Here is a 57671-nt window from a genome sequence, read left to right on the forward strand (position 1 = left end):
TGGGTAAGATTGAAGGGTTGCCCCGAGCGAGGTCCTGGAGACGGGATTGAGTCGGTGCGCGTCCGAACTTTGAGAACTCAACAGTGTGCCACATAGTCGATGCCAAATTATTAATTCCCGGCATCTGATCACCTTCTTTGGTGGTTGGGTGTGGGATTCCTTTGGTAGATAACGAAATGTCAGTGATGTTTTGTTTGATGCCGGGGTTCGAACGCAGTCTTCGGGCTGTTTTCGTAAAAGGTTTCGTGTGATGATCTTTGGTTGTTGCACGGTTTGAACATTTACGGAGAGTTTGATCCTGGCTCAGGACGAACGCTGGCGGCGTGCTTAACACATGCAAGTCGAACGGTGAAGCGAGAGCTTGCTCTTGTGGATCAGTGGCGAACGGGTGAGTAACACGTGAGTAACCTGCCCCAGACTCTGGGATAAGCCTTGGAAACGAGGTCTAATACCGGATATGCGACTCCACCGCATGGTGAGGGTCGGGAAAGTTTTTCGGTCTGGGATGGACTCGCGGCCTATCAGCTTGTTGGTGAGGTAATGGCTCACCAAGGCGACGACGGGTAGCCGGCCTGAGAGGGCGACCGGCCACACTGGAACTGAGACACGGTCCAGACTCCTACGGGAGGCAGCAGTGGGGAATATTGCACAATGGGCGAAAGCCTGATGCAGCGACGCCGCGTGGGGGATGAAGGCCTTCGGGTTGTAAACCCCTTTCAGCAGGGAAGAAGCGAAAGTGACGGTACCTGCAGAAGAAGCGCCGGCTAACTACGTGCCAGCAGCCGCGGTAATACGTAGGGCGCAAGCGTTGTCCGGAATTATTGGGCGTAAAGAGCTCGTAGGCGGTTCGTCGCGTCTGCTGTGAAAGCACGAGGCTCAACCTCGTGTCTGCAGTGGGTACGGGCGGACTAGAGTGTGGTAGGGGAGACTGGAATTCCTGGTGTAGCGGTGGAATGCGCAGATATCAGGAGGAACACCGATGGCGAAGGCAGGTCTCTGGGCCACAACTGACGCTGAGGAGCGAAAGCGTGGGGAGCGAACAGGATTAGATACCCTGGTAGTCCACGCCGTAAACGGTGGGCACTAGATGTGGGGCTCTTTCCATGAGTTCCGCGTCGCAGCTAACGCATTAAGTGCCCCGCCTGGGGAGTACGGCCGCAAGGCTAAAACTCAAAGGAATTGACGGGGGCCCGCACAAGCGGCGGAGCATGCGGATTAATTCGATGCAACGCGAAGAACCTTACCAAGGCTTGACATATACCTTCTATCCCTAGAGATAGGGAGTGCTTTTAGCGGGGTATACAGGTGGTGCATGGTTGTCGTCAGCTCGTGTCGTGAGATGTTGGGTTAAGTCCCGCAACGAGCGCAACCCTCGTCCTATGTTGCCAGCACGTAATGGTGGGGACTCATAGGAGACTGCCGGGGTCAACTCGGAGGAAGGTGGGGATGACGTCAAATCATCATGCCCCTTATGTCTTGGGCTTCACGCATGCTACAATGGCCGGTACAAAGGGCTGCGATACCGTAAGGTGGAGCGAATCCCAAAAAGCCGGTCTCAGTTCGGATTGAGGTCTGCAACTCGACCTCATGAAGTTGGAGTCGCTAGTAATCGCAGATCAGCAACGCTGCGGTGAATACGTTCCCGGGCCTTGTACACACCGCCCGTCAAGTCACGAAAGTCGGTAACACCCGAAGCCGTCGGCCTAACCCTTTGGGAGGGAGACGTCTAAGGTGGGATTGGCGATTGGGACTAAGTCGTAACAAGGTAGCCGTACCGGAAGGTGCGGCTGGATCACCTCCTTTCTAAGGAGCATCTGGCAGTGGGTGAGTTTGTCTTGCCTGGTGTCCAGTACCCACATCTGATCTCGAATGTAGATCGGTGGGGCTCATGGATGGAACATCGACGGAGGCGCTGAACCAACGGTTTTGCTAGTACGTCAAGCTTTGGCTTGGCTGGAACGCTGATGATCGGTGGGTAGCGCGGTTGGCACACTGTTGGGTCCTGAAAGGTCGGACCGCTTGGATCCCTTCGGGGGTCGGGTGAACGATTCTTTCCGGGCTTGGTCTTGAGGGATACATCCTTGGGGCCGGCTGGACGGGCCGCACTGAACCACGAGAACCGTAGATCTGTTGATCTGCAGGCTGTGGTAGTAGGTGTGGGATCGGCCGTAGTTTGAGAACTGCACAGTGGACGCGAGCATCTTTGATATCTGTGGTCAAGTTTTTAAGAGCACATGGTGGATGCCTTGGCAGTAGGAGCCGAAGAAGGACGTTGTAGCCTGCGATAAGCCTCGGGGAGCTGGCAAACAAGCTTTGATCCGAGGATGTCCGAATGGGGAAACCCCGCTGGAGTCATGTCCAGTGACCCTCGTCTGAACACATAGGGCGAGTGGAGGGAACGTCGGGAAGTGAAACATCTCAGTACCGACAGGAAGAGATATTCCGTGAGTAGTGGCGAGCGAAAGCGGATCAGGCCAAACCGTATGCATGTCAAGCCGGCAGGCGTTGTGTATGCGGGGTTGTGGGACCTTTTAGACTGATCTGCCGATCAGTCAAGGAGTAAGAAATCCGCGTTGATAGTCGAAGGGCATTGAAAGGCCCGGCATAGAGGGTGTTACCCCCGTAGACGAAATCTCGTGGACTCCTGAGAGTCATCCCAAGTAGCACGGGGCCCGAGAAATCCCGTGTGAATCAGCAGAGACCACTCTGTAAGCCTAAATACTACCTACTGACCGATAGCGAATCAGTACCGTGAGGGAAGGGTGAAAAGTACCCCGAGAGGGGAGTGAAATAGTACCTGAAACCGTGTGCTTACAATCCGTTGGAGCCTCCCTAGATGGGGTGACAGCGTGCCTTTTGAAGAATGAGCCTGCGAGTTAGTGGTATGTGGCGAGGTTAACCCGTGTGGGGCAGCCGTAGCGAGAGCGAGTCCGAATAGGGCGTTTGAGTCGCATGCTCTAGACCCGAAGCGAAGTGATCTATCCATGGCCAGGTTGAAGCGCGGGTAAGACCGCGTGGAGGACCGAACCCACTTGGGTTGAAAACCGAGGGGATGAGCTGTGGATAGGGGTGAAAGGCCAATCAAACTTCGTGATAGCTGGTTCTCCCCGAAATGCATTTAGGTGCAGCGTTGCGTGTTTCTTGCCGGAGGTAGAGCTACTGGATGGCCGATGGGCCCTACCAGGTTACTGACGTCAGCCAAACTCCGAATGCCGGTAAGTGAGAGCGCAGCAGTGAGACTGCGGGGGATAAGCTTCGTAGTCGAGAGGGAAACAGCCCAGAACACCAACTAAGGCCCCTAAGCGTGTGCTAAGTGGGAAAGGATGTGGAGTTGCACAGACAACCAGGAGGTTGGCTTAGAAGCAGCCACCCTTGAAAGAGTGCGTAATAGCTCACTGGTCAAGTGATTCTGCGCCGACAATGTAGCGGGGCTCAAGTACACCGCCGAAGTTGTGTCATTCACACACTGCCTGGCCTTTTAGGTCCAAGCGTGTGGATGGGTAGGGGAGCGTCGTGTGGCGGGTGAAGCTGCGGGGTAACCCAGTGGTGGACGCTACACGAGTGAGAATGCAGGCATGAGTAGCGAAAGACGGGTGAGAAACCCGTCCGCCGAATGACCAAGGGTTCCAGGGCCAGGTTAATCCGCCCTGGGTAAGTCGGGACCTAAGGCGAGGCCGACAGGCGTAGTCGATGGACAACGGGTTGATATTCCCGTACCGGCGAAGAACCGCCCATGACGAGGCGGACGATGCTAAGTGCCCAAAGCCGGTGAACCCTTCGGGGGAATCTCGGTGGCGCGCACGAACCAGATCCGTAGTAGTCAAGCGTAGTAACAGGGGTGACGCAGGAAGGTAGCCGAGCGTGGCGATGGTAGTCCACGTCTAAGGGTGTAGGGCCAGCTGTAGGCAAATCCGCAGCTGACATGCCTGAGACCTGATGGTGACCGCATTAGCGGGAAATCGGTGATCCTATGCTGCCAAGAAAAACCTCGGCGCGAGGTTCTAGCCGCCCGTACCCCAAACCGACTCAGGTGGTCAGGTAGAGAATACTAAGGCGATCGAGAGAATCGTGGTGAAGGAACTCGGCAAAATACCCCCGTAACTTCGGGAGAAGGGGGGCCTGAGGCGTGAAGGCACTTGCTGCCGTAAGCGTTTGAGGGCCGCAGAGACCAGGGAGAAGCGACTGTTTACTAAAAACACAGGTCCGTGCGAAGTCGCAAGACGATGTATACGGACTGACGCCTGCCCGGTGCTGGAAGGTTAAGAGGAGAGGTTAGCCGCAAGGCGAAGCTTTGAATTTAAGCCCCAGTAAACGGCGGTGGTAACTATAACCATCCTAAGGTAGCGAAATTCCTTGTCGGGTAAGTTCCGACCTGCACGAATGGCGTAACGACTTCTCCGCTGTCTCCACCGCGAACTCGGCGAAATTGCACTACGAGTAAAGATGCTCGTTACGCGCAGCAGGACGGAAAGACCCCGGGACCTTTACTATAGCTTGGTATTGGTATTCGGTGTGGTTTGTGTAGGATAGGTGGGAGACTTTGAAGCTCATACGCCAGTATGGGTGGAGTCATTGTTGAAATACCACTCTGATCACTCTGGATATCTAACCTCGGTCCGTAATCCGGATCAGGGACAGTGCCTGGTGGGTAGTTTAACTGGGGCGGTTGCCTCCCAAAGAGTAACGGAGGCGCCCAAAGGTTCCCTCAGCCTGGTTGGCAATCAGGTGGCGAGTGCAAGTGTACAAGGGAGCTTGACTGTGAGAGTGACAGCTCGAGCAGGGACGAAAGTCGGGACTAGTGACCCGCTGGTGGCATGTGGAAGCGCCAGCGCTCAACGGATAAAAGGTACCCCGGGGATAACAGGCTGATCCTGCCCAAGAGTCCATATCGACGGCATGGTTTGGCACCTCGATGTCGGCTCGTCGCATCCTGGGGCTGGAGTTGGTCCCAAGGGTTGGGCTGTTCGCCCATTAAAGCGGTACGCGAGCTGGGTTTAGAACGTCGTGAGACAGTTCGGTCCCTATCCGCTGCGCGCGCAGGAAATTTGAGAAAGGCTGCCCCTAGTACGAGAGGACCGGGGTGGACCAACCTCTGGTGTGCCAGTTGTTCCGCCAGGAGCACGGCTGGTTGGCTACGTTGGGAAGGGATAACCGCTGAAAGCATCTAAGCGGGAAGCCTGTTTCAAGATGAGATTTCCATGGAGCTTGCTCCGAGAGGCCCCCAGCAGACCACTGGGTTGATAGGCCGGATGTGGAAGAGAGGACTAACGACTCTTGAAGCTGACCGGTACTAATAGGCCGATAACTTGACACACACTCAAGATTTTCGAAGTAATGCTACGCGTCCACTGTGCGGTTCCCGAAATACGGACGGGAACCCTGTCTGAAATTTCCATAGAGTTTCCGCAGCCATAGCGAGAGGGAAACGCCCGGTCCCATTCCGAACCCGGAAGCTAAGCCTCTCAGCGCCGATGGTACTGCACTCGCCAGGGTGTGGGAGAGTAGGACGCTGCGGAACACACACCTCACCGAAGGGCCGCCCCACAAGGCGGCCCTTCGGCATTTGTGCACCTGTTTCGACGTGCCCTTTCCGGTCCAGATCGCCTGGGTTTGGCTGGGGCCAGGCACCTAGACTGGCGGCATGACCGACACCGCAGTCCCCACCGACATCGAGAACGCGGTCCTCGACGCCTGCCGGCGAGCGAAGACCGCATCGCGAACTCTCGCGACCGCCACGCGCGCGACCAAGGACCAGGCATTGCACGCCATGGCTGATGCGCTCGTCGCGGAGGCATCCCGCATCGTCCAGGCGAACGCCATTGATGTCGAGCGGGAGCGCGTGGGCGGTATGAGCTCCGGTCTCCTCGACAGGCTGACACTGACGGAGGAGCGTGTCGGCGCGATCGCCGGCGCCCTCCGATTCGTCGCAGGCCTGCCTGACCCCATCGGTGAGGTCCGACGCGGCTCGACGCTCCCCAACGGTCTCCGCCTGCTTCAGAAGTCGGTGCCCATGGGGGTCGTCGGCATGATCTACGAGGCGCGACCCAACGTGACCGTCGACGCTGCCGCGCTGTGCCTCAAGTCCGGGAACGCAGCCGTCCTGAGGGGAGGCTCGGCCGCACAGGAGTCCAACGAGGTGATCGTGGACGTGCTCCAGGGAGCTCTTGCGGAGTGCGGTCTTCCTCGCGACGCCGTGCAGTCCATCGACGCCTACGGGCGAGAGGGCGCGAAGGTCCTCATGGGGGCCAGAGGGCTCGTGGACGTGCTCGTACCGCGTGGTGGGCACGGCCTCATCCAGACGGTCGTGCGCGAGTCGAAGGTGCCGACCATCGAGACCGGTGAGGGCAACTGTCACGTCTACGTCGATGCGTCCGCGCCCACGGAACGCGCCGTGGCGATCGCTGTGAACTCGAAGGCCCAGCGGGTCGGCGTCTGCAACGCGGCGGAGACGTTGCTCGTGCACAAGGACGCCGCGCCCCGCGTCATGCCGGCGCTGCTCAAGGCGTTGGCCGCGGAGAGCGTGGTCCTTCATGGTGATGCGGCGACCGCGGAGCTCGCGCCCGAGACCGTCAGCATCGTCGCGGCCACGGAGGAGGACTGGGCCACCGAGTACCTGAGCCTGGACCTCGCCGTGAAGGTGGTCGACTCGCTCGACGACGCCATCGAGCACATTCAGCGATACACGACGGGCCACACCGAAGCGATCGTCACCGACGACATCAATGCTGCTGAGGCGTTCTCAAGCCGTCTCGATACGGCCGCGATCATGGTCAACGCCTCCACACGATTCACCGACGGCGGCGAGTTCGGCCTCGGCGCGGAGATCGGCATCTCGACCCAGAAGCTCCACGCCCGCGGTCCGATGGGCCTTGGCGAGCTCACGACGACGAAGTGGATCGCCTACGGCGACGGGCACGTCCGTCCCTGACGCCTTGCGCGTCGGCCCTCGTACTCAACCGCGCACAGGCGCCCGACGAGTGTAGGTTCCCAAGTGTGGGGCCAAAGACGACCATCGGGGGACCTAATGACTGTGGCATCCCAGCAACGGGCATCGTGGTGGACGCTCACCGCATCTGAGGCGGCGGAGGCGCGGGACTCCAGCCTGGACGGGTTGACCAGCGCGCAGGCACAGACACGGCTCGCTGAGCATGGTCCCAACGCGCTCACAGCGGCCAAGCCTCCGAGCGTGTGGCGCATGGCGCTCACACAGCTCGCCGATCCGATGAACCTCATGCTCGTCGGCGTGTGCGTCGTGTCGGCGGTCATCGCGGAGACGTCGACCGCGATCATGATCGGCCTCCTCGTCATCGCCAACGTCTGGTCCGGCGCGGCCCAGGAGCGCAAGGCGCAGGCGAGCGTGGATGCGCTCGCCACGATGCAGGTCCCCTTGGTCCGGGTGCGCCGTGACGGCGCCGTCGTCCAGATACCCGCCGTCGACATCGTCCCTGGCGACGTCATCGAGCTCGAGGCGGGAGACATCGTGCCCGCGGACGCGCGCCTCGTCCGTTCGAGCACCCTCGAGGCTCAGGAGGCCGCGCTCACAGGAGAGAGCGCCCCCGTCGAGAAGAACGCGGAAAGGCACCTCGACGTTGATACCGCCCTCGGCGACCGCGTGACGATGGTCTATCAGAACACGTCCGTGACGAGGGGTACGGCGACCGCGCTCGTCGTCGAGACAGGGATGGGCACGGAGATGGGAGCCATCGCCACCATGCTCACGGGCGTCGAGCGAGTCCAGTCGCCGCTGCAGAAGGAGCTCGGGTCGCTCACGAAGGTGATCGGCGCTGTCGCCTGGGGTGCGGTCGCGGTGATCGTCCTGCTGGGGCTCAGCCGCGGGGACTCGTTCTCCGACCTCATGTTCCTCGGCACCGCGGTAGCGATCTCCGCGATCCCCACGGGTCTGCCGACCTTCGTGCAAGGCATGCTCGGATGGGGGTCGCGTCAGCTCGCGGAGGCGAAGGCCATCGTCGCCTCGCTGAACGATGTGGAGACGCTCGGCGCGACGAGCGCGATCTGCTCCGACAAGACCGGAACCCTCACGATGAACCAGATGACCGCACGGTCGATCTGGGTGGGCGGTCGCACCTTCACGGTGGACGGGGCCGGATACTCCTTCGATGGCGCGATCCGCAGCGCCGATGGCGAGCCCGTCGACGCGCGCGGTCCTCTGGCCTACGCCATCGCGCTTCCGAACGACGCGACGGTGTCACCCGATGGCGTCGTCGTCGGCGACCCGACCGAGGCCGCATTCGTGGTGCTCGCCCACAAGCTCGGAGTGGATGTCGCCGAAGCGCATCGGAGGTTCCCTCGCGAGGCCGAGGTGCCGTTCGACTCCGACTACAAGTTCATGGCGACGTTCCACCACGTCCAGTGGGAGGGCAAGCGCAGGCTTGTAGCCGCAGTCAAGGGGGCTCCTGACGTGCTGCTCGGCAGATCCACCCACGCTGTAGGCGAGGACCGGACCGTCATCCCCGTCGTCGACGTCGCCGACGCCGTCACGCAGGAGATCGAGCATCGCTCCTCGCAGGGGTTGCGCACCTTGGCGCTGGCGCTCAGGATCGTCGACGAGGACGTCGAAGAGGCGGCCCTCGCCGATCCGATGTCTGCGATGCAGGGCCTGATCTTCGTGTGCGTCGTCGGGATCGTCGACCCGTTGAGGCCGGAGGCGGCGCGAGCGGTGGCAGAGGCGCATGAGGCCGGGATCACGGTCCGCATGATCACAGGAGACCACGCGGTCACCGCGGCGGCGATCGGTCGGGAGCTCGGGCTCGAGGGCGGCGCCGTGACCGGTGCCGCCCTCGCGGCGATGGACGATGCCGAGCTCGACTCCCGACTCAGCGGACTCTCGGTCTTCGGGCGGGTCACGCCGCAGGACAAGCTGCGGCTGGTTCAGCACCTCCAGCAGCAGGGAGACGTCGTCGCCATGACGGGCGACGCGGTGAATGACGCCGCCGCCATCAAGCAGGCCGACATCGGAGTGGCGATGGGCAGCGGGTCTGAGGTGACCAAGCAGGCTGCCAAGCTCGTCCTCACCGACGACAACTTCGCGACGCTCGTGCATGCGGTCAGGCTCGGACGCGTCGTCTACAGCAAGATCACGAACTACCTGACCTTTCAGATGGCGCAGCTCATCGCGCTCGTGCTGCTGTTCCTCGCCGCGAGCGTTCTCGACGTGAACGGTGGCGTCGCGTTGACGCCCGTCATGACGCTCGTGCTCAACTTCGCTGTCGTGCTGTTCCCCGTGCTCATGATCATCATGGACCCCGCCTCCGGGGGCCTGATGCGGCGCGCTCCGCGTGACACCGCAGACGGCCTCTCCAGCTCGGGTGCGCTCGTGCGGTGGTTGATCTACGGTGGAGCGCTCGCGATCGCCGCGCTGGTCCCTCTCCTGGCGCTCGAGAGCGAGCTCGCCCCGGATGGCGGTGCCTCTCAGCCGATGACCATGGCGTTCGTGATCGTGTCCTTCGCGACGGTCGGGACGGGAGTAGCCCTGCGCCGCGATCCCGAGTCGGGCATCCGCGGGCCCTGGGGTGCGGTCGGAAGGCTCGCACCGTGGCCCGTCGTGATGACGGTCGCCGCGACGGAGCTGCCCTTCCTGCAGGGCTGGCTCGACACCACCTCGCTGACCGGCGGGGAGTGGCTCACGTGCCTCGTGCTGTCGTGCGCCGTGGTCGGCGTCGTCGAGCTCGACAAGGCGCTACGCCGCAAGCGCGCGCCCGCACCCGCGGCGAGCGAGGTCGCGGAAGTCGTCTCGCCCGCACGCGCCCGATGAGAATGGCGTGTGAAGAAGCCTCCCGTCGGCGCCAGCGCATGGAATACTGATCTCCGATGAAGGAGGAGTCACTGTGATCTTCACCGAGGTTGCCCCGGTCGCCGAGGCCGTCCACGAGTCGAGCATCAACGCACCCGCCATCGGGTTGCTGGCGTTCGGCGCACTCGCAGGTCTGCTGCTGATCACGTACTCCTTCCGGAGCCTGGGCAGCCGCCACTGACCGTGGCGGGCACCCGAGTCGGCGTTCTTGGCGGGACGTTCGATCCCATCCACCACGGTCACCTGGCCGCGGCCAGCGAGGTGTGCGCGGTGCTCTCGCTCGATCACGTCCTGCTCGTACCGACCGCCGCGCAGCCGTTCAAGGAGCCTGGCGCGCCCGTTGACGCCACACACCGCCTCGCGATGTGCAGGCTCGCCGTCGCGCACGATCCGCGGCTCGAGGTCTCGACGGTGGACATCGATCGAGGGGGCACGACCTTCACGATCGACACTCTCGAGGACCTGCACGAGCAGCTTCCTGGCGTCGAGCTCTATTTCATCGCGGGGGCCGACGCGCTCGCACGACTGTCCGAATGGCGCGACGCCGACCGTCTCCTGTCGCTTGCGCGCTTCGTCGCGGTGACTCGTCCCGGGCATGCGATGTCCCCCTCTAGCGGCGCGTATGCGGTGGTAGAGGCGCCTGCGCTCGATGTATCCTCGACGGATGTCCGGCGACGGGTCGGAGAGGGGCGACCGATCCGCTACCTCGTTCCTCATGCCGTTGCCGATTACATCGAAGAGCACGACCTGTACATCGGAGGGACGGATGACTGACTCAGGTGCGCCCCTCTCGCGGCGCGAGCGACGTCTGCGCGCGGAACGCGCCGCCGCAGCCGAGTTCGACGACCTCGCCACGAGCCAGACCGCGGCGATCGGCAGGGACGGTCGCCCCCTCACGCGCAAGGAGCGCCGTGCTCTCGAGCGCGCGCAGCGCCCGATGGAGACGTGGACCGCCGAGGAGGAGATGCTCGCGACCGGGCAGCTCCCCGCGATGACGCCCGAGGCTGTTGCGGCGGAGGAGCGCAACGCGCGGGAGCGCGCGGAGCAGGCGGCCCGCGAAGCAGAGGCGGCTTCGGCGGAGCTGCGCCGAGCGGCAGAGGAGCCTTCGTCTGAGGCTGAGCCCGCCTGGTCGCCTCCGGCTGTGAGCGCGCCCTCGCCTGAGGCCGCCACCGAACCTGAGAGTGCGGAGGCCTTCGAGCCTGTCGAGCCCGTCGACGCACCCGAGGGCGCGGCCGAGCCCGTCGCCGCAGCCGACGAGGCCCACGGGCCCGAGGCCGGACGCGCGGTCGGCGAGCAGCCGCCGGCCGAATCCGCGGCGGCTGAGGTGCCCGCCGCTGCGGCGGCTCTCCAGTGGCCCCCGATGGAGACCGCGGCCCCCACTGCTTCGCAGTTCGAGTGGCCTGTGCACACGTCCGCGCCCAGCGCCGAGGAGCCGCCCACGGAGCCGATGCACGAGCCGCTGGTCGGCGACGCGCTCGTGGAGGACTACGAGGGTGTCCTGAGCGCGCAGTCGGGCGAGGATGCTGACGACGCGGCGCGACAGCCGTTCACGGGTCTGGCCCGCCAATGGCACAGCCCCATCGAGGAGTCTGCGGGTCCGGCAGCCGACGTGGCACAGCCGGAGGGCGACAGCGCCACGCCCGAGGAGCTGTCTGCCCAGCAGGGCTTCGAGGCTGAGCCGACGCCGGCGCCTGCGGCCGAGGCCGAGGCCGAGGCCGAGACTCCGACGGGTGCGCTCCCGGCGAGCCTGCTTGGGCTGTTCCCGCCCGGCTCCCCGCAGGCAAGGATGATGGAGGAGGGCGCAGCGCACGCGCGCGCCCAGGCCGCCGCGCCGATGCAGCGCACGCCGCTGCCCCCGCTGACTCCCGCGAAGGGACAACCTGCCACTGAGCCGGCCGCGGAAACCGCTGAGCCCGTCGCCGAACCTGCGGCCACCGACGTCGAGCCTGCTTGGGCGGGCGCCGAAGCACCCGGCGATGCGCGGGGCCTCACGCCCGAGACAGCCGCGCTCGAGCAGGCGCTCGCGGCGGCCGCGAGCCCCGCGGAGCCCTCCGGGGCGGACGCCGAGGCGTCCGCCGCGACTCCCGACGAGGCTCCTGAAGGGGCTCCCGAGGCCGGGCTCTCTGCTGCGGGGGCATGGGCCTCCGCGGTGGCCCTGAGCTCGGACACGGTCGGCCACGCGGCCCGCGCCGCTGGCGAGGCCGTCGCGGAGAGCCGGGGCGAGCCCGCGCCCCACGACACCGAGCTCCCCGCCGAAGTCTTCGGCGACCCGGCGGCTGCGACCATCACACCGCCGGCAGCGCCGCACGCGTTGACCGCGACTCACGGCGACGACGCTCCGACGCAGGCCTTCCCTCCGGTGACCGCCTTCGGCACCTCCCCGGCGCGCGCCCAGGGCGAGGCGCCGTCAGTCTGGGACACACATCCGCTCATGGGCGGCAGCACGGACTTCGACCCGGATGAGCAGCTCGCCGCCGGCGACCTGCCGATGCCCGACCTGGCCGCGCTCGAGCAGGCGGCCCACCCCGCAACCTCTACGGCCTCGCAGGGAGAGCCCGCAGAGGGACTGACCGCGGAGCCCGTGACCGACGGCATCGAGGTGCCGCGCAGGGAGGTCCCGCAGCTTGAGCCGAACGAAGGCGCTCGCGACATGCGCTGGGCGCAGCTGCTCGTCCTCGGCGCAGTGGCGTTCGTGCTGGGCCTCGTCGCCTACCAGGTGTGGGTGCGTGGCCTGTGACGGCATCGTCCCGCGCCATCGCGCTGACCGAGGCGGTCGCTCGCGCCGCCGCCGAGAAGAAGGCCGAGGAGATCATCGCCCTCGACGTCTCGGAGCACCTCCCGCTCGCCGACGTCTTCGTGGTGGCCTCCGGCACCAACGAGCGTCAGGTCACGGCGATCGCCGAGGGGATCGAGGAGGCGCTGCTCGACGAGGGCGCCAAGGCGATCCGCCGCGAGGGCATCCGCGAGGGGCGCTGGGCGCTCATGGACTTCAACGACGTGATCGTGCACGTGATGCATCAGGAGGATCGCGCGTACTACGAGCTCGAGCGGCTGTGGAAGGACTGTCCGGTGGTGCCGCTCCCCGAAGAGCAGTGACGCGCCTCCACATCGTCCGCCACGGTCAGACGGACTGGAACCTCCAGAACCGTCTCCAGGGCTCCACCGACATCCCGCTGAACGACACCGGGCGCGCCCAGGCCGCCGCTGCATCGTCCGGGCTGCTCACCCAGCTGGGCGACAGCCCGACCATCGTCGCCTCGCACCTGTCGCGCGCGATCGAGACCGCCGAGATCCTCTTCTCGGGCCTCGGCGCCCCGATCCACAAGGACCCGCGCATCGGCGAGCGCTCGTACGGCGTGTGGGAGGGCCTCGAGGCCGACCTGCGGCAGGTGCACCACCCCGAGGAGTACGACCGCTGGAAGGCCGGCCTGGAGCCGCGCATCGAGGGATACGAGACGCATGCCGAGCTCGCCGCGCGGGCCGTCGCCGCCACCGAGGAGTGGGCGGCGCGCGTGGACGCCGCGGGTGGGGGAGACCTCGTCCTGGTGTCGCACGGCTCCACGGGACGGATGCTGATCGCCACGCTCGTCGGCGCGCCCGTCACCGGCCGCGCGATCGGCAACCTCGAGAACGCCTGCTGGTCGCGCCTGGTTCGCTCGGGCGACGGCGGCTGGTCGCTCGACCGGCACAATGTCGGCGCGGAGCCGGTGAGGACCTGACGTGACGACGCTCATCCTGCTCAGGCACGGACGCACCGACTACAACGTCTCGGGGCGGCTCCAGGGCAGCCTCGACGTGCCTCTCGGCGAGGCTGGCCGGACACAGGCCCGGGCTGCGGCGAGGCACCTCCGTCACGCGTACGGCGCGCCCGACGCGCTGCTGTCGTCGCCGCTCCTGCGCGCGTTCGACACGGCTCGTGAGATCGGGGCGGCCGCAGGAGTCGCGCCCACGGCCGACGCGCGCCTCACCCAGCGCTCGTACGGCGCCTGGGAGGGGCTCACCTGGGACGACGTCCGTGAACGCTGGCCCGAGCAGTATGAGGCGCGCATGCGCGGCGAGGACCCTGAGATCGAGGGCTGGGGACGCTCGGCCGAGGTGGGCGCGCGCGTCGCCGCGTGCCTCGAGGAGGCCTGCCGCGGCAGGCGGCTCGTGACGGTCGTGAGCCATGGCAGCGCGCTCATGCTCGGCGCGCTCAGCCTTCTCGGCCTGCCGCCCCTGTCGACGGCTCTGGGCAAGCTTCCGCACGGGCACTGGAACGTGATGACTCGATCGTCCACGGGCGTCTGGTCGATGGAGCGCTACGGGATCGACCCCTCGGGCGCTCGGCTGCCCCGCGGAGCGGAGGCTCAGGACGGCGATTAACACTTTGCCGTGGATGTGGGGTAAAGTCTTACTCGCTCTTAGGAGCACCGGATCGCAAGATCTTGGGGCTGTGGCGCAGCTGGTAGCGCACCTGCATGGCATGCAGGGGGTCAGGGGTTCGAGTCCCCTCAGCTCCACGTGGTGTGGAGACAGCACCGCAGAAGCCGCCCTTCGGGGCGGCTTTTCGCGTTCCCGGCCATGCTGCGCGTCGTGCCCGTGGAGCCTGTGCTGACCGATGCCGTACATGAGGTGCGAGGGCCGTCGGCGCCAACTATGACGCGGAAACGAGTCGCGAGCGCGAATAATCACAGCGGCTCCCACTGCGCCGAGCGGCAGTGCTTCACTTGCGCCCATGAACCGACCACGCCGCCTTCCGCTTCGCTCCATTGCAAGCATTACCTTGGCCTTTGTCCTTTCTGCCGGGTATGTCACGGCCGCCGACGCGACCGGCACTGAGGGGGTTGACGGGCAGATGCTCGACGTCGTCGCTGACACCGAGGGCGACGGCACCCACTCCCAGGTCCTTGTCGAGGAGGACGGTGAGGTCACCGAGGTCTCCGACGAGGCGCAGACCGAGGACATCCCCACCGGGGCCTCCGTGGAGGCGACCGTCGCGGCAGGCGAGGTCGTCGCGGCCACCGTGACCGAGGAGGTCGCCGCGACCGTGACGATCGCCGCGCACCACGCCTACGTGGTCGCCATCGACGACTCGTCGACGACCACCGACATCTCCCTCGCCACCGCGGTCGCCGACGCCCAGTGGGGCGCCGACTACTGGGTGGCCGAGTCCGATGGCGCGATCTCGTCGTTCGACATCGCCGGCTCGACGACGCTGGCGATGGCCGGGTCCTGCTCGCAGAGCGCGAGCGGTCTGTGGAGCGCTGCGGCCGCGGCATACCCGGGGGTCAGCTTCACCTCGGGGTACAACCACCTGATCGTGTACACGCCCAGCGGATGCTCGTACGGGTACGCGGGCCTCGCGACCGTGGGCTACATGGCGGCAGGAGGCTACGTGCACATCGCGACCGTGCTCGAGTCCGTCGTGGCGCACGAGCTCGGGCACAACCTGGGTCTCGGCCACTCGAACCTCGTGGTGGGGAACCCCGCCTCTCCGACGGGAACCTACGAGTACTACGGCGCCTACGGCCCGCAGGCCGCCGCGATCGGCGCGTACGCGCCGGGGGCGCTCGACGCCGCGTACAGGACCTTCCTCGACCTGCCGGGCATCGCCACCCAGACCCAGGCGGTCGCCGTGCCGACGACCGGGCCCGCGACCCAGACTGTCTCGGTGGTGCCGACGACCACGACGTCCGGCACGAATGCGCTCAAGATCGTGGATCCCTCGACCGGCGGGTCGTACTTCGTCGAGTACCGGGCCGGGCAGGGGCTCGACTCGAGCGCCTTCTATGCCAACGGGTACGCGCACCTGATGGCGTCCAGCAAGAACGTGACGTACGAGCCCGGCGTGGTCGTGACCTGGATGAACGGCTCGAACGCGCTCAGGGTGATCGGCACGGCGACCTCGTCGTCCACGCTCGACTCGTCCTTCCAGCCGGGAGACTCGTACGCCGAGCCGACCGGGCTGTTCTCCTTCACCGTCACATCGGCGACGTCGTCGGGGGCGACGCTGAACCTCACCGTCGGGCGTCCGCTCGGCAAGGCGTCCACGAGCACCCTCACCGCATCGTCCCCGTACGAAGGCTCCGCCGGCTCGGTGAGGGTCAAGGTGACCTCGACCGTATCGGTGTCCGGCTCCGTCGACCTGTACATCGACGGCGCCTTCTACGCGACGAAGGCCGTGTCCTCGTCGTATGCCACGTTCTCGTCACCGACCACGCTCGGCGTCGGCGACCACACGCTGCGCGCGGTCTACTCGGGCTCCTCGACGGTCGCAGGATCTGAGGTATCGGGCACCCTCACCGTCAAGGCGAAGAGCAGCAGCGCGGTCACCATCACCTCCGCGACCGCCGTGGTGGGCACCGCGGGCGCAGTCGCCGTGAGCGTCACGAGCGCGACCACGCCGTCGGGCACGGTCATGCTCTACGTCGACGGGGTCAAGGTCGCGTCGAAGTCGCTCTCGTCCGGCAAGGCATCCCTCTCCACCCCGTCGTCCCTCGCGCTCGGCAGCCACGCCCTGCGCGCGGTCTACGTCGGGTCCACCTCCGTCGCGGGATCCGAGACGACCGGCACGCTGACCGTGTCGAGCACGTACACGTCAGCGACGACGATCTCCGCGACCAGCCCCTACGAGGGATCGTCTGGAGTCGCGACGGTGACCGTCGCCCAGACAGCGGGAACCGCGACCGGCTACGTCTCCCTGTACGTCGACGGAGTCAAGGTGACCCGCAAGGCGCTCTCCACCGGGATCGCGAAGTTCTCGCTGCCCCGCACGCTCTCCGTCGGATCGCACGCGCTGAGCGCCGTGTACGAGGGATCCGCCAAGGCCAAGGCCTCCACCGGCACCGGCACGATGACGGTCCGGGCGAAGAAGGCCTCGTCCGCGACGGTGACGGCCGCGAGCGTGTACGAGAAGTCGGCGGGCAAGGCGTACGTGAGCGTCACCTCCTCGGTGACGGCGAGCGGGTACGTGTACCTGTACGTCGACGGGGTCAAGCGATCGAGCGCGTCGCTTCGCTCCGGCAGCGCGGCGCTGACCATCCCGAGCACGCTCACGGTCGGCACGCACGCGCTGCGCGTGGTCTACGCGGGCTCGACCTCCGTGGCGTCGACCTCGGTGACCGGCAGCGTCGTCGTCAAGGCACGCCAGGCGACCTCCGTCACCGCGTCCGCGTCGACATTCACCTACGGCACGTCGGGCAAGTTCGTGGTGACCGTGACGGGCCCGACCACGCCGAGCGGCACGGTGACGCTGCGGGACGGCACGTACGTGCGCAAGGTGACGCTGTCGTCGACCACGGGCAAGGCGACGATCACGATGCCGAGCACGTGGGCGCGCGGCACGCACAGCGTCACGATCACCTACAACGGCGCGAAGACGCTGGCGCCGTCATCCACGACGAAGACCGTGACGGTGAACTAGGTCCTGGAGACGACGAGGCGGGCCGACCCTTCGGGGTCGGCCCGCCTCCACGCGAGATCGCGTCAGCTGAGGCGCATGCCCCACGTGAGCGAGTGGGACTCGCCCGGCTCAAGGGTGATGAGGCGCTCGCCCGTGCGGAACGCGTCCGCGATGCACGACATCGGCTCGATCGCGACACCCGCGCGGTCGATCGACGGGAAGTCGCCGGTGCAGATCTGCCACGCGGTGGCCTCGGAGTCCGCCCAGATCTCGGTGACGGCGCCGTCGCCCGCCGTGAGGCGGCACCACGAGCGGCCCTCTGCGTCCAGGATCGGGTCGACCCACGCGTCGTCGAAGGACACCCCGTAGAGGCTCGTCGCCTCACGGATGTCGAACTTGCCGTCGACCGGCACCGCGCCCGTGGGCAGCAGGCGGTCGTCGACGGTGACGTTCGAGGCGGCGGTGAGCTGGATCGAGCACTCGTCGAGCGATCCCTCGCCGGGCGCGAACCATGGGTGGAAGCCGACGCCGTAGGGCAGCGGGCCGTCGCCCTCGTTGCGCGCGGTCGTCGTGATGGTGAGCCCGGCGTCCGACAGCGAGTACGCCGTGGTCAGCGTGAGCTGGAACGGGTAGCCGGGGCTCGCCGGCAGCTCGAGGGCCATCGTCACCGAGCTCGGGCTCACGCTGTCGACCTCCCAGCGCTCCCAGCACGCGAGGCCGTGCAGCGCCGTGCCGCGGTCGGGCTCGGAGATGGGGACCTGGAGCTCCTGGCCGCCGAAGGTGTAGACGCCGTCCTGGAGGCGGTTGGGCCACGGGGCGAGCACCATGCCGTTGAAGGCGGGCGGGAGCTCGTCGGCCTCGAACGGGACGACGACGTCGCGGCCGCCGACCTTGTACTCGCGAAGGGCCGCGCCGACGGCGGCGATGGTGGCGACCTGGTCGCCGTGGGAGAGGGTCACCTGCTGACCGGACTTGGGTGTCATGGCTCGACGGTACCGCCCCGCGCGGGGTGGGCGCGACGTCAGCCGGGGATGAGCCCGAGCTCCGCGAAGGCCGTGGCCAGGCCTGCCTTCTCGGGGCCCGCGCACGTGCGGTCCGCGACCGCGAGGAGCTCGTCTCGAGCGCCCTCGATCGCGACGCCCAGCCCTGCGAACTCGACCATCTCGATGTCGTTCGGGCCGTCGCCGAAGGCGATGACGTCCTCGCGTCCCAGCCCCAGGTGGGCGATGACGCTCTCGATTCCCGTGGCCTTGTGGACGTGCGCCATGTACAGCTCGCCGGCGCGGTCGCCCATGCCAGGGATCGAGCTGCCGATCACGCCGAGGTCGGGGCCGATCTCCGCGGCGATGTCGGCGAGCGGGGCGTCCGCGTGCATGACCGTGACCTTGCCGATCCGCACCTGGTGCAGGTCGTCGACGATCGTGAGGTGGCTGAGGACCTGGGCTCGCGCCTTGCCGTGCTCGTCGGCCTTCTTCATGTGGTCGGGCATGTGGTCGTCGACCGTGTCGACGGCGAACTGATGCGCGTACGTCGCGTCGGGGGTCTCGAGCCAGTACACCCCGTGGTGCGCGTCGAGCGCCGTGAGGGTGCGCGCGGCGAGGTCGTCGGGGAAGCGCAGGTCCAGGAGCACCTCGCCTTCGACGGTCACATGCGCGCCGGCGGCGGCTACGATCCCGTCGAAGCCCGCCTCGAGCATCTGCGGGAAGATCAGCGACACCGGGCGCCCGGTGCACAGGAACACCTTGTGCCCGGCCGCCCGTGCCGCCCGCACCGCGTCACGGTGCTCGGGCGGCACGGTGCCGCGGTCCGCGTAGGTGCCGTCGATGTCGAGGAAGACGGCCTTGGGGCTGGAGATGGCGCTGGATGTCACGCGTCGAGAGTATCGGCTCCGCGACCGGCCGCGCGAAGCGCGACGTTGGCGAGGACTGCAGCCGCGAGCATGACGATCGCCATCGGGAGCGCGGTCCCCTCGCCGCCGACGCTCACGAGCGGTGCCACGAGGCCCGCGAGGGCGAACTGGCCGAGGCCGAGCGCCGCCGAGGCCATCCCGGGAGCCTCAGGCGCGGAGTCCAGCGCGAGCGCCGTGGTGGATCCGAACACGAGACCGAGCGGCGCGATCGCGAAGGCGACGGGGATCATGAGCGTCCACGCGGGAGCGGACGATGCGGCCACCGCGACGAGCGCCACGACGGCGATGAGCGTGATCGCGAGGCCGACTCCCGCGAGGCGGCGGGTGGGCACCCTGCCGGTGAGGTTCGCCGCGATGGCGCTCGTCACCATGATGAGCAGAGCGTTGAGCCCGAACGCGAGACCGTACTGCACGGTGCCGAGCCCGATGAGGTCCTGGTAGACGAAGGGCGAGGCCGAGATGTAGGCCATCATCGTCGCGAAGGCGAATGCGAACGCCGCCGTGTTGCCCAGGTAGGCGCGGTTGCGCAGCGCGGACAGGCCCATGCGGGTCTCCTGGCGCACGGTGAGGTCGGAGTGGCGCTTCTCCGCGGGGCGGGTCTCGGGAACGAGCGCGATCACGGCGACGACGCACGCGAGGCCGACGACCGCGAGCACGCCGAGCAGTCCGCGCCAGCCGATCGTGTCGGCGAGGAAGGAGCCGAGCAGCGGCGCGACGACGGGAGCGACGCCGCCGACGAGCATCATGAGCGTCTGGGCCTTGACGGCCTCGGCCCCGTGAGCACGGTCGGCGATCACGGCGCGGCCGATGACCATGCCGGCGGCGCCGCCGAGGCCCTGGAGCACGCGCAGGGCGATGAGGAGGCCGATCGTCGGCGCGAGCGCGGCGCCCACGGAGGCGAGCAGGAATGCGACGGTGCCGACGAGCAGCGGCACGCGGCGTCCGACGCGGTCGGACAGGGGGCCGAAGACGACCTGGCCCACGCCGGCGCCGATCATGAAGGCCGTCAGGGACAGCTGGACGCCTGCGCTCGTGGTGGAGAGGTCCGATGCCATCGTGGGGAAGGCCGGAAGGTACAGGTCGGTGGCGAGCGGGGTCACGGCGGCGAGGAGCGCGAGCGCTCCGAGCATCGCGGTGCCGACGGCCTTGCTGGGCCGTGCCGGCGCGTGGGCGCGCGCGGTCGTCGTGGTGTCGGTCATGGTCCCTCCCATAGTTATGAAGACATAACTATAGTACAATAACGAAAACGTGAAGGAGGTCAATGGTGACCGAGACAGTGACGGCGGCCGAGGCCGGCGCTCAGGCGCATGCGGATCTTGCGGACCTCGCGGCCGCGGTGCTCGTGCTCGCGCGCAGGATCCATGCGGAGGAGGCGCACGCCGAGGGCATCGTGCGGCTCAGCGGGGTGGAGGTGCTGGTCATGCACCACATCGATCGTCATCCGGGGGTCTCTCCGTCAGCGGTGGCTGCCGCGGTCGGCCTCAAGGCGAGCAATACGAGCGCGGCGGTGCGCTCGCTCGAGGCGCAGGGGCTGCTTGAGCGTCGCAAGGCGCAGGCGGACGCCAGGTGCGTCGAGCTGTGGCCCACCGCGCGGTCGGCCGAGAACCTCGCGTCGCTTCGCGACCTGTGGAGGGGTCTGCTCGCCCCCCACGTCGATGACCTCGCCGCCGCGGGCGTGGCGACAGCCTTCCTCGAGCGCGTGGACGAGGCTCTGACAGGGCCTGCCTCGTGAGCCTCGGCCTTCCGCGGCACCGATATCGTGGCCCTCATGCGTTATGTGGCAATAGGTGACAGCTACACGGAAGGTGTAGGGGACGAGCTCGAGGACGGGTCCGTCCGCGGCTGGGCGGACATGGTCGCCGTCGGCCTCGCGGCGGCGACGGGGGAGCAGGTCCACTACGCGAACCTCGCCATCCGCGGACGCCTGCTCGAGCCCATCGCGACCGAGCAGTGCGACGCAGCGCTCGCCCTCGACCCTGGGCCCGACCTCATGACGGTCGACGGTGGCGGCAACGACATGCTCAGGCCCGGGTGGGACATGGGTCGGATGATGGATCTCACCCGCCGCATGATCGACCGCACGGGGGAGGCGGGTGTGCGCCTCGTGATCCTCACCGGAGCCGCCCCCTCCATGCAGATGCCGCGAGCCGACACGATGCTCGGGCGCGCGCGCGACTTCACCGATCTCGTCATCGACCACGTCGCAGACCTGCCGCACGCGAGCGTCGTCGACAACCTGGTCGATGAGGAGATGCGTCGTCCTGGCTACTGGGCCGACGACCGCCTCCACCTCAACGCGCTCGGCCACTCCCGCGTGGCGGCCCGCGTGCTCACCCACCTGGGCCACGAGACGCCGCTTCCCACGTGGGACGGGGCCGGGGTGGCGGCGCGTGGCGTGACCGACGAGCTGCGCTACGCGCGGCGCTATGTGATGCCGTGGATCGGCCGCCGTCTGACGGGTCGCTCCTCGGGGGACGGGCGTGTGCCCAAGCACGCGGACTGGGCGCCGGTGCCCGCGGCCGTCGACTGAGGCGCGCCAGCCCTCCTCCGCGAGCCCACCGCCGAGGGCCTCCGCCCGTGCGCGGTCGGGCGCCGGTAGGTTGGCCCCATGCCTACTCCCGACTTCGTCCTGGCCCTGCGCGAGCGCGTCGGGCATGAGCTCCTGTGGCTGTCCGGCGTCACCGCGGTCGTGCTGCGCGACACGGATGCTGGCCGCGAGGTGCTGCTCGTCAAGCGCGCCGACAACGGCTCTTGGACGCCCGTCACGGGGATCATCGACCCGGGCGAGGAGCCCGCGGCCGCCGGCGCGCGCGAATGCCTCGAGGAGACCGACACCGTCGCCGTGCCCGAGGCGCTCGTGCGCGTGAAGGCGCTGCCTCCGATGACCTACGCGAACGGCGACCGCTCGCAGTACCTGGACCTCACGTTCCGCTTCCGCCACGTCAGTGGCGAGCCGTTCCCCGCCGACGGCGAGAACACCGAGGCCGCGTGGTACCCCGTCGGTGCGATGCCGGAGATGTCCGACGAGATGAGCGCGCGGGTGGCGGCTGCGCTCACAGGCTCCGACGTGGCGACCTTCGACTCGTGACGAGCAGCGTGCCCGCGAGGTCGACCGGACCCGTGCTGGAGTCGGTCGGGATCGTCGGCGCGGGGCGCATCGGCTGCGCGCTCGCGAGGCTCGCGACGCGCGCGGGCCTCGTGGTGACGGTCGCCGGGCCGGGCGCTGTCGATCGCACCGCCGCGCGCCTCGCGCTCGAGGCGCCAGGGGCGCGCGCGGGAACCCTGGACGATGCGGCTGCGGCCGACGTCACGATCCTCGCCATCCCGCTCGGCCGGCACGCGGAGCTCGACGCAGACGCGCTCGCCGACCACCTCGTGGTCGACGCGATGAACTACTGGTGGGAGACCGACGGAGCCCGGCCCGATCTGGACGACCCGCTGAGCTCGACGTCGCAGACGGTGCAGCGGCATCTGCCCCGCTCGCGCGTCGTGAAGGCGCTGAATCACGCGAGCCTCTACGAGCTCGACAACCTCGCCTTCCCGCCAGGCCACCCGGATCGTCGGGGCGCCGCGATCGCGGGGGATGGCGCCGAGGACGTCGCCGTCGTCGCGGCGCTCGTCGACGCGCTCGGATTCGACCCGGTCCCTGCCGGCCCCTTGGCAGAGGGCGTGCGATTCGAGCCCGGCACCGAGGCCTTCGGGGCCGACGAGGACGCCGAGGAGCTCCGCGAGATGCTCGACCGGTTCTGGGACTCTCAGCGAGGGCGGGTCCTGCGGCGGGCGCGGCAGGGCTGACGCGTCAGTGCGCGGCGGGCCGCGGGCCGCCCTCGGGCTCGTCCGGCTTGCGGATGAACAGCGACAGGACCACGCCGATGACGGCGATCGCCGCCGCGATGAGGTACGCCGTGCTGATGCCGTGAGCCTGCGCCTCCTCGGCGGTCGCGCCGTCCGCGATCCCGGAGACGGTCAGCGCCGTCATCACGGAGACGAACAGCGCGGTGCCCGCGGCCGCCGCGACCTGCTGCAGGGTCGACACCGTGGCGGAGCCGTGCGAGTAGAGGGGCTCGGGAAGCGACCCGAGGCTCGCGGAGAAGAGCGGGGTGAACGTCAGCGCGAGGCCGGCGCTCATGACGACGTGGGACACGAGGAGCGGCCACCACGAGCCGTCGACGCGCGCGGACATCGCCATCGACGCCATCGCGACAGCGATGAGGATCGAGCCGGGGATCAGCAGCGGCCGCGGCCCGATGCGGTCGTAGAGGCGTCCCACGGGGGGAGCGAGGAGGCCGCTGATGAGGCCTCCAGGAAGCAGCATGAGGCCCGACTGGAGCACCGACATGCCGAGCACCCCTTGCGTGAACAGGGGCAGCAGGATGATCGCGCCGAACAGCGACATCATCGCGACCACGAACATGACGACCGCCATCGCGAACGTCGGGGTGCGGAAGGTGCGCAGATCCAGGAGCGCGCGGTCCTCGCGCTGGAGGATCAGCTGCCGCCACACGAACAGCGCCATGAAGACGACGCCGATGCCGAACGACACGTAGGCGCTCGTGAGGTCCTCTCCGACGTTCTCGCCGACCTGGCTCAGCCCGAACACGATGCCGCCGAAGGCGACCGCGGACAACGGGACGGAGACGACGTCGATGCGGGTGTGGCTCGGCTCGTTGACGGTGCGCATCTTGAGGAAGCCGAGGACGAGCACCGTGATCGCGACGGGGAGGACGGCGACGAACAGGAAGCGCCAGCCCGCGAACGACAGCACGAGGCCGGACACGGTGGGACCGATCGCGGGCGCGACCGAGATGACCACGCCGATGCTGCCCATCCGGCGCCCGCGCGTCTCCGGGGGCTCGAGCTCCATGACGGTGGTCATGAGCAGGGGGAACATGATCGCGGTGCCCGAGGCCTGCACCATGCGGGCGACGAGCAGGACCTCGAAGCCCGGTGCGAGCGCCGCGAGGAGGGTGCCCGCCGTGAACAGGCCCATCGCCACGAGGTAGAGGCCGCGCGTCGGGTACTTCTGCAGCAGGAAGCCGGTCGTCGGGATGACGACCGCCATCGTGAGCAGGAACACGGTGGTGAGCCACTGCGCCTCGCTCGCGGTGATGCCGAGATCCGTCATGAGGTGCGGGATCGCGACGCCCATGATCGTCTCGTTGAGGATCACCGTGAACGCCGCGACGATGAGCATCCAGATCACCGTGGTGTTGCGGCGCGCGAGGTCTGGCTCGGGGGCGGGCGACTGCGTGGTCATGCGGCGGCGGGGGCCTCTCTCACAGGGGTGGTATCGCCGAGAGGCGACACTCGAGGATAGCGGGGACCTCGCGGCGGGGCGTCAGGAGGCGCGAGGGTCGAAGGCGTCGTCCACGTCGACCATCGAGCCGCCGGCGGCGAGCCGCATGAGGTCGGTGTCGGTGTCGATCTCGAGCTCCCGGCCCGCGTCGGAGCCGTACGAGTGCTGGTAGCGCTTCCACGACTGCTCGCGCACGGCGCGTGCGAAGCCCGACTCCATGAGGAGCACGAGCTCGTGCGCCGCACGGTCGATACGGGAGTTCAGCGCGTCGTCAGCCCAGTCCTCGGTGGACGCGAACAGGCTCGTGGGCACGGGCAGCGCCCGCAGGTAGGCGAACAGCGAGCGCATCTCCTCGTCGACGACGAGCGCGTGCCGCGCGGTGCCCGCGGTCGCGGCAAGCGCGACCGGGCGGCCGATGAGCAGGTCGTTGTCGAGCACCTGGAAGAACGAGGTGAACAGGCCCGAGGCGCCGGCCTTGTACACGGGCGCGGCGGCGATGACTCCGTCGGCCTGGGACAGCGCCTCGACGGCGCGCTCGAACCGCGGGCCGAGCAGCTGGGTGGACAGTGCCGCGGGCAGCTCGGGCAGGAGCTCGCGCAGGTCGATCACGGTGACGGTCGTGGCGCGGTCGCGCTCGCCCGCCGCGGCGACGACGCGCTGCGTGAGGCGGTCGGCGAGCAGGCGCGTGGACGACGGGTCGGACACGCCCGCGCTCACGACGACGAGGCGGAAGGGGTCGGTCTGGTTCATGACGATGCTCCTGGTCAGGAGGGGGAGGACAGCTGGGTGGCGAGGTCGCGCAGCTGCGCGAGCTCGGCGTCGGACAGGGCGGCGGTCATGGCCTCGGCGACCGAGCGGCCGTGCGAGCGGCCGATGCGGCGCTGGACCTCGCGGCCCTCGTCGGTGAGCGACAGGTGGGAGGCGCGGGCGTCGGCGGGGTCGGTGCAGCGGGACACGAGCCCGCGGTCGACGAGCCGGTCCACGAGGCGCGACAGGCCTGGCTGGCTCAGCAGCACGTGGCGGCCGAGGTCGGACAGGCGCTGGGGGCTCTCGCACTTGCTGAGCGTGTACAGGACGTCGTACTCGCGGATCGACGCGTCGGACCAGATGTCCTCGTCGGCGAACTGCTTCATGAGCTGCGAGTAGGCGGTCAGGACGGCCTCCCATGCGTCGTTGGCGAGGCGCGTGCGCGTCGTCCCGCCGGGGACGGACGCGACGGCGCCGTCGGGCGCCGCGGTCGCCACCGCATCGTCCGTGGACGATGCGGTGGCCGGCGTGGTCGCCGCGCTCACGGCGCCGGGTAGGCGGTGATCCCCGCCTCGGAGTCCTGGTAGGGCGAGCCTCCCGTGACGTTGTCGCCCCGGTTGGCGTTCGGTGCGGGCTGGCGCGGCGCCTCGTCGCCGTACTTGGCCTTGATCAGGTCCGCGTGGCTCGGCGGGTTGGAGGGCGACTCCGGGTCGCGGCGGGCCTCGAGCTCCTTGCGCAGCACCGGGACCACCTCGCCGCCGAGCAGGTCGAGCTGCTCGAGGACGGTCTTGAGGGGAAGGCCCGCGTGGTCCATGAGGAACAGCTGGCGCTGGTAGTCGCCGAAGGTCTCCTGGAAGGTCAGCGTCTTGTCGATGACCTCCTGGGGCGAGCCGACGCTCAGCGGCGTCGAGCTCTCGAACTCCTCCATCGTGGGGCCGTTGCCGTACACGGGGGCCTCGTCGAAGTACGGGCGGAACTGGGCGTGCGCCTCCTGAGAATTCTTCGCGATGAACGCCTGACCGCCGAGCCCGACGATGGCCTGCTTCTGCGTGCCGTGGCCGTAGTGCTCGAAGCGGCGACGGTAGTAGTCGATGAGGCGGCGGTAGTGCTCCTTGGGCCAGAAGATGTTGTTCGCGAAGTAGCCGTTGCCGTAGTACGCGGCCTGCTCGGCGATCTCCGGGGTGCGGATCGACCCGTGCCACACGAAGGGTGCGACGTCGTCGAGCGGGCGCGGGGTCGAGGTGAAGCCCTGGAGCGGGGTGCGGAACTTGCCCTCCCAGTCCACGACGTCCTCGCGCCACAGGCGGTGGAGCAGGTTGTAGTTCTCGAGCGCGAGGTGCAGGCCCTGACGGATGTCCTGGCCGAACCACGGGTAGACAGGCGCGGTGTTGCCGCGGCCGAGCATGAGGTCCATGCGGCCGTCGCTGAGGTGCTGGAGCATCGCGTACTCCTCGGCGATCCTCACCGGGTCGTTGGTGGTGATGAGCGTGGTCGACGTCGTGACGATCAGCCGCTCGGTCATCGCGGCGATGTGCGCGAGGAGCGTGGTCGGGGACGACGAGAAGAACGGCGGGTTGTGGTGCTCGCCGATCGCGAAGACGTCGAGGCCGACGTCCTCCGCGTGCTTGGCGATCGTCACGATCGCCTTGATGCGCTCCGCCTCGGACGGCGTGGTGCCGCTGACGGGGTCGCGCGTGATGTCCGAGACGGACATGAGGCCGAACTGCATGATGACTCCTCGCTCCGGGGGCTTGCTGCGCCCAACTATATGCGTATGCATCTAATAACGCGAGGGGCTGCGTGATATTCCTCTCGCTCGGCGACTGCGCGGTTCTCGGGTCCGCGATTCGGTGACATGATGAATCCATCAAGTCAGGTCGAGGGGAAGAGACGACGCATGCCCGGTGGCAGACCGCTCAACGAGGTCAAGGCCGACCTGTTCAAGGGGCTCGCGCACCCGGTGAGGATCCGGGTGCTCGAGCTGCTCGCCGAGCAGGACGAGCGCACCGTCGCCGAGCTGCTCGAGATCACGGGCCTCGAGGCGTCGCACCTCTCGCAGCACCTGAGGGTGCTGCGCGGCTACGACCTCGTCCGCTCCGAGCGGAGGGCCAGCACGGTCGCCTATCGGCTCGCGCATCCGTCGGTCGGCAGCCTGCTCGCCGCAGCGCGCAACGTGCTGCACGATTCGCTGCGCGAGAGCCAGGAGCTGGTCGTCGAGGCCGGAGCCGCGGGGTGAGCGAGGCGCGCTGGCGAGGCCTGATCCCCTCGCGCCACGACTACGCCGAGCTGCCTCGCACCTGGCGAGGAGACCTTCTGGCAGGAGTCAGCGTCGGCGTCGTCGCCCTGCCGCTCGCGCTCGCCTTCGGCGTCTCCTCCGGGGCGGGAGCCGCCTCGGGGCTCATCACCGCGATCGTCGCGGGGCTGGTCGCCGCGGTCTTCGGGGGCTCGCACATCCAGGTCTCGGGGCCGACCGGCGCGATGGTCGTCGTGCTCGCCCCGGTCCTGGCCGAGCACGGACTGTCCGCGCTCGCACTCCTCACCGTCATGGCAGGCCTGATCGTCGTCGCCGCGGGCGCCGCACGCCTCGGCAGGCTCGTCGGCCTCATCCCGTGGCCCGTGATCGAGGGCTTCACCGTCGGCATCGCCTTCATCATCTTCCTCCAGCAGGTGCCGATGGCGGTGGGTCTCGCGCACGGCGAGAGCGGGGTCAAGGCGTGGAGGGCCGCGCTCGACGCGGTGGTCCACGCGGACTGGGGCGACGCCTGGCGCGCGCTCGCGCTCGTGCTCGCCGTCGTCGCCGTCATGAGGCTGTGGCCCCTCGTGACCAAGGCCGTCCCCGGCGCGATCGTCGCGATCGTCGTCGTCACCGTCGGCGCGGTGGCGGTCGGGATGGATGTGCCCGCGATCGGCGCGCTGCCCGCGGGGCTGCCGGCCCCCGCCCTGCCCGGCCTCGACCTCGCGCTCGTGAGCTCGCTCGCGGCGCCTGCGCTCGCGGTCGCCGCACTCGCCGCCATCGAGTCGCTGCTGTCCGCTCGCGTCGCGCAGACCTTCACGGACGTCGGCGGCTACGACGCCGACCGCGAGCTCGTCGGCCAGGGGCTCGCGTCGATCGCCTCCGGGCTGTTCGGCGGCATGCCCGCCACCGGCGCGATCGCCCGCACCTCGGTCAACGTGCGATCGGGCGCCCGCACCCGGCTCTCGGCAGTCACGCACGCCCTGGTGCTCCTGGTGGTCGTGCTCGTCGCCTCGGGCCTGGTCTCGCGGGTGCCCCTGGCCGCCCTCGCCGGCGTCCTCATGGTGACCGCCGTGTCGATGGTGCGGCCGGCCGTCGTGCGCTCCGTCATGCGCGCGTCACGCCAGGATGCGCTGCTGTTCGTGCTCACCGCGCTCGTCACCGTGAGCGTGGACCTCATCTACGCGATCCTCATCGGCGTGGGCGTCGCGGCGGTGTTCGCGCTGCGGTCGGTCTCGGCCGCTGCTGGAGTGCACCGCGAGGAGCTCCCGGGCATCCCCGTCCCCGGAGACGAGCGCATCGCGCTCCTCCGGCTCGACGGAGCGCTGTTCTTCGGCGCGGCTGATCGCGTGCTCGACCGCGTCGCCCGCATCGAGGGCGTCGAGGTCGTCATCCTCCGCATGTCGCAGATCAGGCTGCTCGACGCGACCGGCGCGCAGGTGCTCGCCGAGGTGGTCGCCACGCTCGAGCGCCGGAACGTCACCGTGCTCATCAAGGGGGTCCAGGACCGTCACCTGAGCCTGCTCGCGCACGTGGGCGCGCTCGCGGACGACGACCACGTGTTCGAGCATCTGTACGACGCGATCGAGCATGCGCGCGGGATCGTCGCGGAGGACCTGCCCACCCGGTAGGTGATCAGTCGTGCAGGAGGGCCTTCACCTCGAGGGTCGACGCGAAGGCCTCGGGCACGTCGTCCACGGTCTCCGAGTACACGCGGGCGGTGCGACCAGTGCTCCAGCCGGGCCAACCGGGGTCGCCGTCCACGATGAACCGCACCGCTGCGCCGTGCAGAGCGTCCGCGAGAGCCTGCGGCGGCGCGTCGCCCGTGATCGCGGGCACCGCATCATGCCCGAGGCAGTCGAAGAGGAACGGCAGGTCCAGGCAGTGCTCGCTGAGACCGTTGAGGCGTGATGGCCAGGCCATGCGATAGGCCCAGGTGCTTCCGCCCGCGCGTGCCTCCGCGACGGTCGGCACGACCGAGCGGAACCATGCATCGCTGAGGAACCTGCCCACGATGCCGACCGGCCCACGATCCTCGAGGCCCGCGTTCGCGTCGAGGTAGCGCGCGGCGGAGGCGGGCGTCATCCCCAACGACGTGAGGGAGCCGGCGGCCCCGGCCGCGACGATCTCCTCGGCCGCGATCTGGGCCATGCCGGAGAACTCGTCCTCCGTGGCGCCCATCAGCAGCGGAACCGATGCTCCGACGCCGCGCCGCATCCCGGCGAGGGCCGTGAAGGGAACCACGTCGCCGTCGACGACGGGGCAGGGGTCCATCTCCTCGGCGACAGCGCGGCGCAGGGCCGCGAGCCCGCGGAGGTCGTCATCCGCGCTCTGCACGTCGAGCAGCTCGTCCTCCGTGAGGGAGGCGAAGCCCTCGTCCGTCCATGGGATCCCTGCACGCTCGGCCACCCGGCGGGAGCGCGCCTCGGCCTCGTCCCGACCCAGGTCGGTGAGGACCCCGGACATCGACAGCGCGCCTCGGAACAGGCCCTGTGCGGACGGGAGCCCGAGGAGCTGGAGCACCGCTCCGCCGCCTGCCGACTGGCCGGCGATCGTCACCTTCGTCGGGTCCCCTCCGAATGAGGCGATGCTCTCCTGGACCCAGCGCAAGGCGGCCAGCCAGTCGAGCACCCCGCGGTTCGGGATGGCGCCGGGCACGTGGCCGAATCCCTGGAAGCCCAACCGGTAGGAGACGTTCACCGTCACGATCCCGTCGCGGTTGAACGTCGCGCCGTCGTACCACGGGCTCGCCGGCGAGCCGGCGACATAGCCGCCGCCGTGGATCCAGACGAGCACCGGGAGGCCCGACGCATCGGGGTCGGGGGTGAACACCGAGACGTTGAGGATGTCGTCACCGGGGATGCTCGGCTCGGGGACGGACGTGACCTCGGCGAAAGGCCGCCGCTGAGGGGTCGCGCCCGGCCTGGTCCCATCGAGCACCCCGTTCCAGGGCGCGCGGGGAACGGGGGCGGCGAAGCGCAGCGGGCCGACGGGAGGCTCCGCGAACGGGATGCCGAGGAACGCGTGGGAGGTGCTGCCTGCGAACGAGCGGGACACGCCTCGCACGGCACCCGCGGGGGTCTGGACGACTGTCATGCGCCCATCCTGCACCGACGGGCACGGGCGTAGGGTGAGCCTGACGGGTCCAATTCTGGGAAGGATCGAGATGCGGCTGACGAAGCACATCCACGCATGCGTGATGCTCGAGGACGGCGGCCGAACGCTGCTGATCGATCCTGGCGCGTTCGATCCGCGCACGCCCGAGCTGCTCGCCGCGGCGGACGCGGTGCTCATCAGCCACGCTCACTACGACCACTTCGATCGTCCCGCGCTCGAGGCCGAGCTCGCGCGGAGGCCGAGCCTTCCCGTCGTCGGGCTCGCGGAGGTCCTGGGGCCGATCGCCGAGGTCGGCACAGGAGTCGAGCTCGTCAGCCCAGGAGCGAGGATCGAGGTCGCGGGCTTCGAGGTCGAGGTGCACGGCGGCCTGCACGCGGAGATCTATCCCGACGACCCGCGGATCCCGAGCGTCGGCTTCCTCGTGGACGGTCGGGTCTATCACCCGGGCGATTCCTACGAGGTGCCGGAGGTGGCCATCGCGACCCTGCTCGTCCCCGTCTCCGGGCCGTGGACGCGTTTCGCCGACGCGGCCGCGTTCGTGGCCGCCGTGTCGCCGCGCCGCGCGATCGCGATCCACGAGGCGGCTTTGAGCGAGATCGGCCTGAGGATGCTCGACGGGCACCTGGGCGAGGGCGGTCGCTCGCCCGTCCCGCTCGAGCGGCTCGAGGTGGGCGCCTCGACGGACGTCTGAGCGCGAGGGCTACGCCGTCGCGCGCACGGCCTCGGCGGCCCGGGTGAGGGCCACGCCGTAGGACCTGCCGTGACCGACCGCGTGCACCGCGAGCGGGTGCAGCTGGTGCAGCGCGATCCTGCCCCTCCAGCCTGCGCGCAAGGGGGAGACCTCCTGGTATCCGGCGTAGATCGCGTCGAGGTGCGGCGCGCCGAAGAGCGCGAGCATCGCGAGGTCCGTCTCGCCGTGGCCCCCGTGCGCGGCCGGGTCGATGAGCACGGTCCCGTCACGTCCGAACAGCAGGTTCCCCGCCCACAGGTCGCCGTGGATGCGAGAAGGAGCGGCTCCGTCGTCGAAGGCGCCGCCGGCGATCACGTCGCACGCCCGTCGAACCTCGTCGGCCTCGGTGAGGCGAAGGTTTCCGGCCGCGACCGCATCGTCCAGGAACGGCAGGACCCGGCCGTGAGCGTAGAACTCGCCCCATGAGTCGGACAGGATCGAGGGCATCGGGCGCTCGCCGATGAAGAGCTGCCCGTCCCAGCCCGCGGGCGGGCCGCCGAAAGCCTCCGCGCCCGCGAGGTGCGTACGGGCGAGCGCCGCGCCGAAGGCGCGCGCGGCCGCCTCCGTCGGGTGGACCTCTTCGATCCGTGCCACCTCGATCCGGTCGGCCGCGACGTCGATGACGTCCACGCATCGCGCCCCGCCCGCGGCGGCGAGCCAGCGCAGGCCGGCGGCCTCGGCCCCGAAGAACCCGGCCGGAGCATCGTCGCGGCGCTTGACGATCGCGTCCACGGGCCCAGCGTGTCAGGAATCTGCCGCCTCGGGGACCTTGCGCGGCGCCATCGCGCCGGCGAGGACCGCGACGAGCACGCCGAACACCGGCACGAGCGACAGGCCGGCACGCAGCGACGACTGGTCCGCGATCCACCCCACGAGAGGCGGCGACACCAGGAAGGCCAGGCGCAGCAGCCACGAGAGGATCGTGAGCCCCGTGCCCTCTCTGAGGCCGGGCAGCTCGTCGGCGGCGTGCATCGCGCCGGGGATCAGGGTCGCGACGCCGAAGCCCGCGGCGGCGAAGCCCGCGATCGTGCCCCACGGCGACGGGAAGGCGAGCGCGAGCCCCATCCCGAGAGCGACGAGCGCGCCGCCAGCGCGCGCGACCGCGCGCTGACCCCAACGGTCCACCATGCCGTCGCCCAGCAGCCGCCCGATGAACTGACTGCCCTGCATCGCGACGAAGGCGAAGGCCGCGACCGCTGCGCCGGTCGCGAGCTCGTCCTGCATGTAGCTCGCCGACCACGTGGAGGCGGCGTCCTCGGCCCATCCGCCGCCGATCGCGATGACGGTGAGCGCGAGCAGCAGACCCCACGTGCGGAGCGGGATGCGTGCGAGCGGCGTGTGCTGCGGCACGGCGGACTCGCCCGCGGCGTGGTCGACCTCGCTCGCGGACGGTGCGCCGTGTCGCAGCAGCATCGGGTGCGCGATCGCGTTCATCACGACCACGACGACGAGCGTGACGGCGAACTGGAGCGTCACGGGGACGCCGAGGCCCGCGAAGGCGCCGCCCAGCAGTCCGCCCGTGACCGCGCCGATCGACCACAGCGCGTGGAACGAGTTGAGGATCGACCGCCGGTACAACCGCTGCACCTGAAGGCCGTGGGCGTTCTGCGCGACGTCGACCCAGGCGTCCGTGACGCCCACGACGAACAGCGCGGCGCCGAAGAGCCACACCGTGGGGGCGGCGCCCGCGGCGAGCATCGCCGCGCCGCTCACGACCATCGTCACGGTCGCGACGCGCGCCGAGCCGAACCTGCGCATCAGCGGTGCCGCGAGCAGTCCGAGCGCGAGCGCCCCGATCGGCCACATCGCGGCCGCGATGCCGAGCGTGCCGTACGAGATCTCGAGCGCGGCGCGGATGTCGGGGATGCGAGGAGCGAATCCGCCGAGGACGATGCCGTTCGTGAAGAACACGAGCGAGACGCCGAGGCGGGCGCGGCGGAGCTCGGCGGGCACGGCCGTGACCGGGGTCGTCATGCGGGTGCCGTGCGCACGCGCGCGCCGCGATCGCCCGTGCGGCGGTCGGGCGTGCGTCGCGGGCCGCTAGGAGACATGGAAGCGCCCGTCGAGCAGGTCGGAACGGTGCGACGACGGGCCGACGAGGAGCGTGAACTCGCCGGGCTCCACGACGCGCTCGCCGCGCGCGTTCACGATCGTGCACGCCGCCACGGGCACCTCGATGCTCACCCTCGCCGACTCGCCGGGGGCGAGCTCCACCTGGCGCACCGCCTTGAGCTCGCGGTCCGCCCAGGTCACCGACGTGTTCACGTCGCGCACGTAGATCTGGACCGTCTCGAGAGTCGGGCGCTGGCCGGTGTTGGCCACGGTGACCTCGGCCTGGACCGTGCCGTCCGTCGTGACGTCCGGTGTGAGGACGTCGAGCCCCGAGTAGGACACGGTCGTGTATGACAGCCCATGGCCCAGGACCCACGCGGGCTCCTGCGTGAGGTCCGCGTAGCGGACGCCGTGCTGCGCGTCGATCTGGTTGTAGAACGTGGGCTGCTGGCCGACGTGACGCGCGAAGGAGATCGGGAGGCGTCCCGTCGGCTCGATGTCGCCGAACAGGATCTCCGCGAGCGCGGTGCCGCCCTGCATCCCCGGGTTGGCCGCCCACACGATCGCCGACGCCATCGCATGCACCGACGGCGGCAGGACGTGCGGCTTGGACGCCATGAGGACGACGACGAGCGGGGTGCCGGTCTCCGCGAGCGCATCGAGCATCGCGACCTGGCCTCCGAGCAGCTCGAGCGTCGCGGTGGACTTCGCCTCGCCCACGAGCTCGCCCCGGTCGCCGACGATCGCGATGCACACGTCCGACGCCTCGGCCTGCGCGACGGCCGCATCGATGAGGGCCTCGTCGGGCTCGCGCGGGATGACGAGGCGCGCGCGCGGCTGGCCGTCGTCGAAGTAGCCGCCCGCGGGGTCGGGCTCGGTGGTGAGGATCTCCGCGCCGAGCTCGTACGCGATCTCGATGTCGTCGCCCGCGACCGCGCGGAGGCCGTCGAGCGGGGTGATGATCTGCGCGCGGGGATGGCCATGCATGAGCCAGTCGGCCTGGCCCGATGCGCCCGCCCAGTCGCCGAGCGTGACGTCGGGGTCGTCGGCATTGGGGCCGGCGACGGCGACGCGATCGATCTCGTCGCGGTTCAGCGGCAGCACGCCGTCGTTCTCGAGCACGACGATCGAGCGGCGCGCGGCCTCGAGGTTGAGCGCGGTGTGCTCGGCGCACGCGATGACCTCCGCCTGCCTCGCGGGGTCCGGGCGGCGCTGGTCCTCGAAGAGGCCCAGGTCGAACTTGACGGTGAGGATGCGGGCGACGGCCTCGTCGATGCGCGACTCATCGAGCAGTCCGCGCGCGACCGCCTCCTGCGCGCCCGTGAAGAAGTCGGGCGTCGTCATGATCATGTCGTTGCCCGCGTTCACGGCAGCCGCCGACGCCTCGGCGTAGTCGGGGAAGAGGCGCTGCTCGCGCACGAGGTTGCCGACATTGTCCCAGTCGGTGATGAGCATGCCGTCGTAGCCCCACTCGCCGCGCAGCACGTCGTTCAGGAGCCAGTCGTTGATCGTGATCGGGGTGCCGTCGATGGCCTGGTAGCCGAGCATGAACGTGCGGCAGCCCTCCCGCGCGACGCGCTCGAAGGGCGGCAGGTACCACGAGCGCAGCTTGCGCTGCGAGACGTCGGCCTCGGACGCGTCGCGCCCGCCCTGCGTCTCCGAGTACGCGGCGAAGTGCTTCGCGGTCGCGAGGATGCCCTCACGATCGCCGAGGCCATCGCCCTGGTACCCGCGGAAGAGCGCTGAGGCGAGCTCGCCGATGAGCCACGGGTCCTCGCCGAACGTCTCGGAGACACGTCCCCAGCGCAGGTCGCGCGCGATGCACAGGACAGGGGAGAAGGTCCAATGGATGCCGGTGGTGGACACCTCTCGCGCGGTCGCCCGTCCGATGCGCTCCACGAGATCGGCGTCGAACGTCGCCGCCATGCCGAGCTGGGTGGGGAAGATCGTCGCGCCCTCGAAGAACGAGTGCCCATGGATGCAGTCCTCGCCGATGAGCAGCGGGATGCCGAGCCGTGAGCCGTCGGCCAGCTCGTGCGCGCGGGCGAGGCTCTCGGGCGAGGCATGAAGGATCGAGCCGACGTGCCACTCCTCGACGAGGTGGTCGACCCCGTCGTAGGTGTGCATCTGCATCATCTGGCCGACCTTCTCCGGGAGCGTCATCCGGTCGACGAGATCGGCGACGCGCTCCGCCGTGGGAAGGTTCGGATCCAGGTAGGCGGGCGCGGTCATGGCACGGGTCCTTGTCATACATCGTCGGATGGGGGAAGAATCGGGTCCCCAGGGTCATCGAGGCCCCTGGGGACGCTATCACCGGTTAAGTTGGTTGAGCACGACAAGGATCGCTGAGGGGGAAGGCATGGCCGAGCACACTCGCCGCCAGAGCCGCAGCGCCTTGCGTGATCGCCTCCTCGATGCCGCGACAGAGCTCTTCGCTGAGCGCGGCTACCGCTCGGTCACGCTTGCCGACGTCGCGGCGCGATGCGACGTCGCCGAGGCGAGCGTCCAGCATGACTTTCCCTCCGTCGGCGCGCTCGCGACCGCAGTGCTGGCCCGCCGTGACGAGGTGTCGCCGCGTCGGGGTCTCGTGAGCGGACTCTCCGGGCGTCGCCTGCTCTCGGCGCTGTGCGGGGTCGTGGGGGACAACACGGCGGAGCGCGATCTGGTCGCGCTGTTCGCCGCCGTGTCGGTCGACGCGATAGCGGACGACCATGCCTCGCACGACTACTTCGAGGCCCGGTATGCGGCGGTCTCCGTATGGATCGCCGACGCCTTCGCCGAGGTGGCGGCCGAGGGTGGGCTGCGCGACGGCGTCGAACCGATGCGTGCCGCACGGCAGATGATCGCCCTCATGGACGGCATGCAGATCCAATGGCTCTACGACCCTCATGTCGACATGGTCGATCCCGTGCGAGGCTTCCTCGATCTGCAGCTCGTCGAGCCGATCGAGCCGTTCACGCTGTAGGCCGGCCTGCGCCTTGGGTCCTCGTCGTCCGGAGCGACGCCGCCGATAGAGCGGCCCGAGACACTTCTCCCTCGTATCCGTGTGGCACCCGGCGACACGCCGCACGGGACCGACGTCCCGTGCAGACCTGGGTTGACAGGTCTACCGTCGAAGACAGGTGATCAATGACGAATCACCTAAGTGCTCGAAAACCGGAATTCGAGGAGAGAACCATGGCAATGAAGGAAGAGGTCGCCAGCACCTCCGTCAACGCTGGATCCAAGTTCGGCTGGGTGATGCTGAGCGTCACCCGCATCGTGCTCGGGTTCTACTTCCTGTGGGCGTTCATCGACAAGCTGTTCGGACTCGGATACTCCGTGTGCCGCACGACGGCTGACGACGGCACGTTCTCGATCGATGCGTTCTGCGACAGCGCATGGATCAACGGCGGTCACGTCACCGAGGGCTACCTCGTGTACGGAGGCAACGTCAACAGCCCGTTCCACGAGTTCTTCGTGAACCTCGGCGCCGAGCGTTGGACCGACTGGCCCTTCATGATCGGACTGCTCGGCGTGGGACTCGCGCTCATGCTCGGCATCGGCACCAAGGTCGGCGCGATCTCGGGCACGCTCATGGTGACGTTCATGTACATGACGCAGATGCCCACCACCACCAACCTGTTCCTCGACGACCACGTCATCATGGCCGTCGCGATGCTCGCCGCCGCGTGGCTCGAGGCGGACCGCCAGGCGATCGGCATCGGCAACTGGTGGCGCAAGCTGGAGATCGTCCAGAAGAACCCCTGGCTCGTCTGAGCCCCTCACGCAGCGCCCGGACCGTCAGCCCCCAGACGGCCCGGGCGCTTTCGCGTGCGTGGAGGCTCAGGCGGTCGCGCTCCTGGCCTTGCGCTTCTCCTCGAGCAGCTCGTGCGTCACCATGGCGGCGACCTGCGGGATGAGGTCTCGCGAGCGCTTCGCGACCCACGGCGTGCCGTGGCGCGCAAGCCACCACAGCCGATCAGCGAACGACGGCGAGGGCTGCGGCGGCAGGAGGCGCGCCGTGGACCCCGCCTCGCGGCCGAGGCGCTGATGGAGGTCGAGGTGGTCGAGCTGCTCGATCACGTACTGCGCGAGCGCTCGGTGGCCCAGGGCGGAGGGATGCACGCGGTCGATGTGCCAGCCGCGTCTGCCGCTCGAGGCGATCGCGGCGGCCCCGTCCACGACGAGCGTCCCCGTTCCGGCCGCCGCCAGCCTGAGGGCGGCGTTGGCGGCCCCGACACGACGCGCCATGACGTCCGCGATCGGGCCTCCGACTAGGTCGAACAGGCCGATGCGATCGAGGGTCAGCAGCACGACCGTGCGGCCGGGGCGGGCGAGCCGCGACAGCGCGTCGGCGACGTCGCGCCGGACGTCCTCAGGGTCGAAGTCGCCGCGCAGCACGTCGTTCCCACCGACTGTCATGAGCACGACGTCGGGTTGTGCCATCAGGGCCGTCGGAACCTGGCTGTGCGCAAGGTGTCTGGCCCGCACGCCGTTGGCGGCGAGGTTCGTGAAACGCGAGGCGCCGAGCGCGTGCGCCACGTGGGCGGCCCAGCCGACGGGGACCGCGGAGACCGTCTCAGGGCGCTGCGTGCCGTCGCCCACCCCGTACGTGATGGAGTCGCCCAACGCCACTACGACCGGACCCTGCATCGTGACGTCCTCCCAGGGAAGCTCTCCTCGGCTGGTGGTCAGCGCGAGACTCGCGCCGTCGTCCTGTCGTGTATCTCGAGCATCCGGTCGACGGTGGCGGACCATGGCAGCTGCTCAGCGCGGGCGCGCGCCGCGCGCCGACGCTGCTCGACGGGACGGTGCAGCAGCGCCTCGATCGCATCGGCGAACTCCTCGGCGGAGCCCTTCGCCGCTAGCCCGGCGTCGGCCACGACCTCGGGCAGCGCCGACGCGGCGTTGACCACCACCGGGGTGCCCGAGGCCAGGGCCTCGAGCGCGGCGAGCCCGAACGTCTCGATGGGTCCCGGCGCGATCACGAGGTCGGCGCTCGCGAGCAGGGTCGCGAACCGCTCGCGACCCGAGACGAAGCCGAGGAAGTCGATCGGGGCCCCCGTGGCCCGGTCCCGGATCTGGCGCTCGAGCGCCCCGCCGCCGGCGCACACCAGGCGCACGGGCAGGCCGCGCTCGGCGAGCAGTCGCACCGCGTCGACCGCGAGGTCGGGGCGCTTCTCCGCCGACAGGCGGGACGCCATGAGGAGAAGCGTCTCGTCCCGCGGCGCGAGCTCGGAACGCGCCGCGTCGTCGTGGCGTGAGGGATGGAACGTGGTGAGATCCACGCCCAGGGGCACCTGCTCCACGGGCGCGCCGATGCGTTCGAACTCCTCGGCGGCGTAGGCGGTGGTCGACACGATCGTCGTGAAGCGGCGCGCGGTGCCCCGGTTGTGCCAGTCGGCCATCGCCTCGAGCGGGAGGCGGGCGCCGAGCGCGTCGGGGAGGTTCGCTGCCAGGATCCCGTCGGCGCGCTCATGCGAGAAGAACACCGAGGGGATGCCCTGCGAGGCGGCCCAGCCTCCGAGCGAGCGCAGCGTCGTGCGGTCGGACACCTCGAGCACGTCGGGGTTGAAGCCGCGCAGGACGCCCCTCAGCTCGCGCAGTCGGGAGATCACGCGGTAGCCGCCGCTCAGGGGCAGGACCGGGCTCTGGAGGGTGATGCGCCGTCCGTACTCGGTCAGCTCGTCCGAGTCCTGCGCTCCCGGCACGACGAGCAGCACCTTGTGGCCGCGCTCCACGTAACCCCGACCGAGCGCGTGCATCGCGGTGCGCAGGCCCCCGGACGTGGGCCCGTAGAAGTTCGCGATGTGCGCGATGCGCATCAGCGCACCACCTCCTCGTCCGCCCAGTCCCAGGGGCGGTCCGGAAGGGCGTCGTGACGTTCGATCGCCTCGGCGTAGAGGTCCAGCAGGCCGTCGCACACCTTCTCCCACGTGCGGCCCTCGACCGAGACACGTGCGTGGTTGCCGAAGCGCAGGCGCTGCTCGTCGTTGTCCACGAGGGCGCGCACGTATTCGACCATCTCGTCGAGGTGGCCGGGATGGTAGAGGAAGCCGGTCTCGCCGTGGTCGACGAGGTCGATCGGGCCTCCGCGCCTCGGCGCGATCACCGGGACTCCCGAGGCGAGCGCCTCCTGGATCGTCTGGCAGAAGGTCTCGAGCTCGCCGCAGTGCACGAACAGGTCGAAGGAGGCGGTCGCCTGCGCTAGCTCCTCGCCGCTGAGGAAGCCGGTGAACGTCGCGTCGGGCAGCATCGCCTCGAGCTTGGGGCGCGACGGCCCCTCGCCGACGATGACCACCTTGATGCCAGGGATCGCGGCGAGCCGACCCAGGTCCTCGACCCGCTTCTCCGCGGCGAGGCGGCCGACGTAGCCGACGATGATCTCGCCGTTCGGGGCCCACTCCTCGCGGAGGGCCGGGGAGCGCTTGGCCGGGTTGAAGCGCGCGGCGTCGACGCCCCGCGGCCACAGGCGCAGCTGCTCGACTCCGAGCTGCTCGAGCTGCAGCATCGCGTACGTGGAAGGCACGAGGTTGAGGTCCGCGCGCTGGTGGATGTTGCGCACCCGGTTCCACAGGATGCCCTCGCCCCAGCCCATCCGGTACCGGTCCGCGTAGGACGGCACCTCGGTCTGGTAGACGGCGACGGTCGGCAGCCCGAGGTCGCTGCTGGCCTTCACCGCGGTCCAGCCGAGCACGAACGGGCTCGCGAGATGGACGACGTCGGGGGAGTAGTCCTCGAGGATGCGCGACAGCCGACCGGTGCCCGACAGCGCGACGCGCACGTCGTGGTAGCCGGGCCAGCCCATCGCGGGAAGACGGGTGATCGAGGCGATGCCGTAGCGGACGGGGCCGCGCGCGCCGCGGGACTCGGGGGCGATCACCATCGCCTCGTCACCCCGCCGGGTCAGGTGCTCGATGACACGGAGAAGAGAGTTCGTCACGCCGTTGCTGTGCGGCAGGAACGACTCTGCGACCAGCGCTACCTTCATGGCCCCATTGTCACGCCGCCTGGTGTCCGTTCGGTGAGGGTTCGGCGTGTGGCGCATGAACGATAGGTGACGGGCAGGTGGCGGCGCGGACGGTGTTCAATGGCGGTATGAGGACCTCGCTGCTTCGATCCGCGCTCGCGCTGACGCTCGCGCTCGTCGTGATGCTCCCTGGTGGCGCCGCGTATGCGCACACGGCGCTCGTGAGCACCGACCCCGAGGACGGCGCCGAGCTGTCGTCGCTCGACGAGGTGACGCTCGAGTTCTCCGGCGTCGTGCTGGACCTGGGAACCACGCTCGCGCTCGTCCAGGGCGACGAGCGGATCGAGCTCGAGCCCGAGTTCCCGTCCGAGACGACGGTCACGGCCGCGGTCTCCGACCTCGCGCCCGGGCAGTGGTCGCTCGTGTTCCGCGTGGTCGCGGAGGACGGACACCCGCTTGAGGGGCAGGTGGACTTCACGCTCGTGGGAACCGAGGCGACGGATGACGGGACGACGGACGACGGGACGACGAGCGAGCCCACCGCGACCGCCGCATCGTCCCCGTCCGCGACCTCGGAGGAAGGCGCATCGTCCGTGTCGGCGTCCCCGACGCCCATCGCCGCCGAGATCTCGGCCACCGCGGAGCCGTCGCCCAATCCCACGGTCATGCCCGCCGAGGAGGCGGACGCGACCGGTGGCTGGGCGCGGCTGCTCGGGGTCGCGGTGCTCATCGCGGTCGCCGCGGTCGCCATCGTGTGGGCGCGCAGGCGCGGTGACGGCGAGGACGGAGACGATGAGGGCGCTGACGGCGACGATGCCGGCGCTGAGCCAGGTGCGAGGTGACCGCCCTTCCCCCGATCGCGCCGTCGGGCACTCCACGGTGGCGGCTGCCTGACAGTGCCCGGTCGCCGCACCCCGCCGCGGTGCTGTCGGGGTTCATCGTCGCCGGATTCGGCATCGCCCTCACGCAGGGCGGTGCCTCGGCCGTCATCCAGGACCAGGTGCGGACGCTCGACACCTCGGTCGACATGATCGGGTACACGATCATGGCCTACGCGCTCGGCGTCGTCGTGGGTGCGCCGCTGCTCATGGTCGGGCTCGCGGGCTGGGGTCGACGGCGCCTGCTGATCGCGATGTCGGCGGCGTTCGTCGTGACCTCGGCGCTGACCGCGCTGGCCCCGAACGTGGGGACGCTGCTCGTCGTGAGGTTCCTGGCGGGGCTGCCCCACGGCGCGCTGCTCGGCACCGCCGCGTACGTCGGCATGCTCGCGGTCGGCCGCGAGCGGCGCGGCACCGCGATCGCGGTCATCATGTACGGGCTCACCGCGGCCACGATCGTCGGCGTGCCCGCGATGCAGTGGGGCTCGGAGGCCTTCGGGTGGCGCGCGACGTACTGGGCCGTCGCGGCAGTCGGCCTCCTGGGGCTGGTGCTGATCTGGGCGTTCACGCCGCGCGTGCCGGGGACGCGGGGGACCACCTTCGTGGGCGAGCTGTCCGCGCTGCGCGGCCGCGCGCTGTGGATGTCCGTGCTGACCATCGTCACGGGTTTCGCCGGCCTCGGCGCCGTGCAGTCGTACATGGTGCCGCTGCTCGAGGAGACCAACGGCTTCAGGCCGACCGCGGTCACCGTGACCCTCGCCCTGTTCGGCATCGGGATGACCGTCGGCGCGGCGGTCGGAGGTGCGCTCACGAACAGGAGCACCCTGCTCGCGGCCCGCGTCGGGCTGTTCGGGCTCGCCTCGTCGCTCCTGCTCCTGGGGCTGCTCGGGCGGACCGGCTGGCCGACCGTGGTGCTCCTCGTCGCGCTCGGCGCATTCGTCCAGGTGTTCAGCCAATCGGCGCAGACGCGGCTCATGGACGTCATCCACGCCTCGCCCTCACTCGGCGCAGCGCTGTCGCATTCGGCCCTCAACGCGGCCACCGTGCTCGGCTCGGGGCTCGGCGCCGTCCTCATCGCGCTCGGGCTCGGCTACCTCGCGCCCGCATGGCTCGCCCTCGTGGGCGCGATCGTCGCGATCGTGCTCGTCATGGGGGCCGGGTTCAGGGACGTGGACCCGGCGCGGTGAGCGCCGTGCGTCCACGACGTGGGACGATGGTGGGATGCATCTGAGACTCGGCACGCGCGGCAGCGCGCTCGCGACGACGCAGTCTCAGCACGTCGCGGACGCGATCGTCGCCGCCGCGGCGGAGCGCGGCATCGAGGCCGAGGTCGAGCTCGACATCGTCACGACCCACGGCGACGTGTCGCGGGCGTCGCTTGTCGGGCTGTCGCAGACCGGGGTCTTCGTCAATGCGCTGCGCGACCACCTTCTCGACGGCGGCTGCGACCTGCTCGTGCACTCCCTCAAGGACATCCCGGTCGAGCCGGCTGAGGGGCTTGACGTCGCGGCGATCCCGCCGCGCGAGGAGCCACGCGACGCGCTGTGCACCATGGGTCCGCTGCTCGCCGAGCTGCCATCGGGAGCGCGCATCGGCACCGGCTCGCCGCGCCGGGCCGCGCAGCTGCGGCGAGCCCGCGCGGACGTCGAGATCGTCGACATCCGTGGCAACGTCGACACGCGGCTCGCGCGGATCGAGGCCGACCTCGATGCGGTCGTGCTCGCGGGCGCGGGGCTGAGCCGGCTCGGCCGGCTCGAGTCGGCCACCGAGCTCATCCCGCTGGATGTCATGGTTCCCGCCCCTGGGCAGGGGGCTCTCGCCGTCGAGATCCGCCACGATGCCGACCCCGTGCTGAGGGAGCTGGTGGCCTCGCTCGACGACGCCTCGACACGCGCCTCGGTCACTGCCGAGCGTGCCGCGCTCGCGGTGCTCGAGGCGGGCTGCTCCGCGCCGGTCGGGGCCTACGCCACGGTCGAGGGCGGCGAGCTGAGCCTCCACCTCAGGGTGACGAACACGGCCGGCACCCTCCAGCTCAACGAGATCGCCCGAGGACCGGCACTGGAGGCCTCGGCCGTGGGCCGCGCAGCCGCGCACGCGCTGCTGGGTCGCGGCGCCGCGCGGCTCATGGGGGCACGATGACGACGCAGTCCTTCACGGGAGTGCGTGTCCTGGTGCCGGTCACCGCCGAGCGTCGCGAGATGGCCGAGCGCCTGCGCGCCGCCGGTGCCGTCGTCGACGAGGCGCGTTTCATCGCGATCGAGGGGCCGGCGGAGCCAGCGGCCCTGGACGATGCGGTGAGGGCGTGGTGCGACGGGGAGTATGCGTGGCTCGCGGTCACGAGCCGCAACGCGGTGCTCGCGATGCGGGCCTCCGCGCGAGCCCAGGGCAGGAGCCTATCGGAGCCGCTGCCACGATCCCGGGTCGCGACGGTGGGGGAGGCGACCAGGTCCGTATGCGCCGAGGTGGGCCTCGAGGTGTCGTTCGTCCCCCAGGGACGTCAATCGGCGGCCGGGATCGCGAAGGAGCTGCCCGCGGGCGAGGGACGTGTGCTGGTGCCGCTCGGCAACCTGGCGGCCCCGACGCTGCCGCGCGGCCTCGCGCGACGCGGCTGGCAGGTGGACGAGGTGGAGGCGTACCGCACGATCGACGGGCCAGGCGCGTCGGAGTCCACCCTTGCGGCGCTGCGAGGCGGCGAGGTCGACGCCGTGCTGCTCACGTCGGGCTCCGTGGCCGAGCGACTCGCCTCGCAATGCGCCGACGTGCCGGTGTCCACCATGATGGTGGCCATCGGGGAGACGACGGCAGCGGCCGCACGCGCGGCGAGCCTGCGCATCGACGCGGTCGCCGGCGAGCCGAGCCATGACGGCATCGCGGACGCGCTCGCGTCCGTGCTCGCCGCGAAGGGAGACCGCACCACCGTGGAGGGAGAGCGATGAGCCTGTCGAGGAGGCCGCGGAGGCTGAGGACCACGCCGGCGATGCGCCGCCTGGTGCGTGAGGTGCGGCCGCAAGCCGCCCAGCTGGTGCTGCCGCTGTTCGTGCACGAGGACCTGTCCGAGGCGCGCGAGATCACGTCGCTGCCAGGGGTGTCCCAGCTGCCGCTGTCGGACGTGCGAGGAGTGGTCGAGGCCGCTGTCGACGCGGGGATCGGCGGCGTCATGCTCTTCGCGATCCCATCGGTGCGCGACGCCGAGGGGTCGGCCGCGTGCGAGGCGGACGGGATCCTCAACCTCGCGATCGCCGAGGCCGTCGCGGCGGCCGGCGACCGCATCGTCGTGATGGCGGACCTGTGCCTCGACGAGTTCACGGACCACGGTCACTGCGGCGTCCTCGACGCCGCGGGCAACGTCCACAACGACGCGACCGTGCTCGTGTACCAGCGGATGGCGCTCGCGCAGGCTCGCGCGGGTGCTCACGTGCTGGGGCTCAGCGGGATGATGGACGGTCAGGTCGCCGCGATCCGTGACGCGCTCGACGAGGACGGCTTCACCGAGGTCTCGCTGCTCGCGTACGCGGCCAAGTACGCCTCCGCGTTCTACGGGCCCTTCCGCGAGGCGGTCGACAGCCAGCTCCAGGGGGACCGTCGCAGCTACCAGATGGATCCCGCGAACCGCCGCGAGGGAGCGCTCGAGGCCGCCCTCGATGAGGCCGAGGGCGCCGACATCGTCATGGTCAAGCCCGCGCTGCCGTACCTCGACGTCGTGGCCGACGTCGCCGCCCAGTCCGCCGTGCCCGTCGCGGCCTACCACGTGTCGGGCGAGTACGCCCAGATCGAGGCGGCTGCCGCGAACGGCTGGATCGACCGTCGCGCCTCGCACCTCGAGGCGCTCACGTCGATGGTCCGCGCCGGCGCGGACATCGTCGTCACCTATGCCGCACTGGACCTCGCGGCCTGGCTGAAGGAGCACGCATGAAGCCCGTCTCGTCGCAGCTGAAGACGAAGATGAACCGCTTGGGGCTGCGCACCCTGCGCGGCGAGAAGGCGTGGGAGGAGCGCGCGGCCGCCATCATGCCCGGCGGCGTCAACAGCCCCGTGCGCGCGTGGAACGGCGTGGGCGGCCACCCGCTGCCCATCTCGTCGGCCAAGGGTGCGATGATCACCGACGCCGCGGGGCGCGAGTTCATCGACCTCGTCGACTCGTGGGGAGCGGGCATCGTCGGTCATGCGCACCCGCAGGTCGTGTCGGCCGTGCGTGCGGCCGCCTCCGACGGGCTGAGCTTCGGCGCGACCACCGAGGCGGAGGTCGAGCTCGCCGAGGAGATCCGCGCGCGCTACGCGCCCGCGCAGAAGGTGCGCCTCGTGTCGACCGGCACCGAGGCGACGATGACGGCGCTGCGCATCGCTCGCGCCGCCACCGGGCGCGACGTGATCGTGAAGTTCGCCGGCTGCTACCACGGCCACTCCGACGCGCTGCTGGTGGCGGCGGGCTCGGGCCTCGCGACCTCGGGTGTCCCCGACTCCGCGGGCGTCACCGCTGCCGTGGCCAAGGACACCATGGTGCTGCCGTACGGTGACGTCGACGCGCTTACCGACGCCTTCGCAGAGCATGGCTCCCGCATCGCGGCCGTGATCGCGGAGGCGATCCCCGCGAACATGGGTGTCATCGCGCCGCCAGAGGGCTTCCACCGCCTGATCGCGCAGCTGTGCCGTAACGAGGGCGCCGTCTTCATCCTCGACGAGGTGCTGTCCGGCTTCCGTGCGGGGCCGGCGGGCGGCTGGGGCCTCGAGCGGGACGCGGACGCCGCCGCCGGCCGCGACCCCTGGACACCGGACCTCGTCACCTTCGGCAAGGTCATCGGCGGCGGCCTGCCCGTCGCGGCGGTCGCGGGTCGCGCGGACCTCATGGACCTGCTCGCGCCGCTCGGCGCGGTGTATCAGGCGGGAACGCTGTCCGGGAACCCGGTCGCGGTGGCCGCGGGCCTCACGACGATGCGCCTGCTCGACGACGACGCCTACGCGCACCTCGCGAAGATCTCGACCCTGCTGCGCCGCGGCGTGAGCGAGCAGCTCGACGCCGCGGGCGTCCCGCACGCCGTGGGCCGCGCGGGCACGCTGTTCTCGATCTTCCTCGGGCTCGACGAGCCGCCCCTGACCTTCGACGAGGTCTCCGAGCAGGACGCCCTGCGGTACTCCGACATGTTCCACTCGCTGCGATCCAGCTCCGTCGCGCTGCCCCCGAGCGCGTACGAGGCCTGGTTCGTGTCGCTCGCGCACACCGAGGCGCACGTCGACCGCGTGATCGACGCCGTCAAGTCCTGGGGAGGGCGTGAGGCCAAGGCCCCGTGACATGGGCGGTGGCTGGCTGATGCTCGTCGGCGGTACGCGGCCGGTGGGCGACTTCTCACCGATGCGAACTCCTCGACGTGAGGTTTCCGTGGCGGTCCAAGCATGTTCGCGGAACCCGAACTGCTACCGCACAAGTGGCTATCGAACCTGGTAGACAATTGAACTAACAGGTTCCCTGCGGGGGCGGTGGCTGTTCTCACAGCGCGCTCCGAGCGGGGGTGAGAACTCTGTCGCGAGAGTTTCACACCCGGGTGCAGTTAGATGAAACGTCACCTACCTAGTGTCGTCATTGTCCGATTCGACCGGTGCTCCACCTCGGAGCCCGACGGGCAGGTCCTGGGAGGGGCAATGACGATCTCTGACAAGGCCGAGGCTCTCGACATTGAGCCCGGAGTCATCGGCAAGGGGCGCTGGATCGAGCGCTGGATGCCCGAGAACGAGCTGTTCTGGGAGTCGCGAGGCAAGAAGATCGCGTTCCGCAACCTCGTGTTCTCGATCGTGGCGGAGCACATCGGATTCTCCGTGTGGCTGCTGTGGTCGATCGTGGTCGTGCGCATGTACGGCACCTTCGACGCGACGACAGGCGAGCTCGTAGCCGCCGGTGCGAACGGCTGGGCGCTGACCGCCAGCCAGGGCTTCACGCTCCTCGCGACGGCCTCCGGCGTCGGCGCGTTCCTGCGGATTCCCTACACGTTCGCTGTCCCGATCTTCGGCGGCCGAAACTGGACCGTCATCTCGGCGCTCCTGCTGCTGGTCCCCACTCTCGGTCTCGCCTGGGTCGTGCAGGACCCGACCACGCCATTCTCCGTGCTCGTGCTCGTCGCTGCGACAGCGGGCTTCGGTGGCGGAAACTTCGCCTCCTCGATGGCGAACATCACCTTCTTCTACCCTGAGAAGGAGAAGGGCTGGGCGCTCGGCCTGAACGCGGCCGGCGGCAACATCGGTGTGGCCGTCGCGCAGAAGCTCGTCCCGCTCGTCATCGGTATCGGCGCTCTGGGCCTCTCGGCCGCGGGACTGGTGTACGTGCCGCTCGCGCTCGCGGCCGCCATTCTCGCGTTCCTGTTCATGGACAACCTGCGCGAGGCGAAGGCGGACCCCAAGCCCACCGCGAAGTCGCTCCAGCACGGCCACACCTGGCTCATGGCCTTCCTGTACATCGGAACCTTCGGATCGTTCATCGGCTACTCGGCCGCGTTCCCCACGCTGCTCACCGTGGTCTTCGAGCGTGCCGACATCGCTCTGGGATGGGGCTTCCTCGGTGCACTGCTGGGCTCGCTGTCCCGGCCGTACGGCGGCAGGCTCGCCGATCGCATCGGAGGTTCCATCGTCACGGTCATCTCGTTCGTCGTGATGGCGGCAGCCGGCTACACCGCGGTGCTCGGCGTGCAGCAGAAGTCGCTCGCGATCTTCTTCGCCAGCTTCATGGTCCTGTTCGTCGCGACCGGCATCGGCAACGGCTCGACCTACCGCATGATCCCGTCGATCTTCTCCCGGCTCCACGCGGCGAAGGGCGAGGACACCGACGAGAGCCGCCTCGATTTCAAGCGTCAGTCTGCCGGGGCCGTCGGCATCATCTCCGCGGTCGGCGCATTCGGCGGCTTCGCGATCCCGTTCGTCTACAAGATCTCCAAGGAGATGTCCGGCACGATCGTCCCCGCTCTCCAGATCTACGTGGTGGTCTTCCTTGCGATGGCCGCGATCACCTGGCTGGCGTACCTGCGCAAGGGCGCCACGATGAGGAACGTCTGACATGACCACCCCTCAGGGTGTGGCGGCGCCGGGAACCGCTCCCGGCGCCGCCGTCGCCACCCACTGCCCGTACTGCGCCCTCCAGTGCGCGCAGACGCTCACGCCCACGCCGGGCGGACGCCTGCCGGTCACTGTCACCGGTCGCGACTTCCCGACCAACCGTGGGGGCATGTGTCAGAAGGGCTGGAGCTCGCCTGAGGTGCTGGCGGCTCCTGACAGGTTGACGACGCCGCTGCTCAGGGACGTCAAGGGTGGCGCTCTCCGTGAGGCCTCGTGGGGAGAGGCGCTCGACCTGATCGTCGGCAGGATCCGCGAGACCCAGGAGCGCCACGGGCGGGACGCGGTCGCGATCTTCGGCGGCGGCGGCCTGACCAACGAGAAGGCGTACGCGCTCGGCAAGTTCGCCCGCGTCGCCCTCCGCACCCCCTACATCGACTACAACGGCCGGTTCTGCATGTCGTCCGCCGCCGCGGCCTCCAACCGCGCGTTCGGCATGGACCGGGGGCTCGGCTTCCCGCTCGAGGACGTGGGCGGCGCCGACGCCGTCCTCATCATGGGCTCCAACGTCGCCGTCACCATGCCGCCGCTCGTGCAGCACCTCGCCGGCGTGCGCTCGCGCGGCGGGCTGATCTACGCCGACCCGCGACGCACCGCCACCGCCAGGCTGACCGACAGCGGCGCGGGCGTGCACCTCCAGATCGTCCCAGGCACGGACATGGCAGTGTTGCTGAGCCTTCTCCACATCCTCATCGACGAGGGCCTGGTGGACGCCGAGTACCTCGCGAAGCGAGTATCGGGATACGAAGCCATCCGGATCTCGGTGAGCGCCTGGTGGCCCGAGCGCGCCGAGCAGGTCACCGGTGTCGGCGCGGAGACCCTGCGCCGCACCGCGCGCCTGCTCGCCGCCGCGAGCCCCGCCCGCGGCGGACGCGGCGCCTACATCCTCACCGGACGTGGCATGGAGCAGATGGCATCCGGCACAGCTGCCGTCACCGCGGCGATCAACCTGGCGCTCGCACTGGGACTCCCGGGCCGCGAGGGCTCTGGGTACGCACCCATCACGGGTCAGGGCAATGGTCAGGGCGGTCGCGAGCACGGGCTCAAGGCAGATCAGCTTCCCGGCTACACCTCGATCGCCGACCCGGTGCGCCGGGCGCACGTCGCCGGCGTGTGGGGCGTCGACCCGGAGTCGCTGCCCGGTCCCGGCGTCCCGGCGGTCGAGCTGCTGCGCCGGCTGGGTGCCCAGAACGGTCCGCGCGCGCTGCTCGTCCACGGCTCCAACATCGCGGTGTCGGCGCCCAACGCCGACGAGGTCAAGGAGGCCCTGATGCGCCTCGACCTGCTTGTCGTCGCCGACCTGGTACCGTCCGAGACCGCGGAGCTCGCCGATGTCGTCCTGCCTGTCACCCAATGGGCGGAGGAGGACGGCACCATGACCAACCTGGAGGGGCGCATCCTGCGCCGCCGCAAGGTCGCCGACGCCCCGGGCGAGGCGCGCTCCGAGCTGTGGATCCTGGCGGAGCTCGCGCGCCGTATGCAGGTCGACGGCTTCAGCGAGGAGCCGTCCGCGGTGTTCGACGAGCTCGCACGCGCGTCCGCTGGCGGCCCCGCGGACTACTCGGGCGTCACCTACGCGCGCCTCGACGCAGGGGAGCAGATCCACTGGCCGTGCCCCGCGTCGGACGACGCCCATCCCGGTACCCCTCGCGTCTTCCTCGAGTCGTTCCCCACGCCCGACGGGCGCGCCCGCATGATCGCCGTCGAGTACGTCGGACCCAGGGACGATGTGCGGGTTGAGGCTCCCGTCTACCTGGTCACCGGTCGCGTGCTCACGCAGTACCAGTCCGGGGCTCAGACCCGTCGCGTGGGAGAGCTCATCGACGCCGATCCGCTGCCCTACGTCGAGATCCACCCCTCGCTCGCCGAGTCGTACCGGATCGAGGACGGCGCGCTCGTTGAGCTCACGACCGCGCGGGGCAGCGTCCAGCTCACCGCCAGGCTCTCCGCCGATACGCGACCCGACACGGTCTTCGTGCCGTTCCACTGGCCGAGCAGCGCCAACGTGCTGACGAACGATGCCACCGATCCCACGTCCGGGATGCCCGAGTTCAAAGTCTGTGCCGTGGCGTTGCGCGCGGTCGTCGTCAAGGAGGAGGTCGGCGCATGAGGAGGATCGTCGTGATCGGCGACGGGATGGTCGGATCCCGCTTCGCTGAGCAGATCGTGGAGGCCGACGAGGGCATCCACGTCACGCTGCTGGGCAAGGAGCCGATCCCCGCGTACAACCGGGTGCTGCTGTCGAGCGTCGTCGCTGGTACCAAGAGTGCCGACCTGCTTCACATCGCGAAGCAACACCCGCGGGTGCTGCGGCTCACGGGTGTGGCTGCAGCGACGATCGACCGCGACCTGATGCGGGTGATCGACAGCAACGGACGATCGCACCCCTACGCCGAGCTCGTGATCGCGACAGGCTCGGTCGCGAGAGTTCCCGCCATCCAGGGCGTCGCCGACTCGGGCGGTCTGATCGACGGAGTCTTCGTCCTCAAGGACATGGCCGATGCGGAGGGCATCGTGGCTTCCGCCGGCCGCGCCCGCCGAGCCGTCGTCCTCGGCGCCGGCGTGCTGGGGCTCGAGGTCGCCACGGGCCTCGCCCGGCGGGGCGTCGTCGTGAAGCTCGTTCACATCGCCGAACGACTCATGGAGCGCCAGCTCGGCTGGGAGGCCTCGGCCGTCGCCGAGTCCGGCTTGCGCAGGCTCGGCATCGACTCGCACACGGGCGCCTCCCTCGCCCGTGTGCAGACCACTCGCGGGCGCGTCACCTCGGTGCGACTCGAGGACGGCTCGGAGATGCTCACCGACATGGTGGTGATGTGCGCCGGCACCATTCCGGAGACCACGCTCGCCAGGAACGCCGGCCTCGTGTGCGAGCGAGGCATCGTCGTCGACGACCAGCTCGCCACGTCCGACCCGCACATCCGTGCGATCGGCGACTGCGCGCAGCCCCCGGGCGGTGCACGTGGACTTGTCGCCCAGGGCTGGCAGCAGGCGACCATGCTCGTCGCGGCGCTCACCGGTGCGCAGGTGCAGGCGGCCGATACCGCCGCCACGGCGGACGTCGTGCGGGTCAAGGCGAGCGGCATGGCGATGGTCGCGATGGGCGTGTGCGGCGACTTCGACCGTGCCGATCCCCGCTACCGCGTGCTCAGCCTCAAGGATCCTGAGGGCGGCCGCTTCGTCGAGGTCGTCGTCTCTGGCGGCCAGCTCGTCGGCGCCACCTGCATCGGCGACGCCGACGTCGCGGCGACCCTCAGCGCCCTCTACACACGTCAGCTCCCGGTGCCGTCGGACCCGGCGCAGCTGATGATCAAGGCTCTCGCGGGTGGCGGCGCCCCCGCCGCCACCCGGGATCCAGCCGACCTGAAGGACGACGAGAAGGTCTGCAACTGCAACACCGTCACCGCCGGGCGCATCCGTGAGGCCGTCGCCGACGGCTGCAGCACGGTGAAGGACGTCGCCTCTCGTACCCGCGCCACCACCGGCTGCGGCGACTGCACCTCGCTCGTCGAGGGCCTCATCTCCTGTCATCGCTCGCCCTCCACCAGCCCCGCGGCCGTCGCCGCAGTCCCCCAAGGAGCCTGACATGTCTCAGCACATCGTCGTCATCGGCGCGGGCATGATCGCCCAGCGCTTCGTCGAGGCCCTCGTCGACCGCGACCAGGACTCGGACTTCCACGTCACCGTGATCGGTGAGGAGCAATACCTGCCGTACGACCGCATCGGCCTGTCCCGCATCTTCGCGGGCGACGACCCGTCGTCGCTCACGCTGGGCGAGCCGATGCTGTGGGCGAACTCGAAGGTGAAGCTGCGTCGCGGCGTGCGGGCCACGCGCATCGACCGCGCGTCGCGCGAGGTTCACCTGGACGACGGCTCGGAGCTGCCGTACGACCAGTTGGTGCTCGCGACGGGAAGCTACGCGTGGATGCCTCCGATCCACGGCTCGACTCTGGAGGGCGTGTTCCTGTACCGCACGGTCGAGGACGTGGCGCGGATCCAGGAGTGGGCGGCGAAGGTCTCGGCCTCGGGTCGCGAACCCCGCGGCATCGCGCTCGGCGGCGGTCTGCTCGGACTTGAAGCCGCAGGCGCGCTCAAGGCCATGGGCATCGGCACGACGGTGGTCCAGGCCTCCGACCGGCTCATGAACGTCCAGGTCGATGAGGGTGGCGGTCACGCGCTGACCCGCCTGATCGAGCGCCTGGGGGTGGAGGTACGGCTCAACGCATTCTCCGACACATTCCTGGGAAACGACGACGGTGAGATCGCCGGACTGCGGTTCACGGACGGCGAGGAGATCCCCGCGGACATCGTGGTGGTGTCGACGGGCGTGCGGCCCCGCGACGAGCTCGCCCGCGACGCGGGGCTGGAGATCGGCGAGCGCGGCGGCGTGGTCGTCGACGACTCGTGCCGCACCTCGGACCCTCACGTCTGGGCGATCGGGGAGGTCGCGAACATCCAGGGAGCCTGCTGGGGCCTGGTCGCTCCAGGCAACACGATGGCGGAGGTCGCCGTCGACTCGCTGCTCGGCGGCGCCTCCCAGTTCCCGGGCGCTGACGTCTCCACCAAGCTCAAGCTGCTCGGCGTGGATGTCGCGAGCTTCGGCGATGCCTTCGCGCGCACGCCCGGCGCTCTCGAGCTCGTGTATTCGGATCCCGTCGCCGGCGTCTACAAGAAGCTCGTCATGACGGACGACGCGCGGACGCTGCTGGGAGGCATCCTCGTCGGTGACGCGACGGCCTACGCGAGCCTGCGCCCCATGGTCGGCGCCGAGTTGCCCGGCGACCCGTCGGTGTGGCTCCTGCCCGAAGGTGGCGGCGGCGAGAAGCCGCAGCTCGAGCTGCCCGACGCGGCTGCGGTCTGCTCGTGCAACAACGTCACCGCGGGAACGATCCGTGGTGCGGTCGCCGACCACGAGTGCCACGACCTCTCCTCCGTGAAGGCGTGCACCAAGGCGGGCACGTCCTGCGGATCGTGCATCCCGCTCGTGAAGAAGGTCATGGGCGAGGAGATGGCAAAGCAGGGCCTCGTCGCCTCGAATGCGCTGTGCGAGCACTTCGCGATGAGTCGCGCCGAGCTGTTCCAGGCGGTCCAGGTGGCCGAGCTCGACTCGTTCAGCGCGATCGTCGAGCGCTTCGGCTCCGGCCGCGGATGCGATATCTGCAAGCCGACGGTCGCGTCGATCCTCGCGAGCCTGTACAACCGCCACGTGCTCGCCGAGGGGCGCGCGGGGCTGCAGGACACCAACGACCGTGTCATGGCGAACATGCAGAAGGACGGCACGTACTCCGTCGTGCCGCGCATCCCCGGCGGCGAGATCACGCCGGAGAAGCTCATCGTGATCGGCCAGGTCGCGAAGGACTTCGACCTCTACACGAAGATCACCGGCGGTCAGCGCATCGACATGTTCGGCGCCCGGCTCGAGCAGCTCCCGGCGATCTGGAGCCGCCTGGTCGAAGCCGGCTTCGAGTCAGGTCACGCCTACGGCAAGTCGCTCCGCACGGTCAAGTCATGCGTGGGCTCCACCTGGTGCCGCTACGGCGTCCAGGACTCCGTGGCCATGGCGATCGCGCTCGAGCTGCGGTACCGCGGGTTGCGGAGCCCTCACAAGCTCAAGCTCGGCGTCTCGGGCTGCGCGCGCGAGTGCGCCGAGGCGCGAGGCAAGGATGTGGGGGTCATCGCGACGGAGAAGGGCTGGAACGTCTATGTGGGTGGCAACGGAGGCTTCACCCCGCGCCACGCCGAGCTGCTCGCGGAGGATCTCGACGATGAGTCGCTGTTCAGGGTGATCGACCGGTACCTGATGTTCTACATTCGCACGGCCGATCGCCTGCAGCGCACGGCGCCCTGGCAGGAGGACTTCGAAGGCGGCCTCGAGCGACTCAAGGAGATCATCCTTGACGACGCGCTCGGCATCTGCGAAGAGTTGGACGAGCACATGTCCCGCCACATCGGCTCCTACGAGGACGAGTGGGCTGCGGTGCTGCGTGACCCAGAGCGACTCAAGCAGTTCGCAAGCTTCGTGAACGCCCCCGAGACCCCCGACCCGTCGCTCGCCTACGTCGAGAGCCGCGGGCAGCGTCGCCCGGCCACCCGCGAGGAGCGGGAGTCCGGCCCCGTCCTCATCGCTCCGACCACCCTGGAGGTCCGCTCATGACCGCGACAGTGGGAACCGGCCGCCTGGTGCGTGTCTGCGCCCTTGACGACCTGACGCCCGAGCTCGGCGCTGCCGCCCTGGTGGCGGGGGAGCAGGTCGCCCTGTTCCGCTTGGCCGACGGGTCGGTCCACGCCGTGCAGAACCTGTGCCCGTTCTCCGGGGCGTACGTCATGAGCCGGGGGATCACGGGCTCGAAGGGCGACGAGCCGACGATCGCAAGCCCGATCTACAAGCAGGTGTTCTCCTTGATCACAGGATCGTGCCTGGTGACCATGGACAAGGAACCGGTGGACAGTGGCGAGGGCGGCTTGGCGGTCTTCCGGGTCGTGGTCGACAATGGCGACGTGATGGTGGAGTCGAAGGAAGCCGAGTGACGGCGCTGTTCGGCCTGGCGCTCTCAGGGCGACAGGTCCTTGTGGTCGGCGCGGGCAAGGTCGCGTCGCGGCGCGTGCGCAGGTTCCTGGCCGAGGGTGCGCTTGTGCGCGTCGTCGCGCCCGAGGCGTCCGACGATGTACTGCGGCATGCGCAGCATGGGGACCTGGAGTACGTGGCGAGGGAGGTCGTCGCGGGTGACCTGGACGACGCCTGGTTCGTGCTCGCCGCGACCGACGAGCCCGCCGTGAACTCGACCGTCGTCGGGTGGGCGGACGAACGTCGGATCTTCAGCACCGACGCGTCCGACGGCTCGCGCGGCTCGGCGCGTCAGGCCGCGTCGTCCCAGCACGGCGACCTCGCGATCGGTGTGGTGTCCACGGAGACTCCCGACCCGGCGCGCATCCGCGCGGTGCGCGACTCGATCGCCGCGCACATCGACGCGGGCGGAGTGGACCTGCGGCGCCAGCGACCCCAGCAGGGCAGGGTGATCCTGGTGGGCTCCGGGCCCGGCGACCCGTCGCTCATCACGGTGCGCGGACGCCAGGCTCTCTCCGAGGCCGACGTGGTGGTCACCGACAGGCTCGGCGCCACCGAGCTTCTCGTCACCGTTCCGTACGACGTCGAGGTGATCAATGTCGGCAAGTCGCCTGACAATCACCCGGTGCCGCAGCATGAGATCAACGACCTCCTCGTGGACCGCGCGAAGCAGGGGAAGGTGGTCGTGCGACTCAAAGGCGGAGACCCGTTCGTCTTCGGACGCGGAGGCGAGGAGGTCCACGCATGTCTCGCGGCGGAGATCCCCGTCGAGGTCGTACCCGGCGTCACATCGGCGCTGTCGGTGCCGGCGCTAGCGGGAATCCCTGTGACGCAGCGGCAGGTGGCGGGAACAGTCGTCGTGACGTCCGGGCATGCGGGTGCCGACGAGACCGCGGTGGCCGCGATGGTCGCAGGCGCGACCCTGGTCGTGCTGATGGGTGTCAGCGCGCTGCCCGACATCGTCGAGGCTGGCATCGAGGCCGGTGCGGACCCCCAGACGCCCGTCGCGATCATCGAGCGAGGGTCGACCCCGCACGAGAGGATCACTCGCTCCGTGCTGGTGGACGCTGTCCGTAGCGCAGGGGAAACCGGGGTGAAACCTCCCGCCATTATCGTGATCGGACAGGTGGCGAATCCCGGGCTCCTCGCCTCGGAGGTGGCGGCCACCCCACGCTCATAGGGGAGGCCCATGTCGACGCCAGGTGAACCGCTCGCCGGTTGCGTGATCGTGATCACCGCGGACCGTCGCAAGAGGGAGCTCGCCTCCGCGCTCGAGCGTCGAGGGGCGACGATCGTCCACGCGCCCGCGCTGTCGACGATCCCGCATCTCGACGACGCTCGGCTGATCGAGGACACGAAGAGGCTCATCGCCTCCCCTCCGGACGTCGTGGTGGCGACCACCGGTATCGGCTTCCGGGGCTGGATCGAGGCGGCCGATGCGGCGGGCCTGGTCGACGAGCTGCTTGGGGCCATGTCGAGCGCTCGGCTGATCGCGCGCGGTCCCAAGGCCCGCGGAGCGATTCAGGCCGCCGGTCTCGAGGCGGATTGGGTTGCTGAGTCCGAGACCTCCGCGGAGCTGCGCGACTACCTGCTCGCGGAGGGAATGGAGGGGCTCCGCGTCGCGGTGCAGCATCACGGCAATGGCGCTGATGGCCTCGATGAGGCGTTCGAGGCTGCCGGCGCGGAGGTGCAGAGCCTGCTCGTGTACGGCTGGGGACCGCCGCTTGACCCGAAGCCCCACGAGGAGTGGGTCGACAATGCCGCGGCCAGCCGCGCGGACGCCGTGGCGTTCACATCGGCGCCCGCCGCGTCGTCGTGGCTCGCGACCGTCGAGGAGCACGGCGTGATGGACGCGATGCGTGCACGGTCCGCGAGCGGACAGCTGATGCTCGCCGCCGTCGGGCCCGTGACGGCGGCGCCGCTGATCGAGGCGGGGATGCAGGTCGCGTTCCCCAGCCGTTGGCGGCTGGGCGCCCTGGTGCGCGAGCTCGTGAAGCACTACTCGGAGGCGGTGGCGGGGGTGTCGACGCCCGAGGGGATGCTCGTGATGAGGGCGACGTCCGCTGTGCTCGACGGCGAGGTCCTCCCGTTGACCCCGACGGGCTTGGAGATGCTGCGGGCGCTCGCCCGCGCGGGCGGCAGCGTCGTCACGCGCGACCAGCTCGCCGACATGCTGCCCGGAGCACAGGGCTCGAGTCACGCCGTCGACGCGGCGATCAATCGGCTGCGCGAGAATTCTGGATCGAAGGACTTGGTGAGAACAGTGGTGAAGCGTGGGTACGCGTTGGCGGTGAGCGTCGCATGAGCGCGCCGATCCTCATCGGCTGCGCTCACGGCACTCGCTCGGAGGCGGGACAGGCGACGATTCGCGCCCTGCTGGACGACGTGCGAGGCGCGTTGCCTGATGTGGACGTGCGGGAGGCGTACGTGGATGTCCACGGTCCCACGCTCGACGATGTCGTCGCAGGCATCGAGCCCCGCGGAGATGGCATCTCCGCGGTGGTCGTCCCGCTGCTGCTCGCGGGTGGTTATCACGTGTATCACGACATCGCTCAGGCGGTGAAGGGAAGGGGCGATGTGATCGCGGCGCCTCCGTTGGGGCCCGATGCCAGGCTCGTGCGCGTCGTCCTGGAGAGGCTCGAGGCCGTCGGCGCCTCGAAGGCGGCCACCGTGGTGCTCGCCCCTGCGGGGTCCTCCGACCCTCGATCGACGGCCGACACCGAGAGGACGGCTGACATGCTTCGCGCCGCCTGGGGAGGCCCTGTCCGCATCGGCTACGCCGCAGGCATGCATCCGAGCGTGCCGGATGCCGTCGCCGATGCGAAGGCGTTCGGCGAGGAGGAAGGCGTGGTCGTCGCCTCCTTCCTGCTCGCTCCCGGCGTCTTCCAGGAGCGGCTCGGTGAGTCCGGCG

46 protein-coding genes, 1 tRNA gene and 3 rRNA genes (1 of these 50 running past the window's edge) are annotated in these 57671 nt (G+C 69.6%); 36 read left to right on the forward strand and 14 right to left on the reverse strand.

Annotated elements, in window-relative coordinates; all coding sequences use genetic code 11:
* The first annotated feature begins 280 nt into the window (after positions 1-280).
* The 13 genes from AOP78_RS03550 to AOP78_RS03605 all read left to right on the forward strand — a co-directional run bounded on the left by AOP78_RS03550 (position 281) and on the right by AOP78_RS03605 (position 17213).
* Positions 281-1803, forward strand: a 16S ribosomal RNA gene (locus AOP78_RS03550).
* Positions 1804-2214: 411 nt separating this feature from the next.
* A 23S ribosomal RNA gene (locus AOP78_RS03555) occupies positions 2215-5314 on the forward strand.
* A gap of 87 nt (positions 5315-5401) precedes the next feature.
* Positions 5402-5518: ribosomal RNA gene (gene rrf / locus AOP78_RS03560) — 5S ribosomal RNA — on the forward strand.
* The 16S, 23S and 5S rRNA genes sit together here, the layout of an rRNA operon.
* 123 nt (positions 5519-5641) lie before the next feature.
* Positions 5642-6928 (forward strand): glutamate-5-semialdehyde dehydrogenase, encoded by a 1287-nt coding sequence (locus tag AOP78_RS03565; RefSeq protein ID WP_062201722.1) that lies wholly within the window; start codon positions 5642-5644, stop codon positions 6926-6928.
* Between the two features lie 96 nt (positions 6929-7024).
* Complete coding sequence (locus AOP78_RS03570; RefSeq protein ID WP_083979810.1) at positions 7025-9772, forward strand: cation-translocating P-type ATPase; 2748 nt, start codon at positions 7025-7027, stop codon at positions 9770-9772.
* Positions 9773-9845: 73 nt separating this feature from the next.
* Positions 9846-9992 carry a hypothetical protein gene (locus tag AOP78_RS15355; protein WP_169748443.1) on the forward strand — a complete coding sequence of 49 codons (147 nt, stop codon included), beginning with the start codon at positions 9846-9848 and terminating at the stop codon, positions 9990-9992.
* Positions 9993-9994: 2 nt separating this feature from the next.
* The gene (nadD, locus tag AOP78_RS15405; RefSeq protein WP_236685286.1) at positions 9995-10585 is read left to right on the forward strand and encodes a nicotinate-nucleotide adenylyltransferase; all 591 of its coding nucleotides are present in this window, start codon (positions 9995-9997) and stop codon (positions 10583-10585) included.
* The gene (locus tag AOP78_RS15410; RefSeq protein WP_062201728.1) at positions 10578-12548 is read left to right on the forward strand and encodes a hypothetical protein; all 1971 of its coding nucleotides are present in this window, start codon (positions 10578-10580) and stop codon (positions 12546-12548) included. The genes nadD and AOP78_RS15410 overlap by 8 nt, the downstream gene beginning before the upstream one ends.
* On the forward strand, positions 12530-12907 hold the full coding sequence (gene rsfS / locus AOP78_RS15170) for a ribosome silencing factor (protein ID WP_369401074.1): 378 nt from the start codon (positions 12530-12532) through the stop codon (positions 12905-12907). Before AOP78_RS15410 ends, rsfS begins: the two co-directional genes overlap by 19 nt.
* Entirely contained in the window at positions 12904-13530 is a 627-nt protein-coding gene (locus AOP78_RS15175) for a histidine phosphatase family protein (RefSeq protein WP_062201732.1), read from the forward strand. The genes rsfS and AOP78_RS15175 overlap by 4 nt, the downstream gene beginning before the upstream one ends.
* Before the next feature lies 1 nt (position 13531).
* On the forward strand, positions 13532-14173 hold the full coding sequence (locus AOP78_RS03595; RefSeq protein ID WP_062201734.1) for a histidine phosphatase family protein: 642 nt from the start codon (positions 13532-13534) through the stop codon (positions 14171-14173).
* Between the two features lie 64 nt (positions 14174-14237).
* Positions 14238-14310: transfer RNA gene (locus AOP78_RS03600), tRNA-Ala, on the forward strand.
* 335 nt (positions 14311-14645) lie between these two features.
* The gene (locus AOP78_RS03605; protein ID WP_062201736.1) at positions 14646-17213 is read left to right on the forward strand and encodes an Ig-like domain repeat protein; all 2568 of its coding nucleotides are present in this window, start codon (positions 14646-14648) and stop codon (positions 17211-17213) included.
* A gap of 62 nt (positions 17214-17275) precedes the next feature.
* Here AOP78_RS03605 and AOP78_RS03610 read toward each other — a convergent pair whose 3' ends face one another.
* From AOP78_RS03610 to AOP78_RS03620, 3 genes are read right to left on the reverse strand one after another with little or no spacing between them, the layout of a single operon-like run.
* Positions 17276-18175: an aldose 1-epimerase family protein gene (locus AOP78_RS03610; RefSeq protein ID WP_062201738.1), complete on the reverse strand. Its 900-nt coding sequence runs from the start codon at positions 18173-18175 to the stop codon at positions 17276-17278.
* Positions 18176-18213: 38 nt separating this feature from the next.
* A complete protein-coding gene (locus AOP78_RS03615; protein WP_062201740.1) occupies positions 18214-19062 on the reverse strand; it encodes an HAD-IIB family hydrolase in 849 nt (282 codons plus the stop codon).
* Positions 19059-20300, reverse strand: a complete 1242-nt coding sequence (locus tag AOP78_RS03620) for a multidrug effflux MFS transporter (protein WP_062201743.1) — start codon at positions 20298-20300, stop codon at positions 19059-19061. Before AOP78_RS03620 ends, AOP78_RS03615 begins: the two co-directional genes overlap by 4 nt.
* Positions 20301-20365: 65 nt before the next feature.
* Between AOP78_RS03620 and AOP78_RS03625 the strand changes: the two genes are divergently transcribed.
* The 4 genes from AOP78_RS03625 (at position 20366) to AOP78_RS03640 (ending at position 22896) form a co-directional block, all read left to right on the forward strand.
* Entirely contained in the window at positions 20366-20833 is a 468-nt protein-coding gene (locus tag AOP78_RS03625; RefSeq protein ID WP_160297588.1) for a MarR family winged helix-turn-helix transcriptional regulator, read from the forward strand.
* Between the two features lie 36 nt (positions 20834-20869).
* On the forward strand, positions 20870-21631 hold the full coding sequence (locus AOP78_RS03630; RefSeq protein ID WP_062202547.1) for an SGNH/GDSL hydrolase family protein: 762 nt from the start codon (positions 20870-20872) through the stop codon (positions 21629-21631).
* A 78-nt stretch (positions 21632-21709) separates the two neighbouring features.
* Positions 21710-22189 (forward strand): NUDIX hydrolase, encoded by a 480-nt coding sequence (locus AOP78_RS15460; RefSeq protein WP_062201748.1) that lies wholly within the window; start codon positions 21710-21712, stop codon positions 22187-22189.
* Positions 22186-22896 (forward strand): NADPH-dependent F420 reductase, encoded by a 711-nt coding sequence (locus AOP78_RS03640; protein WP_236685287.1) that lies wholly within the window; start codon positions 22186-22188, stop codon positions 22894-22896. Before AOP78_RS15460 ends, AOP78_RS03640 begins: the two co-directional genes overlap by 4 nt.
* A gap of 4 nt (positions 22897-22900) precedes the next feature.
* Here AOP78_RS03640 and AOP78_RS03645 read toward each other — a convergent pair whose 3' ends face one another.
* The 4 genes from AOP78_RS03645 to AOP78_RS03660 form a co-directional block, all read right to left on the reverse strand.
* Positions 22901-24358 (reverse strand): MDR family MFS transporter, encoded by a 1458-nt coding sequence (locus tag AOP78_RS03645; RefSeq protein WP_062201750.1) that lies wholly within the window; start codon positions 24356-24358, stop codon positions 22901-22903.
* Between the two features lie 81 nt (positions 24359-24439).
* Positions 24440-25147, reverse strand: a complete 708-nt coding sequence (locus AOP78_RS03650; RefSeq protein ID WP_062201751.1) for a CE1759 family FMN reductase — start codon at positions 25145-25147, stop codon at positions 24440-24442.
* A 14-nt stretch (positions 25148-25161) separates the two neighbouring features.
* Entirely contained in the window at positions 25162-25689 is a 528-nt protein-coding gene (locus AOP78_RS03655) for a MarR family winged helix-turn-helix transcriptional regulator (RefSeq protein ID WP_236685288.1), read from the reverse strand.
* Positions 25686-26873: an LLM class flavin-dependent oxidoreductase gene (locus tag AOP78_RS03660; protein ID WP_062201754.1), complete on the reverse strand. Its 1188-nt coding sequence runs from the start codon at positions 26871-26873 to the stop codon at positions 25686-25688. The genes AOP78_RS03655 and AOP78_RS03660 overlap by 4 nt, the downstream gene beginning before the upstream one ends.
* A 168-nt stretch (positions 26874-27041) precedes the next feature.
* On the opposite strand from AOP78_RS03660, the gene AOP78_RS03665 reads away from it, so the two are divergent.
* Positions 27042-27380, forward strand: a complete 339-nt coding sequence (locus AOP78_RS03665) for an ArsR/SmtB family transcription factor (RefSeq protein WP_062201756.1) — start codon at positions 27042-27044, stop codon at positions 27378-27380.
* Positions 27377-29008: a SulP family inorganic anion transporter gene (locus tag AOP78_RS03670; RefSeq protein WP_062201758.1), complete on the forward strand. Its 1632-nt coding sequence runs from the start codon at positions 27377-27379 to the stop codon at positions 29006-29008. The genes AOP78_RS03665 and AOP78_RS03670 overlap by 4 nt, the downstream gene beginning before the upstream one ends.
* Positions 29009-29012: 4 nt before the next feature.
* On the opposite strand, the gene AOP78_RS03675 is transcribed toward AOP78_RS03670, so the two are convergent.
* Positions 29013-30473, reverse strand: coding sequence for a carboxylesterase/lipase family protein (locus tag AOP78_RS03675; RefSeq protein ID WP_062201760.1), 1461 nt, complete (start codon positions 30471-30473; stop codon positions 29013-29015).
* Positions 30474-30543: 70 nt separating this feature from the next.
* On the opposite strand from AOP78_RS03675, the gene AOP78_RS03680 reads away from it, so the two are divergent.
* Positions 30544-31185, forward strand: a complete 642-nt coding sequence (locus AOP78_RS03680) for an MBL fold metallo-hydrolase (protein WP_062201762.1) — start codon at positions 30544-30546, stop codon at positions 31183-31185.
* Between the two features lie 9 nt (positions 31186-31194).
* On the opposite strand, the gene AOP78_RS03685 is transcribed toward AOP78_RS03680, so the two are convergent.
* From AOP78_RS03685 to AOP78_RS03695, 3 genes are all read right to left on the reverse strand, one after another.
* Positions 31195-31947, reverse strand: a complete 753-nt coding sequence (locus AOP78_RS03685) for a fructosamine kinase family protein (protein ID WP_062202553.1) — start codon at positions 31945-31947, stop codon at positions 31195-31197.
* 21 nt (positions 31948-31968) lie between these two features.
* The gene (locus AOP78_RS03690; protein ID WP_062201764.1) at positions 31969-33198 is read right to left on the reverse strand and encodes an MFS transporter; all 1230 of its coding nucleotides are present in this window, start codon (positions 33196-33198) and stop codon (positions 31969-31971) included.
* A 66-nt stretch (positions 33199-33264) separates the two neighbouring features.
* Positions 33265-35508 carry a glycoside hydrolase family 3 N-terminal domain-containing protein gene (locus AOP78_RS03695; protein WP_062201766.1) on the reverse strand — a complete coding sequence of 748 codons (2244 nt, stop codon included), beginning with the start codon at positions 35506-35508 and terminating at the stop codon, positions 33265-33267.
* A 127-nt stretch (positions 35509-35635) separates the two neighbouring features.
* Between AOP78_RS03695 and AOP78_RS03700 the strand changes: the two genes are divergently transcribed.
* Both AOP78_RS03700 and AOP78_RS03705 read left to right on the forward strand, forming a co-directional pair.
* On the forward strand, positions 35636-36241 hold the full coding sequence (locus AOP78_RS03700) for a TetR/AcrR family transcriptional regulator (protein ID WP_062201767.1): 606 nt from the start codon (positions 35636-35638) through the stop codon (positions 36239-36241).
* A gap of 212 nt (positions 36242-36453) precedes the next feature.
* Positions 36454-37035 (forward strand): hypothetical protein, encoded by a 582-nt coding sequence (locus AOP78_RS03705; RefSeq protein ID WP_152659393.1) that lies wholly within the window; start codon positions 36454-36456, stop codon positions 37033-37035.
* Between the two features lie 66 nt (positions 37036-37101).
* Here the strand turns inward: AOP78_RS03705 and AOP78_RS03710 are convergent, their stop codons facing one another.
* Genes AOP78_RS03710 through AOP78_RS03720 form a run of 3 tightly spaced genes read right to left on the reverse strand, consistent with a single transcriptional unit; the run spans position 37102 to position 40249 of the window.
* A complete protein-coding gene (locus AOP78_RS03710) occupies positions 37102-37911 on the reverse strand; it encodes an SGNH/GDSL hydrolase family protein (protein WP_062201771.1) in 810 nt (269 codons plus the stop codon).
* Positions 37912-37949: 38 nt separating this feature from the next.
* Positions 37950-39083: a glycosyltransferase gene (locus tag AOP78_RS03715; protein ID WP_062201774.1), complete on the reverse strand. Its 1134-nt coding sequence runs from the start codon at positions 39081-39083 to the stop codon at positions 37950-37952.
* Complete coding sequence (locus tag AOP78_RS03720) at positions 39083-40249, reverse strand: glycosyltransferase family 4 protein (protein WP_062201775.1); 1167 nt, start codon at positions 40247-40249, stop codon at positions 39083-39085. Before AOP78_RS03720 ends, AOP78_RS03715 begins: the two co-directional genes overlap by 1 nt.
* Before the next feature lie 107 nt (positions 40250-40356).
* Between AOP78_RS03720 and AOP78_RS03725 the strand changes: the two genes are divergently transcribed.
* The 14 genes from AOP78_RS03725 to AOP78_RS03790 form a co-directional block, all read left to right on the forward strand.
* A complete protein-coding gene (locus tag AOP78_RS03725; protein ID WP_152659394.1) occupies positions 40357-41070 on the forward strand; it encodes a copper resistance CopC family protein in 714 nt (237 codons plus the stop codon).
* Positions 41067-42293, forward strand: coding sequence for an MFS transporter (locus AOP78_RS03730; protein ID WP_083979820.1), 1227 nt, complete (start codon positions 41067-41069; stop codon positions 42291-42293). The genes AOP78_RS03725 and AOP78_RS03730 overlap by 4 nt, the downstream gene beginning before the upstream one ends.
* Before the next feature lie 34 nt (positions 42294-42327).
* The gene (gene hemC / locus AOP78_RS03735) at positions 42328-43245 is read left to right on the forward strand and encodes a hydroxymethylbilane synthase (protein ID WP_062201781.1); all 918 of its coding nucleotides are present in this window, start codon (positions 42328-42330) and stop codon (positions 43243-43245) included.
* A complete protein-coding gene (locus tag AOP78_RS03740) occupies positions 43242-44042 on the forward strand; it encodes a uroporphyrinogen-III synthase (RefSeq protein ID WP_062201783.1) in 801 nt (266 codons plus the stop codon). The genes hemC and AOP78_RS03740 overlap by 4 nt, the downstream gene beginning before the upstream one ends.
* Entirely contained in the window at positions 44039-45019 is a 981-nt protein-coding gene (hemB, locus tag AOP78_RS03745) for a porphobilinogen synthase (RefSeq protein ID WP_062201786.1), read from the forward strand. Before AOP78_RS03740 ends, hemB begins: the two co-directional genes overlap by 4 nt.
* Positions 45016-46392: a glutamate-1-semialdehyde 2,1-aminomutase gene (hemL, locus tag AOP78_RS03750; protein WP_439645012.1), complete on the forward strand. Its 1377-nt coding sequence runs from the start codon at positions 45016-45018 to the stop codon at positions 46390-46392. The genes hemB and hemL overlap by 4 nt, the downstream gene beginning before the upstream one ends.
* A 348-nt stretch (positions 46393-46740) precedes the next feature.
* Positions 46741-48141, forward strand: a complete 1401-nt coding sequence (locus AOP78_RS03755; RefSeq protein WP_062201789.1) for an MFS transporter — start codon at positions 46741-46743, stop codon at positions 48139-48141.
* A gap of 1 nt (position 48142) precedes the next feature.
* Positions 48143-50308 carry a molybdopterin oxidoreductase family protein gene (locus AOP78_RS03760; protein WP_062201791.1) on the forward strand — a complete coding sequence of 722 codons (2166 nt, stop codon included), beginning with the start codon at positions 48143-48145 and terminating at the stop codon, positions 50306-50308.
* The gene (locus AOP78_RS03765; protein WP_062201794.1) at positions 50305-51780 is read left to right on the forward strand and encodes an FAD-dependent oxidoreductase; all 1476 of its coding nucleotides are present in this window, start codon (positions 50305-50307) and stop codon (positions 51778-51780) included. Before AOP78_RS03760 ends, AOP78_RS03765 begins: the two co-directional genes overlap by 4 nt.
* A gap of 1 nt (position 51781) precedes the next feature.
* Positions 51782-54349 (forward strand): nitrite reductase large subunit NirB, encoded by a 2568-nt coding sequence (gene nirB / locus AOP78_RS03770; protein WP_062201795.1) that lies wholly within the window; start codon positions 51782-51784, stop codon positions 54347-54349.
* Positions 54346-54723 (forward strand): nitrite reductase small subunit NirD, encoded by a 378-nt coding sequence (nirD, locus tag AOP78_RS03775; RefSeq protein WP_062201797.1) that lies wholly within the window; start codon positions 54346-54348, stop codon positions 54721-54723. The genes nirB and nirD overlap by 4 nt, the downstream gene beginning before the upstream one ends.
* Complete coding sequence (cobA, locus tag AOP78_RS03780) at positions 54720-55940, forward strand: uroporphyrinogen-III C-methyltransferase (protein WP_062201799.1); 1221 nt, start codon at positions 54720-54722, stop codon at positions 55938-55940. The genes nirD and cobA overlap by 4 nt, the downstream gene beginning before the upstream one ends.
* A gap of 9 nt (positions 55941-55949) precedes the next feature.
* Complete coding sequence (locus tag AOP78_RS03785) at positions 55950-57065, forward strand: uroporphyrinogen-III synthase (protein WP_062201801.1); 1116 nt, start codon at positions 55950-55952, stop codon at positions 57063-57065.
* On the forward strand, positions 57062-57671 hold the 5' portion of the coding sequence (locus tag AOP78_RS03790) for a sirohydrochlorin chelatase (RefSeq protein ID WP_062201804.1). Its footprint extends 86 nt past the window's final position; only the first 610 of its 696 coding nucleotides appear in the window; the start codon lies at positions 57062-57064; its stop codon lies off the right edge, out of view. The genes AOP78_RS03785 and AOP78_RS03790 overlap by 4 nt, the downstream gene beginning before the upstream one ends.

The organism is Demequina salsinemoris (assembly GCF_000974805.1).
GTDB classification, from domain to species: Bacteria; Actinomycetota; Actinomycetes; order Actinomycetales; family Demequinaceae; genus Demequina; species Demequina salsinemoris.

What these genes read in the sequence shown, in the direction of transcription:
- AOP78_RS03620 (WP_062201743.1), bottom strand. Translation starts at nt 20,300, where the DNA reads ATGACCGACACCACGACGACCGCGCGCGCCCACGCGCCGGCACGGCCC.
- AOP78_RS03715 (WP_062201774.1), bottom strand. Translation starts at nt 39,083, where the DNA reads ATGCGCATCGCGCACATCGCGAACTTCTACGGGCCCACGTCCGGGGGC.
- AOP78_RS03610 (WP_062201738.1), bottom strand. Translation starts at nt 18,175, where the DNA reads ATGACACCCAAGTCCGGTCAGCAGGTGACCCTCTCCCACGGCGACCAG.
- AOP78_RS03710 (WP_062201771.1), bottom strand. Translation starts at nt 37,911, where the DNA reads ATGCAGGGTCCGGTCGTAGTGGCGTTGGGCGACTCCATCACGTACGGG.
- AOP78_RS03740 (WP_062201783.1), top strand. Translation starts at nt 43,242, where the DNA reads ATGACGACGCAGTCCTTCACGGGAGTGCGTGTCCTGGTGCCGGTCACC.
- AOP78_RS15410 (WP_062201728.1), top strand. Translation starts at nt 10,578, where the DNA reads ATGACTGACTCAGGTGCGCCCCTCTCGCGGCGCGAGCGACGTCTGCGC.
- AOP78_RS03660 (WP_062201754.1), bottom strand. Translation starts at nt 26,873, where the DNA reads ATGCAGTTCGGCCTCATGTCCGTCTCGGACATCACGCGCGACCCCGTC.
- AOP78_RS03700 (WP_062201767.1), top strand. Translation starts at nt 35,636, where the DNA reads ATGGCCGAGCACACTCGCCGCCAGAGCCGCAGCGCCTTGCGTGATCGC.
- AOP78_RS03690 (WP_062201764.1), bottom strand. Translation starts at nt 33,198, where the DNA reads ATGACGACCCCGGTCACGGCCGTGCCCGCCGAGCTCCGCCGCGCCCGC.
- AOP78_RS03680 (WP_062201762.1), top strand. Translation starts at nt 30,544, where the DNA reads ATGCGGCTGACGAAGCACATCCACGCATGCGTGATGCTCGAGGACGGC.
- AOP78_RS03765 (WP_062201794.1), top strand. Translation starts at nt 50,305, where the DNA reads ATGAGGAGGATCGTCGTGATCGGCGACGGGATGGTCGGATCCCGCTTC.
- AOP78_RS03605 (WP_062201736.1), top strand. Translation starts at nt 14,646, where the DNA reads ATGCTCGACGTCGTCGCTGACACCGAGGGCGACGGCACCCACTCCCAG.
- AOP78_RS03725 (WP_152659394.1), top strand. Translation starts at nt 40,357, where the DNA reads ATGAGGACCTCGCTGCTTCGATCCGCGCTCGCGCTGACGCTCGCGCTC.
- AOP78_RS03675 (WP_062201760.1), bottom strand. Translation starts at nt 30,473, where the DNA reads ATGACAGTCGTCCAGACCCCCGCGGGTGCCGTGCGAGGCGTGTCCCGC.
- AOP78_RS03630 (WP_062202547.1), top strand. Translation starts at nt 20,870, where the DNA reads ATGCGTTATGTGGCAATAGGTGACAGCTACACGGAAGGTGTAGGGGAC.
- AOP78_RS03705 (WP_152659393.1), top strand. Translation starts at nt 36,454, where the DNA reads ATGGCAATGAAGGAAGAGGTCGCCAGCACCTCCGTCAACGCTGGATCC.
- AOP78_RS03650 (WP_062201751.1), bottom strand. Translation starts at nt 25,147, where the DNA reads ATGAACCAGACCGACCCCTTCCGCCTCGTCGTCGTGAGCGCGGGCGTG.
- hemB (WP_062201786.1), top strand. Translation starts at nt 44,039, where the DNA reads ATGAGCCTGTCGAGGAGGCCGCGGAGGCTGAGGACCACGCCGGCGATG.
- AOP78_RS03695 (WP_062201766.1), bottom strand. Translation starts at nt 35,508, where the DNA reads ATGACCGCGCCCGCCTACCTGGATCCGAACCTTCCCACGGCGGAGCGC.
- AOP78_RS03720 (WP_062201775.1), bottom strand. Translation starts at nt 40,249, where the DNA reads ATGAAGGTAGCGCTGGTCGCAGAGTCGTTCCTGCCGCACAGCAACGGC.
- AOP78_RS03785 (WP_062201801.1), top strand. Translation starts at nt 55,950, where the DNA reads ATGTCGACGCCAGGTGAACCGCTCGCCGGTTGCGTGATCGTGATCACC.
- AOP78_RS15460 (WP_062201748.1), top strand. Translation starts at nt 21,710, where the DNA reads ATGCCTACTCCCGACTTCGTCCTGGCCCTGCGCGAGCGCGTCGGGCAT.
- AOP78_RS03755 (WP_062201789.1), top strand. Translation starts at nt 46,741, where the DNA reads ATGACGATCTCTGACAAGGCCGAGGCTCTCGACATTGAGCCCGGAGTC.
- AOP78_RS03565 (WP_062201722.1), top strand. Translation starts at nt 5,642, where the DNA reads ATGACCGACACCGCAGTCCCCACCGACATCGAGAACGCGGTCCTCGAC.
- nirD (WP_062201797.1), top strand. Translation starts at nt 54,346, where the DNA reads ATGACCGCGACAGTGGGAACCGGCCGCCTGGTGCGTGTCTGCGCCCTT.
- AOP78_RS03570 (WP_083979810.1), top strand. Translation starts at nt 7,025, where the DNA reads ATGACTGTGGCATCCCAGCAACGGGCATCGTGGTGGACGCTCACCGCA.
- AOP78_RS03645 (WP_062201750.1), bottom strand. Translation starts at nt 24,358, where the DNA reads ATGACCACGCAGTCGCCCGCCCCCGAGCCAGACCTCGCGCGCCGCAAC.
- hemC (WP_062201781.1), top strand. Translation starts at nt 42,328, where the DNA reads ATGCATCTGAGACTCGGCACGCGCGGCAGCGCGCTCGCGACGACGCAG.
- AOP78_RS03665 (WP_062201756.1), top strand. Translation starts at nt 27,042, where the DNA reads ATGCCCGGTGGCAGACCGCTCAACGAGGTCAAGGCCGACCTGTTCAAG.
- AOP78_RS03760 (WP_062201791.1), top strand. Translation starts at nt 48,143, where the DNA reads ATGACCACCCCTCAGGGTGTGGCGGCGCCGGGAACCGCTCCCGGCGCC.
- nirB (WP_062201795.1), top strand. Translation starts at nt 51,782, where the DNA reads ATGTCTCAGCACATCGTCGTCATCGGCGCGGGCATGATCGCCCAGCGC.
- hemL (WP_439645012.1), top strand. Translation starts at nt 45,016, where the DNA reads ATGAAGCCCGTCTCGTCGCAGCTGAAGACGAAGATGAACCGCTTGGGG.